Origin of the sequence: Streptomyces flavochromogenes (assembly GCF_000717595.1) — a bacterium.
Lineage (GTDB): Bacteria > Actinomycetota > Actinomycetes > Streptomycetales > Streptomycetaceae > Streptomyces > Streptomyces flavochromogenes.
Genome location: NZ_JNZO01000039.1, coordinates 1 through 57,671 on the forward strand (window position 1 = coordinate 1; position 57,671 = coordinate 57,671).

43 protein-coding genes and 1 riboswitch (1 of these 44 running past the window's edge) are annotated in these 57,671 nt (G+C 71.7%); of the genes, 32 read left to right on the forward strand and 11 right to left on the reverse strand.

Going from position 1 to position 57,671, the window contains the following annotated elements; genetic code table 11:
- The first annotated feature begins 432 nt into the window (after nucleotides 1–432).
- From IF00_RS0135385 to IF00_RS0135400, 4 genes are all read left to right on the forward strand, one after another.
- Nucleotides 433–2,109 carry an IucA/IucC family protein gene (locus IF00_RS0135385; protein ID WP_245234718.1) on the forward strand — a complete coding sequence of 559 codons (1,677 nt, stop codon included), beginning with the start codon at nucleotides 433–435 and terminating at the stop codon, nucleotides 2,107–2,109.
- Nucleotides 2,110–2,164: 55 nt separating this feature from the next.
- Complete coding sequence (locus IF00_RS0135390) at nucleotides 2,165–2,851, forward strand: GNAT family N-acetyltransferase (RefSeq protein WP_037639834.1); 687 nt, start codon at nucleotides 2,165–2,167, stop codon at nucleotides 2,849–2,851.
- A gap of 61 nt (nucleotides 2,852–2,912) precedes the next feature.
- Nucleotides 2,913–4,784, forward strand: a complete 1,872-nt coding sequence (locus IF00_RS0135395) for an IucA/IucC family protein (RefSeq protein WP_030325318.1) — start codon at nucleotides 2,913–2,915, stop codon at nucleotides 4,782–4,784.
- Between the two features lie 50 nt (nucleotides 4,785–4,834).
- Entirely contained in the window at nucleotides 4,835–6,808 is a 1,974-nt protein-coding gene (locus IF00_RS0135400; RefSeq protein WP_030325320.1) for an ATP-dependent DNA helicase, read from the forward strand.
- 106 nt (nucleotides 6,809–6,914) lie between these two features.
- Here the strand turns inward: IF00_RS0135400 and lexA are convergent, their stop codons facing one another.
- A complete protein-coding gene (gene lexA / locus IF00_RS0135405) occupies nucleotides 6,915–7,703 on the reverse strand; it encodes a transcriptional repressor LexA (protein WP_030325322.1) in 789 nt (262 codons plus the stop codon).
- 434 nt (nucleotides 7,704–8,137) lie between these two features.
- Between lexA and nrdR the strand changes: the two genes are divergently transcribed.
- Both nrdR and IF00_RS0135415 read left to right on the forward strand, forming a co-directional pair.
- On the forward strand, nucleotides 8,138–8,647 hold the full coding sequence (gene nrdR, locus IF00_RS0135410; RefSeq protein ID WP_030325324.1) for a transcriptional regulator NrdR: 510 nt from the start codon (nucleotides 8,138–8,140) through the stop codon (nucleotides 8,645–8,647).
- 169 nt (nucleotides 8,648–8,816) lie between these two features.
- Entirely contained in the window at nucleotides 8,817–11,711 is a 2,895-nt protein-coding gene (locus tag IF00_RS0135415; protein ID WP_030325326.1) for a vitamin B12-dependent ribonucleotide reductase, read from the forward strand.
- A gap of 118 nt (nucleotides 11,712–11,829) precedes the next feature.
- On the opposite strand, the gene IF00_RS0135420 is transcribed toward IF00_RS0135415, so the two are convergent.
- The gene (locus tag IF00_RS0135420; RefSeq protein ID WP_030325328.1) at nucleotides 11,830–12,360 is read right to left on the reverse strand and encodes a TerD family protein; all 531 of its coding nucleotides are present in this window, start codon (nucleotides 12,358–12,360) and stop codon (nucleotides 11,830–11,832) included.
- A gap of 112 nt (nucleotides 12,361–12,472) precedes the next feature.
- On the opposite strand from IF00_RS0135420, the gene IF00_RS0135425 reads away from it, so the two are divergent.
- Complete coding sequence (locus IF00_RS0135425; protein WP_030325330.1) at nucleotides 12,473–13,333, forward strand: arylamine N-acetyltransferase family protein; 861 nt, start codon at nucleotides 12,473–12,475, stop codon at nucleotides 13,331–13,333.
- A 42-nt stretch (nucleotides 13,334–13,375) separates the two neighbouring features.
- Nucleotides 13,376–13,981 (forward strand): YdbC family protein, encoded by a 606-nt coding sequence (locus IF00_RS0135430; protein ID WP_030325331.1) that lies wholly within the window; start codon nucleotides 13,376–13,378, stop codon nucleotides 13,979–13,981.
- A gap of 138 nt (nucleotides 13,982–14,119) precedes the next feature.
- Here IF00_RS0135430 and IF00_RS0135435 read toward each other — a convergent pair whose 3' ends face one another.
- The gene (locus tag IF00_RS0135435) at nucleotides 14,120–14,749 is read right to left on the reverse strand and encodes a TetR/AcrR family transcriptional regulator (RefSeq protein ID WP_030325333.1); all 630 of its coding nucleotides are present in this window, start codon (nucleotides 14,747–14,749) and stop codon (nucleotides 14,120–14,122) included.
- 93 nt (nucleotides 14,750–14,842) lie between these two features.
- On the opposite strand from IF00_RS0135435, the gene IF00_RS0135440 reads away from it, so the two are divergent.
- The 3 genes from IF00_RS0135440 to IF00_RS0135450 are packed head-to-tail and all read left to right on the forward strand — an operon-like array spanning nucleotide 14,843 to nucleotide 18,067.
- Nucleotides 14,843–16,453, forward strand: coding sequence for an ABC-F family ATP-binding cassette domain-containing protein (locus IF00_RS0135440; protein WP_245234719.1), 1,611 nt, complete (start codon nucleotides 14,843–14,845; stop codon nucleotides 16,451–16,453).
- A gap of 33 nt (nucleotides 16,454–16,486) precedes the next feature.
- Entirely contained in the window at nucleotides 16,487–17,146 is a 660-nt protein-coding gene (locus tag IF00_RS0135445) for a histidine phosphatase family protein (protein WP_030325338.1), read from the forward strand.
- A 12-nt stretch (nucleotides 17,147–17,158) separates the two neighbouring features.
- Complete coding sequence (locus tag IF00_RS0135450) at nucleotides 17,159–18,067, forward strand: ADP-ribosylglycohydrolase family protein (RefSeq protein WP_030325342.1); 909 nt, start codon at nucleotides 17,159–17,161, stop codon at nucleotides 18,065–18,067.
- Nucleotides 18,068–18,121: 54 nt separating this feature from the next.
- On the opposite strand, the gene IF00_RS0135455 is transcribed toward IF00_RS0135450, so the two are convergent.
- Complete coding sequence (locus IF00_RS0135455) at nucleotides 18,122–19,675, reverse strand: MFS transporter (protein ID WP_030325345.1); 1,554 nt, start codon at nucleotides 19,673–19,675, stop codon at nucleotides 18,122–18,124.
- A 133-nt stretch (nucleotides 19,676–19,808) separates the two neighbouring features.
- Between IF00_RS0135455 and IF00_RS0135460 the strand changes: the two genes are divergently transcribed.
- From IF00_RS0135460 to IF00_RS0135470, 3 genes are all read left to right on the forward strand, one after another.
- A complete protein-coding gene (locus tag IF00_RS0135460) occupies nucleotides 19,809–20,426 on the forward strand; it encodes a TetR/AcrR family transcriptional regulator (protein WP_030325347.1) in 618 nt (205 codons plus the stop codon).
- Between the two features lie 126 nt (nucleotides 20,427–20,552).
- The gene (locus tag IF00_RS0135465; RefSeq protein WP_030325349.1) at nucleotides 20,553–21,263 is read left to right on the forward strand and encodes a ribonuclease HII; all 711 of its coding nucleotides are present in this window, start codon (nucleotides 20,553–20,555) and stop codon (nucleotides 21,261–21,263) included.
- A gap of 117 nt (nucleotides 21,264–21,380) precedes the next feature.
- A complete protein-coding gene (locus IF00_RS0135470; protein ID WP_030325351.1) occupies nucleotides 21,381–22,013 on the forward strand; it encodes a hypothetical protein in 633 nt (210 codons plus the stop codon).
- 58 nt (nucleotides 22,014–22,071) lie between these two features.
- On the opposite strand, the gene IF00_RS0135475 is transcribed toward IF00_RS0135470, so the two are convergent.
- A complete protein-coding gene (locus tag IF00_RS0135475) occupies nucleotides 22,072–22,701 on the reverse strand; it encodes a hypothetical protein (protein ID WP_030325353.1) in 630 nt (209 codons plus the stop codon).
- Nucleotides 22,702–22,929: 228 nt separating this feature from the next.
- Nucleotides 22,930–25,113, reverse strand: a complete 2,184-nt coding sequence (locus tag IF00_RS0135480; RefSeq protein WP_030325355.1) for a RecQ family ATP-dependent DNA helicase — start codon at nucleotides 25,111–25,113, stop codon at nucleotides 22,930–22,932.
- A 141-nt stretch (nucleotides 25,114–25,254) separates the two neighbouring features.
- On the opposite strand from IF00_RS0135480, the gene IF00_RS0135485 reads away from it, so the two are divergent.
- The 7 genes from IF00_RS0135485 to IF00_RS0135515 all read left to right on the forward strand — a co-directional run bounded on the left by IF00_RS0135485 (nucleotide 25,255) and on the right by IF00_RS0135515 (nucleotide 35,750).
- A complete protein-coding gene (locus IF00_RS0135485) occupies nucleotides 25,255–26,673 on the forward strand; it encodes a DUF4192 domain-containing protein (RefSeq protein WP_030325356.1) in 1,419 nt (472 codons plus the stop codon).
- Nucleotides 26,674–26,788: 115 nt separating this feature from the next.
- Complete coding sequence (locus IF00_RS0135490) at nucleotides 26,789–28,885, forward strand: glycogen debranching N-terminal domain-containing protein (protein ID WP_030325358.1); 2,097 nt, start codon at nucleotides 26,789–26,791, stop codon at nucleotides 28,883–28,885.
- Nucleotides 28,886–28,994: 109 nt separating this feature from the next.
- Nucleotides 28,995–29,834, forward strand: a complete 840-nt coding sequence (locus tag IF00_RS0135495) for an NUDIX hydrolase (protein WP_030325360.1) — start codon at nucleotides 28,995–28,997, stop codon at nucleotides 29,832–29,834.
- A gap of 122 nt (nucleotides 29,835–29,956) precedes the next feature.
- Nucleotides 29,957–31,789, forward strand: a complete 1,833-nt coding sequence (locus tag IF00_RS0135500; protein ID WP_030325361.1) for an ABC transporter ATP-binding protein — start codon at nucleotides 29,957–29,959, stop codon at nucleotides 31,787–31,789.
- Between the two features lie 160 nt (nucleotides 31,790–31,949).
- Entirely contained in the window at nucleotides 31,950–32,837 is an 888-nt protein-coding gene (locus IF00_RS0135505) for a FadR/GntR family transcriptional regulator (protein ID WP_078944983.1), read from the forward strand.
- 377 nt (nucleotides 32,838–33,214) lie between these two features.
- A complete protein-coding gene (locus IF00_RS0135510; protein ID WP_030325365.1) occupies nucleotides 33,215–34,762 on the forward strand; it encodes an RNA polymerase sigma factor in 1,548 nt (515 codons plus the stop codon).
- A gap of 169 nt (nucleotides 34,763–34,931) precedes the next feature.
- Nucleotides 34,932–35,750, forward strand: a complete 819-nt coding sequence (locus IF00_RS0135515; RefSeq protein ID WP_030325367.1) for a serine protease — start codon at nucleotides 34,932–34,934, stop codon at nucleotides 35,748–35,750.
- Between the two features lie 114 nt (nucleotides 35,751–35,864).
- On the opposite strand, the gene IF00_RS0135520 is transcribed toward IF00_RS0135515, so the two are convergent.
- Entirely contained in the window at nucleotides 35,865–36,095 is a 231-nt protein-coding gene (locus IF00_RS0135520; protein ID WP_015036683.1) for a DUF7455 domain-containing protein, read from the reverse strand.
- A 432-nt stretch (nucleotides 36,096–36,527) separates the two neighbouring features.
- On the opposite strand from IF00_RS0135520, the gene IF00_RS0135525 reads away from it, so the two are divergent.
- From IF00_RS0135525 to IF00_RS0135545, 5 genes are all read left to right on the forward strand, one after another.
- Complete coding sequence (locus tag IF00_RS0135525) at nucleotides 36,528–38,645, forward strand: DNA gyrase/topoisomerase IV subunit B (protein WP_030325369.1); 2,118 nt, start codon at nucleotides 36,528–36,530, stop codon at nucleotides 38,643–38,645.
- A 97-nt stretch (nucleotides 38,646–38,742) separates the two neighbouring features.
- Nucleotides 38,743–39,957 (forward strand): sensor histidine kinase, encoded by a 1,215-nt coding sequence (locus tag IF00_RS0135530; RefSeq protein ID WP_030325371.1) that lies wholly within the window; start codon nucleotides 38,743–38,745, stop codon nucleotides 39,955–39,957.
- On the forward strand, nucleotides 39,954–40,751 hold the full coding sequence (locus IF00_RS0135535; protein WP_078944984.1) for a response regulator: 798 nt from the start codon (nucleotides 39,954–39,956) through the stop codon (nucleotides 40,749–40,751). The genes IF00_RS0135530 and IF00_RS0135535 overlap by 4 nt, the downstream gene beginning before the upstream one ends.
- A gap of 99 nt (nucleotides 40,752–40,850) precedes the next feature.
- Nucleotides 40,851–41,336 carry a DUF485 domain-containing protein gene (locus tag IF00_RS0135540; protein WP_030325377.1) on the forward strand — a complete coding sequence of 162 codons (486 nt, stop codon included), beginning with the start codon at nucleotides 40,851–40,853 and terminating at the stop codon, nucleotides 41,334–41,336.
- The gene (locus tag IF00_RS0135545) at nucleotides 41,333–42,925 is read left to right on the forward strand and encodes a solute symporter family protein (protein ID WP_030325378.1); all 1,593 of its coding nucleotides are present in this window, start codon (nucleotides 41,333–41,335) and stop codon (nucleotides 42,923–42,925) included. Before IF00_RS0135540 ends, IF00_RS0135545 begins: the two co-directional genes overlap by 4 nt.
- A gap of 63 nt (nucleotides 42,926–42,988) precedes the next feature.
- On the opposite strand, the gene IF00_RS0135550 is transcribed toward IF00_RS0135545, so the two are convergent.
- Both IF00_RS0135550 and IF00_RS0135555 read right to left on the reverse strand, forming a co-directional pair.
- Nucleotides 42,989–43,678 (reverse strand): response regulator, encoded by a 690-nt coding sequence (locus IF00_RS0135550; protein ID WP_030325381.1) that lies wholly within the window; start codon nucleotides 43,676–43,678, stop codon nucleotides 42,989–42,991.
- Nucleotides 43,675–45,390: a sensor histidine kinase gene (locus IF00_RS0135555; RefSeq protein ID WP_051820779.1), complete on the reverse strand. Its 1,716-nt coding sequence runs from the start codon at nucleotides 45,388–45,390 to the stop codon at nucleotides 43,675–43,677. Before IF00_RS0135555 ends, IF00_RS0135550 begins: the two co-directional genes overlap by 4 nt.
- A gap of 121 nt (nucleotides 45,391–45,511) precedes the next feature.
- Between IF00_RS0135555 and IF00_RS0135560 the strand changes: the two genes are divergently transcribed.
- Complete coding sequence (locus tag IF00_RS0135560; protein WP_030325385.1) at nucleotides 45,512–46,585, forward strand: CobW family GTP-binding protein; 1,074 nt, start codon at nucleotides 45,512–45,514, stop codon at nucleotides 46,583–46,585.
- Nucleotides 46,586–46,603: 18 nt separating this feature from the next.
- Here IF00_RS0135560 and IF00_RS0135565 read toward each other — a convergent pair whose 3' ends face one another.
- Nucleotides 46,604–49,063, reverse strand: a complete 2,460-nt coding sequence (locus tag IF00_RS0135565; RefSeq protein ID WP_030325387.1) for a DNA gyrase/topoisomerase IV subunit A — start codon at nucleotides 49,061–49,063, stop codon at nucleotides 46,604–46,606.
- 181 nt (nucleotides 49,064–49,244) lie between these two features.
- Between IF00_RS0135565 and IF00_RS0135570 the strand changes: the two genes are divergently transcribed.
- From IF00_RS0135570 to IF00_RS0135585, 4 genes are all read left to right on the forward strand, one after another.
- Nucleotides 49,245–50,603 carry a M16 family metallopeptidase gene (locus IF00_RS0135570; RefSeq protein WP_030325389.1) on the forward strand — a complete coding sequence of 453 codons (1,359 nt, stop codon included), beginning with the start codon at nucleotides 49,245–49,247 and terminating at the stop codon, nucleotides 50,601–50,603.
- Nucleotides 50,604–50,629: 26 nt separating this feature from the next.
- Complete coding sequence (locus IF00_RS0135575) at nucleotides 50,630–51,997, forward strand: M16 family metallopeptidase (protein ID WP_030325391.1); 1,368 nt, start codon at nucleotides 50,630–50,632, stop codon at nucleotides 51,995–51,997.
- 200 nt (nucleotides 51,998–52,197) lie between these two features.
- A riboswitch (cyclic di-AMP (ydaO/yuaA leader) is annotated at nucleotides 52,198–52,363 on the forward strand.
- Between the two features lie 12 nt (nucleotides 52,364–52,375).
- The gene (locus IF00_RS0135580; protein ID WP_030325393.1) at nucleotides 52,376–53,146 is read left to right on the forward strand and encodes a M23 family metallopeptidase; all 771 of its coding nucleotides are present in this window, start codon (nucleotides 52,376–52,378) and stop codon (nucleotides 53,144–53,146) included.
- A gap of 211 nt (nucleotides 53,147–53,357) precedes the next feature.
- Complete coding sequence (locus IF00_RS0135585) at nucleotides 53,358–54,041, forward strand: GntR family transcriptional regulator (RefSeq protein WP_030325395.1); 684 nt, start codon at nucleotides 53,358–53,360, stop codon at nucleotides 54,039–54,041.
- Between the two features lie 144 nt (nucleotides 54,042–54,185).
- Here the strand turns inward: IF00_RS0135585 and IF00_RS0135590 are convergent, their stop codons facing one another.
- The gene (locus IF00_RS0135590) at nucleotides 54,186–54,467 is read right to left on the reverse strand and encodes an HPr family phosphocarrier protein (RefSeq protein WP_015036698.1); all 282 of its coding nucleotides are present in this window, start codon (nucleotides 54,465–54,467) and stop codon (nucleotides 54,186–54,188) included.
- A gap of 242 nt (nucleotides 54,468–54,709) precedes the next feature.
- Here IF00_RS0135590 and IF00_RS0135595 point away from each other — a divergent pair, with 242 nt between their 5' ends.
- On the forward strand, nucleotides 54,710–57,671 hold the 5' portion of the coding sequence (locus IF00_RS0135595; RefSeq protein WP_030325398.1) for a bifunctional acetate--CoA ligase family protein/GNAT family N-acetyltransferase. It continues 77 nt past the right edge of the window; the window shows 2,962 of its 3,039 coding nt (coding positions 1–2,962); it begins with the start codon at nucleotides 54,710–54,712; its stop codon lies beyond the right edge, outside the window.

The window sequence follows — 57,671 nt, forward strand, 5'->3', positions numbered from 1 at the left end:
CGACCCACGACCGCACCGCACGGCCGCGGGCACCGACCCGCTGAGCGCCCCCGACCCGCTGAGCGCCCCCGACCCGCACCGCCCGGCCAACGCCACCGAACCCCTCGCCACCGCCGAACCCGGCACAGCCCTCGGCAGCGGGGACCTCCGCACCTCGAACCTCGGCAGCGGGGACCTCCGCACCTCGGACCTCGCCGCCACGGCCCTCGGTGCCACGGAGCCCGATGGCGTGGAGCGCGGCCCCGTCGCTTCCCGCCCCGCCGACGCCACGGTCCCGCGCCAGCACATCGGCCCGTACGACCCACGACCGCACCGCACGGCCGCGGGCACCGACCCGCTGAGCGCCCCCGACCCGCTGAGCGCCCCCGACCCGCACCGCCCGGCCAACGCCACCGACCCCTGGACGACCCGGATCCGCAGCGCGCCGCCGACGTGGCCGCCGTCGAGAACCTGCTCCGCTGCTGGGTCCGCGAGAAGAACCTGCCGACCCCCGGCTCCACCACCCTGCGCATCCCCCTCGACGCCAGCGGCACCGCCCTGCTCGTCCCGGTCCGCTACTGGTCGCCCACCGGCTGGCACCGTTTCGGCGCCCCCGCCCTCGAAGGCCTCCCCGCCACGGCCCCCACCGTCGACGCCGTGACCGTGGCCGCCCTGCTCAGCCGGGAGACCGGCCGCCCCGAGGGCACCGAACTCGTCGGCAGGGTCGCCGACTCGGCCCGTCGCACCGCCGAATTCCTCACCGAGCGCCGCCGCTCGCCTCAACCGCACCCGGACGCCGACCTCTTCCTCGCCGCCGAACAGTCCCTGCTGCTCGGCCACCCCCTCCACCCCACGCCCAAGAGCCGCGAAGGCCTCTCCGACGCAGAGGCCCGGCTCTACTCACCCGAACTGCACGGCTCCTTCCCCCTCCACTGGCTCGCCGTCGACGCCTCCCTCCTGGCCTCCGACTCCGGCTGGACCGAACAGGGCCGTCCCGTCAGCGCCGAGCAACTCGCCGTCGCCCTCGCCGAAGGGATCGCGCTCCCCACCGGAACCGCGCCCCTGCCCGTACACCCCTGGCAGGCCCGAGAGCTGCTGCACCGCCCCGACATCCGCGCACTCATCGACGCCGGCCTTCTCCACGACCTCGGTCTCCACGGCAGCCCGTGGCATCCCACCTCCTCCGTTCGCACCGTGCACCGCCCCGGCGCGCGGGCCATGCTCAAGCTCTCCCTCGGCCTGCGCATCACCAACTCGCGCCGCGAGAACCTCCGTAAGGAACTCCACCGCGGCGTCGAGGTCCACCGGCTGCTCCGAACCGGACTCGTCGACGAATGGCAGGCCGCCCACCCCGGCTTCGACATCGTCCGCGACCCCGCGTGGCTCGCCGTCGACACCCCGGACGGCGCCCCCGTCCCAGGCCTCGACCTGATGATTCGCCACAACCCCTTCGGGCCCGGCGACGACGCCGTCTGCATCGCCTCCCTCACCGCCCCCCGGCCCTGGCCGGGGACCAGCGCCATGCGCTCCCGCCTCGCCGACGTGATCGGCCGCCTCGCCCTCCGCACCGGCCGTCCCACCACGGCCGTCGCCGCCGAGTGGTTCCTCCGCTATCTCGACCAGGTCGTCCGCCCCGTCCTCTGGCTCGACGGACACGCCGGCATCGCCCTGGAGGCCCACCAGCAGAACACCCTGGTGCTCCTCGACCCCGACGGCTGGCCCGTCGGCGGGCGCTACCGGGACAACCAGGGCTACTACTTCCGCGAGTCCCACCGGAGTGAGCTGGAGAGCCGCCTCCCCGGCATCGGCGCCGCGAGCGACACCTTCGTCTCCGACCAGGTCACCGACGAGCGTTTCGCCTACTACCTCGGCATCAACAACGTCCTGGGCCTGATCGGTGCCTTCGGCGCCCAGCACCTCGCCGACGAGCGCGTCCTGCTCGCGGCCTTCCGCAGCTTCCTCACCTCTGCCACCAGCCTCGGCTCACCCCTGCCGCACCGCCTCCTGGAAGCCGCGACCCTCCGCAGCAAGGCCAACCTCCTCACCCGCCTCCACGGCATGGACGAACTCGTCGGACCCGTCGACACCCAGTCCGTCTACGTCACCGTCACCAACCCCCTCCGCGCCTGAACACGCCTTCGGAGAAACCACACACCGACCGCACCGCCGAGAGGAGAGCGACACCGTGTCACCCATCCGCCCACCGGCCGACCCGCCCGGTGACGACACCCTCGACCTGAGGCTCGACGAACTCGTCACCCTCCTCGAAGGCGGCCACGTCGACGCCGAACTCCTCGACGGCGACCTGCTGGACTCCGTCGCCACCTGGAACGCCGCCCACACGTCCGCCGGGATCTTCCAGCTCGTCCCCGTGCGGCTCGAACGAGACCTGCGGCTCATCGCCCGATGGATGAACGACCCCGCCGTCGCCGCCTTCTGGGAACTGGCCGGACCCGAGACCGTGACCGCCGAGCACATCCGGACCCAAGTCGAGGGCGACGGCCGCAGCGTCCCCTGCCTCGGGGTGCTCGACGCCACGCCCATGAGCTACTTCGAGATCTACCGCGCCGACCTCGACCCGCTCGCCCGCCACTACCCGGCGCGCCCCCACGACACCGGTATCCATCTGCTGATCGGAGGCGTCACCGACCGCGGCCGCGGCGTGGGCAGCACACTGCTGCGTGCCGTCGCCGATCTCGTCCTCGACCACCGTCCCCGCTGTACCCGCGTCGTCGCCGAACCCGACATCCGTAACACCCCCTCCGTCTCGGCCTTCCTCAGCGGCGGCTTCCGCTATGCGGCGGAAGTCGACCTCCCTGACAAGCGAGCGGCGCTCATGATGCGTGACCGCGCCCTTCGTCACGTTCTGTGAGCAACCCTCTGTCTTCTATACACCGCTCGATCCACAGCGGTTCCCACTCCGAGGAGTCCTCGTGTCGACGTCCCCTGCACCCCACGACTCCGCACAGCCCACCCGGTCCGCCACGGCTCCCACCGGTTCCTCCAGGCCCGAACCGGCGCCGGAGTCCGCACTCCCAGCGTCCCCTGAGCTGCTCGCGCCCCCCGAGCTGAACGCCGCCGCCTGGACGAGGGCCTCCTCCCGGCTCCTCGCCAAGGCCCTCGCCGAGTTCGCCTACGAGGAGATCGTCGAACCCGCACCGGTGGCGGACGAACCGGACCTCCACGCCCTGCGGCTCGACGACGGCACGACCCTCACCTTCCGTGCCCGCCGAGGCGCCTACGGCAGCTGGTACATCGCCGCCGACTCGATCACCCACGAGGGCCGGCCCATGACCGACGCCCTCGACTTCCTGGTCCGCGCCCGCCGCCTCCTCCAGCTCGACGGCGCCACCCTCGGCCACCTCATCCGCGAGCTCTCCGCCACCCTCGCCGCCGACGCCCGCCTCGACCAGACCGCCCTCTCCGCCGCCCGGCTCGCCGACCTCTCCTACGCCGACCTCGAAGGGCACCAGACCGGCCACCCCTGGCTCGTCCTCAACAAGGGCCGCATCGGTTTCTCCGCCACCGACGCCGCCCGGTGGGCACCCGAGGCCCGCCGCCCCACCCGGCTGCCGTGGATCGCGGTCAGCAACCGCATCGCCGCCTACCGGGGCGTGTCCGGGCTCGGCACCCCCGACCGTCTCTACGCCCAGGAGCTCGACCCCGAGGTCCACGACGCGTTCCGCGCCGCACTGACCGCCCGCGGCCACGAACCCGACGGCTATCTCCTGCTGCCCGTCCACCCCTGGCAGTGGGACGAGGTCCTGCTTCCGCTCTACGCCCCGGCCATCGCCGCGGGGACCGTCGTCCCGCTCTCCGCGGACGGGGACCTCCGGCTGCCGCAGCAGTCGGTCCGCACCTTCCTCAACACCAGCCGCCCCGACCGGCACACCGTCAAACTCCCGCTGTCCGTGCTCAACACCCTTGTCTGGCGCGGCCTGCCCACCGAACGCACCCTCGCCGCCCCGGCCGTCACCGCCTGGGTCCACGGCCTCCGCGATGCCGACCCCTTCCTGCGGGACGAGTGCGGGGTGATCCTCCTCGGCGAGGTGGCCTCCGTCACCGTCGAGCACCCCCTGTACGACGGGTTGCCCGAAGTCCCGTACCAGTACAAGGAACTCCTCGGCGCGATCTGGCGCGAACCGCTGCGGCTGCCCCCGGGCGAGAGGGCCCGCACCCTCGCCTCCCTGCTCCACACGGACCCCGACGGGCGGGCCTTCGTCGCCGAACTCGTCGAGCGCTCCGGACTCGCTCCGGCCGTCTGGCTCCAGCGCCTCTTCGCCGCGCTGCTGCCCCCGCTGCTGCACTTCCTCTACCGCTACGGCACGGTCTTCTCCCCGCACGGTGAGAACGCCATCGTCGTCTACGACGGAGAGGACGTGCCCGTACGCCTGGCGATCAAGGACTTCGTCGACGACGTGAACATCAGCGCCCGGTCGCTTCCCGAGCACGACACCCTGCCGGACGATGTGCGCGCCGTCCTCCTGACCGAGGAACCCGATTTCCTCGTCCAGTTCATCCATTCGGGGCTCTTCGTCGGTGTCTTCCGCTACCTGGCACCGCTCTGCGAGAACCAACTCGGCGTGCCGGAGGAGGACTTCTGGTCCCTCGTCCGTGCCGAGATCCTGCGTCACCAGGCGCGATTCCCCGAGCTGAAGGAACGGTTCGAGCTCTTCGACCTTCTCACCCCCCGGATCGAGCGGCTCTGCCTCAACCGCAACCGTCTGCACCTGGACGGCTACCGGGACCGCCCCGAGCGACCCCACGCGGCCGTCCACGGGACCGTGCCCAACCCGCTCGCGTGACGCGCGCGCGTGCCGTGGCTGTCAGTGGCGCCCCGTAGGGTGGAAGGGCTATGACGAAGCCATCCCTCCCCGACCTCCTTCACGCCGCCGTCACCGCCGTCGGCGGCACGGAGCGGCCCGGCCAGGTCACCATGGCCGAGGCCGTGGCCGAGGCCATCGACGACAACTCCCACCTCCTGGTCCAGGCCGGCACCGGCACGGGCAAGTCGCTCGGCTACCTGGTGCCGGCGCTGGCCCAGGGCGAGCGGGTGGTGGTGGCCACGGCCACCCTGGCGCTCCAGCGCCAGCTCGTCGAGCGTGACCTCCCGCGCACGGTCGACGCGCTGCATCCGCAGCTGCGCCGCCGCCCCCAGTTCGCCATGCTCAAGGGCCGGTCGAACTACCTCTGTCTGCACCGGCTCCACGAAGGGGTCCCGCAGGACGAGGAGGACGGCCTCTTCGACCCCTTCGAGGCGGCCGCGCCCACCAGCAAGCTGGGCCAGGACCTGATGCGGCTCCGGGACTGGTCGGACGAGACGGAGACCGGCGACCGGGACGATCTGACGCCCGGTGTCTCCGACAAGGCCTGGGCCCAGGTCTCGGTCTCCTCCCGGGAGTGCCTCGGCGCGAGCAAGTGCGCGTACGGGCCGGAGTGCTTCGCCGAGTCGGCCCGCGAGCGGGCCAAGCTCGCCGATGTCGTCGTCACCAACCACGCCCTCCTCGCGATCGACGCCATCGAGGGTGCCCCGGTGCTCCCGCAGCACGAGGTGCTGATCGTCGACGAGGCCCACGAGCTGGTCTCCCGGGTCACCGGGGTCGCCACCGGCGAGCTCACTCCCGGACAGGTCAACCGCGCCGTGCGCCGGTCCTCGAAGCTGGTCGACGAGAAGGTCGCGGACCAGCTGCAGACCGCCGCCGAGGGCTTCGAGCGGGTCATGGAGCTGGCTCTTCCGGGGCGCCTGGAGGAGATCCCCGAGGACCTCGCGTACGCCCTGATGGCCCTGCGTGACGCCGCCCGCGCGGTGATCACGGCCCTGGGTTCGACCCGGGACCGGTCGGTGCAGGACGAGGACGCGGTGCGCAAGCAGGCCATGGCCTCGGTGGAGACCGTCCACGGTGTGGCGGAGCGGATCACGCACGGTTCGGAGTACGACGTCGTCTGGTACGAGCGTCACGACCGTTTCGGCGCGTCGGTGCGGGTCGCGCCGCTCTCCGTCTCGGGCCTGCTGCGCGAGAAGCTGTTCACGGAGCGGTCCGTGGTCCTGGCCTCGGCGACGCTCAAGCTGGGCGGCGACTTCAACGGCGTCGGTGCCTCGCTGGGGCTCGCTCCGGAGGGCACCACGGGTGACGACCTGCCCGTCTGGAAGGGGATCGACGTCGGCTCCCCGTTCGACTATCCCAAGCAGGGCATTCTCTACGTCGCCAAGCATCTCTCCCGCCCCGCGCGTGACGGGGACCGGGGCGACATGCTCGACGAGCTGACCGAGCTGATGCAGGCGGCCGGCGGGCGGACCCTCGGCCTGTTCTCCTCGATGCGCGCGGCGCAGCAGGCGGCGGAGGAGCTGCGGGTCCGGGTCCCGGAGCTGCCGATCCTGCTCCAGGGCGAGGACACGCTGGGCGAACTGATCAAGAACTTCGCGGCCGACCCGAAGACCTGTCTCTTCGGCACGCTGTCGCTCTGGCAGGGCGTGGACGTCCCGGGGACCAGCTGCCAGCTGGTCGTCATGGACAAGATCCCGTTCCCGCGCCCGGACGACCCGCTGATGAGCGCCCGGCAGAAGGCCGTCGAGGAGGCCGGGGGCAATGGCTTCATGGCGGTCGCGGCGACCCATGCGGCCCTGCTCATGGCGCAGGGCGCCGGCCGGCTCGTGCGGGCCACGGGCGATCGGGGTGTCGTGGCGGTTCTCGACCCCCGGCTGGCGACGGCCCGGTACGGCAGCTATCTGAAGGCCTCGCTGCCCGACTTCTGGTACACGACCGACCGCAACCAGGTACGGAAGTCGCTGGCGGCCATCGACGCCGCGTCGAAGGCGGCGGAGGCCTGAGGTTCCACCCTGCCGGGCCCCGGCTCACCGGGGCTCGGCAGGACACGGCAGGGCCCCGGGACCGGCGCAGTGGGTCCCGGGGCCCGGTCAGAGCCGGCGAGGTGAGTCAGACCCGCCGCAGCACCGCCACGACCTTTCCGAGGATGGTCGCCTCGTCGCCGGGGATCGGCTGGTACGCCGCGTTGTGCGGGAGCAGCCAGACGTGGCCGTCCTCGCGCTTGAAGCGCTTGACCGTGGCCTCGCCGTCCAGCATGGCCGCGACGATGTCGCCGTTCTCCGCGACGGGCTGGCGGCGGACGGTGACCCAGTCGCCGTCACAGATGGCGGCCTCGATCATCGAGTCGCCGACGACCTTGAGGACGAACAGCTCGCCGTCACCGACAAGCTGCCGGGGGAGAGGGAAGACGTCCTCGACGGACTCCTCGGCGAGGATCGGGCCACCGGCCGCGATCCGGCCGACCAGGGGCACGTACGAAGCGGCGGGCTTGCCCGTGGTGTCCGTCGGCTGGGTGCTCGGCTGGTCCGAGCCGCGCACCTCGTACGCCCGGGGGCGGTGCGGGTCCCGGCGGAGGAAGCCCTTGCGCTCCAGCGCCATGAGCTGGTGCGCCACCGAGGACGTGCTGGACAGGCCGACGGCCTGCCCGATCTCGCGCATCGACGGCGGGTAGCCGCGCCGCTGGACCGAGTCGCGGATGACTTCGATGACCCTGCGCTGCCGGTCGGTGAGACCGGAGCTGTCGGCTCGGATGCCTGGAGGTCGCCCGGGGAGGGCGCGGGCGGGTCGCCCGGGGTCCTCACCGTTCATGCTTGTGTCGTTCATGGCGTGTACCGGCTCGAGTCGGCCCTGGGAGCGGTCCTGGGCGGTGATGGTGGCACTGTCTGCGGTGGTGGTCACGTCGTCGGCCCCTCTCGAATGGTCTCCCTGGCTGGCACAACGGTAGTGGCTTTCGAAAGGTTGCGCCAAACACACGTTCGAGTGAAAATTCGCAGATTGCCTTACGCGTGTACGCATGCGGGTGTATGAGCACTCTTGCGCCGCCGTCCCCATGCGGTCGTCACGGTAGCCTTCGCCGCTGGGTCGCGCGCGGTGCACCCTCCCAGTGTCGCACCCGGAGGGGCTGAATCGCGGGAGCGGACGCGTCGCGACACGCGGAACGCCCGGAATCGCCCCCAACCCAAGATCTAGTGGTTGGATGGCACCGGCCACCCAGGGGTAGTGGTCCCCGGTCTGCCGGGGGTGCCCACATCGCCTATGCTGGTGGTCGCTTCGCAGGGCCTTGACGGTCGGGCGAGGTTCACCAGTCGTGCCGTGAGGGAGGGTCGGAACCAATGCACTGCCCCTTCTGCAGGCACCCCGACAGCCGTGTCGTCGACAGTCGCACCACCGACGACGGGACGTCGATCCGGCGTCGTCGCCAGTGCCCCGACTGCTCCCGTCGTTTCACGACGGTGGAGACGTGCTCGCTCATGGTGGTGAAGCGGTCCGGTGTCACCGAGCCCTTCAGTCGTACCAAGGTCATCTCCGGCGTACGCAAGGCGTGCCAGGGGCGACCGGTCACCGAGGACGCCCTCGCCAAGCTCGGCCAGCGAGTCGAGGAGGCGGTGCGCGCCACCGGCAGCGCCGAGCTGACCACCCACGACGTGGGTCTGGCCATCCTCGGCCCGTTGCAGGAGCTCGACCTCGTCGCGTACCTGCGCTTCGCGTCCGTGTACAAGGCTTTCGACAGCCTCGAAGACTTCGAGGCCGCCATCGCGGAACTCCGCGTGCGGCCTCCCGCCGAGAACCGCGGGACCGGTGCGACCCCTGAGGTCCCCGTTCCCGCCACCGCCGCCGACTGACCGGCGGTCCGGGCCCCGCGCCCGGCGACCGGCCGCCGGGCGGCCTGGCAGACGTGCCCCGAGCGACCCCCGTGGCGCTCGTGGCAGCAGTACAGAACGACGTACAGAAGACGGTGCCCTGGGACTTTCTGGGCGCCAAAGTGTGTTTTGCCCGTATATGGGAGGCGGCATGACAGAGACGGCGAGCGGTCCGGCACGTGGTTCTCGTTCCAAGGGAGCGAAGGCCACGAGCAAGGGCCTGCGTATCGAGCGCATCCACACCACCCCCGGCGTGCATCCGTACGACGAGGTGGCGTGGGAGCGCCGTGACGTCGTCATGACCAACTGGCGCGACGGCTCGATCAACTTCGAGCAGCGTGGCGTCGAGTTCCCCGACTTCTGGTCGGTGAACGCGGTCAACATCGTCACCAGCAAGTACTTCCGCGGGGCCGTCGGCACCCCGCAGCGCGAGACCGGTCTCAAGCAGCTCATCGACCGGATCGTGAAGACGTACACGAAGGCCGGCGAGGAGTACGGCTACTTCGCCTCGCCCGCCGACGCCGAGATCTTCGAGCACGAGCTGGCCTACGCCCTCCTGCACCAGATCTTCAGCTTCAACTCGCCGGTCTGGTTCAACGTCGGCACGCCCCAGCCCCAGCAGGTCTCCGCCTGCTTCATCCTTGCCGTCGACGACTCCATGGAGTCCATCCTCGACTGGTACAAGGAAGAGGGCATGATCTTCAAGGGCGGCTCCGGCGCCGGCCTGAACCTCTCCCGCATCCGCTCCTCCAAGGAGCTGCTCTCCTCCGGCGGCAACGCCTCCGGCCCGGTCTCGTTCATGCGCGGCGCCGACGCGTCCGCCGGAACGATCAAGTCGGGCGGCGCGACCCGCCGCGCGGCCAAGATGGTCATCCTCGACGTCGACCACCCTGACATCGAGGACTTCATCGAGACCAAGGTCAAGGAGGAGGAGAAGATCCGCGCCCTCCGTGACGCGGGCTTCGACATGGACCTGGGCGGCGACGACATCACGTCCGTCCAGTACCAGAACGCCAACAACTCCGTCCGCGTGAACGACACGTTCATGAAGGCCGTCGAGTCCGGGGGCAAGTTCGGTCTCACCTCCCGCATGACCGGCGAGGTCATCGAGGAGGTCGACGCCAAGTCGCTCTTCCGCAAGATGGCCGAGGCCGCGTGGGCCTGTGCCGACCCGGGCATCCAGTACGACGACACGATCAACCACTGGCACACCTGCCCCGAGTCCGGCCGTATCAACGGCTCGAACCCGTGCAGCGAGTACATGCACCTGGACAACACGTCCTGCAACCTCGCCTCGCTGAACCTGATGAAGTTCCTCAAGGACGACGGCAAGGGCAACCAGTCCTTCGAGGTCGAGCGCTTCGCCAAGGTCGTCGAGCTCGTCATCACCGCGATGGACATCTCCATCTGCTTCGCCGACTTCCCCACCGAGAAGATCGGCGAGAACACCCGCGCCTACCGCCAGCTCGGCATCGGCTACGCCAACCTCGGTGCCCTGCTGATGGCGACCGGCCACGCGTACGACTCCGACGGCGGCCGCGCCCTCGCCGGTGCCATCACCTCCCTGATGACCGGCACCTCGTACAAGCGCTCCGCCGAGCTCGCCGCGGTCGTCGGCGCGTACGACGGCTACGCCCGCAACGCCGAGCCGCACCAGCGCGTCATGCAGCAGCACGCCGACGAGAACACCAAGGCCGTCCGCATGGACGACCTGGACTCGCCGATCTGGGCCGCCGCCACGGAGGCCTGGCAGGACGTGATCCGCCTCGGCGCCAAGAACGGCTTCCGCAACGCCCAGGCCTCGGTCATCGCCCCGACCGGCACCATCGGTCTCGCGATGTCCTGCGACACCACCGGCCTCGAGCCCGACCTCGCCCTGGTCAAGTTCAAGAAGCTCGTCGGCGGCGGCTCGATGCAGATCGTCAACGGCACCGTCCCGCAGGCCCTGCGCCGCCTGGGCTACCAGGAGGAGCAGATCGAGGCGATCGTCGCCCACATCGCCGAGAACGGCAACGTGATCGACGCCCCCGGCCTGAAGACCGAGCACTACGAGGTCTTCGACTGCGCCATGGGCGAGCGCTCCATCTCCGCGATGGGCCACGTCCGCATGATGGCCGCCATCCAGCCGTGGATCTCGGGCGCCCTCTCCAAGACCGTGAACCTGCCGGAGACGGCCACGGTCGAGGACGTCGAAGAGGTCTACTTCGAGGCCTGGAAGATGGGCGTCAAGGCGCTCGCGATCTACCGCGACAACTGCAAGGTCGGCCAGCCCCTCTCCGCCAAGAAGAAGGAGGAGGAGAAGGTCGAGGTCACCGCGAAGACCGAGGCGACGATCCGCGAGGCCGTCGAGAAGGTCGTCGAGTACCGTCCGGTCCGCAAGCGTCTGCCCAAGGGCCGCCCGGGGATCACCACCTCCTTCACCGTCGGTGGCGCCGAGGGTTACATGACCGCCAACTCCTACCCGGACGACGGTCTCGGCGAGGTCTTCCTCAAGATGTCCAAGCAGGGTTCGACGCTCGCCGGCATGATGGACGCCTTCTCCATCGCCGTCTCCGTCGGTCTGCAGTACGGTGTCCCGCTCGAGACGTACGTCTCGAAGTTCACCAACATGCGCTTCGAGCCGGCCGGTATGACGGACGACCCGGACGTGCGGATGGCGCAGTCGATCGTCGACTACATCTTCCGCCGCCTGGCGCTGGACTTCCTGCCCTTCGAGACCCGCTCCGCGCTCGGCATCCACTCGGCCGAGGAGCGTCAGCGCCACCTGGACACCGGCTCGTACGAGCAGTCCGACGAGGACGAGGTCGACGTCGAGGGGCTGGCCCAGTCCGCGCCCCGCGCCCAGGAGCTGAAGGCCGTCGCGGCCCCGGCCCCGAAGATCGAGGTCCCGGCCCCGAAGCAGGCGCACACCTCGGCGGAGCTCGTCGAGATGCAGCTCGGCATCAGCGCCGACGCCCCGCTCTGCTTCTCCTGCGGGACGAAGATGCAGCGCGCCGGCTCCTGCTACATCTGCGAGGGCTGCGGCTCGACCAGCGGCTGCAGCTGACAACGAGTAGGTGCTTCATGAAGGGGACCGGCCTTGCGCCGGTCCCCTTTGCCGTGGCCAGGGCTCGTGCCGCGTCCGGGCGCGTGCGCTGCCGTGTCCGGGCGCGTGCGTCAGGGCTTCAGGCCCGTATGGAACCCAGCACGGTGCCGAACACCTGGGGGTCGGCGTCGAAGCCGTGGCTGATCGGGCGGTACGTCCACCCGTCGGCGCCGTCCCGCGTGAACTCCACGACCGTCGCCGCGAGGGCGTCCGGCACGTCGGCGAAGTCGTGGACCAGCAGGTCCGTGTAGCCCTCGCGGACCCGTACGCCCGTGTTCGCCACGTCGCCGAAGGACCGCCGCCCTCCGCCCTGCTGTATGGCGACGCCCACCACCACGCGCGCGTAGCGCGGTGCCAGGCGGTCGAGCTCCAGAGTCATGGCCTCGTCGTAGCCGAATCCCTGGCCCGTGCGGCTGTCCCGGTGCAGCGTGATCGTGCCGTCGGGGGACCGACTGCCGAAGTGCACCAGCTGAACCGGGGCCCCATGGGGATCGTCCGCGTCGAAGACACCTGCGACGATGTCCAGGTCGTGGGCCGGCGCGCCGATCGGGGCAGGGTCCCACCTGAGCGTGACCTCGACCCGGCCCACCCCCTTGTTGAGTCCGCTCATGGTGCTTCCCCTCTCCGCGTACGCCCCCGCGCACGCCTCGCGTCGAACCGTCCATCCGCTCAAAAGCCCTTGGTCGCGGGCCGATTGCTCATGGTGTCATGGGGCTACGACAGTGGACCCGGGGGTTGAGGGGGAGAACGGTTTGTGGAGTGGTGAGGAGCTGGATCTCGATGCATATCTGGCTCGAATCGGATACGAGGTCGAACGGGATGGAGAACTCGCCCCTGATCTCAGGACATTGACGGCCCTTCATCGGGCGCACGTTCGCGCGGTGCCCTTCGAGAACCTCGACGTCGCCCTCGGGCGGCCTGTTCCGCTGGATCTCAAGAGCCTTCAGGCCAAGCTCGTCGAGCGACGCCGTGGAGGCTACTGCTACGAGCAGAACTCCCTGTTCGCCGCGGTGCTCGAACGGATCGGCTTCACGGTGACCGCGCGCGGGGCCCGAAACCGTTCGCGAGGCGCGGCGTTGCCGCCCGTCACGCACGCGCTTCTCGTCGTCACGATCGAGGGTGAACAGTGGCTCGCCGACGTGGGGTTCGGCTGGCAGGGACCACTGGAGCCGGTGCCCCTGCGTGACGGGGTGCGCGTCGAGCAGAGCGGCTGGACGTTCGGGATGGTCGTGGAGGACGAGGGCATCCGTGTGCTGCGGTCCCTGCGCCCGCAGGGGTGGACCGATCTGTACGCCTTCTCCCCGCAGACCCTGTACCCGGGTGACTTCACCGTCATGAACCACTACAGCTCCAGCCATCCGCAGTCGCGCTTCCTCGGCCAGGTCGTGGCCCAGTGGCCGGGTGCGGACGAGCGCAGGGCGCTGGTGCGCGACACGCTGACGACAGTACGGACGGACGGTGTCGTCGAGGAACGTGTCGTACCCGTGGACGAGTTGATCGCGACGCTGGAGAGCCGGTTCGGGATCGAACTGGACGACGAGGAGCGCACGGGACTCGAGCGCATGCACCCGGCGGGACACTGACGGGGTCTGCCGGGGCGGTCTCCGGGCCCGTACGATGGCGCGGTGCTGGTCAAGTGGATTCGCTGCACCGTGATGGACCGTCGAGGGTTCGAGCGGGGACAGCGGAAATGGGCGGGGCTGCTCGGTGAGCCGGGATTCCGGGGGCAGGGCGGCGGGTGGAGCCGGGCTCGGCCGGATGTCGCCCATGTCTTCGGGTTCTGGGAGAGCCGCGCCTTCTACGACTCGTTCATGGCGCGTTCGCATGATCGACTGGCGGCCGCGCAGGTGGGCACGTACAAAGACATCCAGGTCAAGCTGTTCGACCACCGCTTCGATGTGAAGACCGGGTTCGAGCCGAAGTTCTCCGACGCCGATGTGGCGAGGGTGGCGCACTGTCGTGTCCACGAGGACCGTGCCGAGCACTTCGCGCTGATGCAGGAGAAGGTGTGGAACCCGGCGATGGCCGGGTCCCCCGGCATGCTGAGGGGCCTGTTCGGCGAGGCGCCCGGCAGCGAGTTCCTGGTGCTGTCGATGTGGCAGTCCGCCGCGGAGCACGGGAAGTACCGGGTGGAGCGCATCGAGCGGCTCGGGCTCCGGGCCAGGACCGCGGCCGATGTGGCGGCGCTGGCCGGGGACGTGGTGCAGCTCGAGTCGGCCTGGACGGTCTGAGCGGATTCGGGCGGGCCGCTCGGCGTGTGGACCCGGGGCGGCCGATCGATCTGAGCGGACCCGGGCCGGCCGATCGGCCCGAGTGGCTTCGGCCGCCCGCAGGGCCTGAGAGGCCCGGCGCGTCGAGGCCGAGGAGGGCTACGCCGGGACGTACGCGCCCGCTTCGACCCCCGCCAGAACGGCGCGTGCCGCCTGGTCCGCGAGCGCGCCGTCGATCGGTTCGCGGGTGATGAAGAGCCGCAGGAACAGGGGTGCGGAGACTCCCTGGACGACCGCGTTCGCGTCGGTGCCCCACGGTGCCTCGCCGCGGGCGACGGCCCGGGTGACGACGACCTCGCAGCGCCGGAAGCGCTCGGTGTAGAAGGCGTGCAGGGCCTCCGCTGCCCGCGGGGACTGGAACGCCGCGCCGATGAACGCGGTGGGGGCTGCGCCTGCGGCCGGATCGCCGAAGGCGCCGACGACCTCGTGCGCGAGTGCGCGCAGATCTCCGGAGAGGCTCCCGGTGTCCGGTGGCGTCCAGGCGTCCTCGCTCGCCAGGTCGAGCGCGTCGGCGAGGAGGCCTTCGACGCTGCCCCAGCGGCGGTAGAGCGTCGTCTTGTGGACGCCCGAGTGCTCCGCGACGTATTCCACGGTCAGGGCCGGGTACCCGTGCTCGGACAGACCGGTCAGGACGGCGTCGCGGACGGCAGCCCGGGTGCGGGCGGTGCGGCCGCCGGGGCGCGTGTTGCCGGGCGCCGGGGTCGGGCGCTCCTCGATCGAGTCATTCAACTGCTACTCCCGTTGCATTAGTGGGTCGAGTCTGCCACACTCGGCTTAATGCAATTGAAGTTGTGTTTGGCCGATATGCTCCTGGAGGCGCCCTTGCCCACTCAGATCTCGCTGCACGACGTCGTCGTATCCCGTGGTGAACGACTGCTCCTCGACCAGGTCTCGCTCTCCGTGCGCCCCGGGGAGCGGATCGGGATCGTGGGGGAGAACGGCGCGGGGAAGTCGACTCTGCTGCGTCTCCTCGCCGGGGTGGAGCAGCCCGACGAGGGCAGTGTCGTCACCGTCGCCGACGGTGGTCTGCGGATGCTCGCCCAGACACCCGACCTGCCTCCCGGCGCCACCGTCGGCGACGCGATCGACGCCGCGCTCGCCGAGCTCCGCGCCATGGAACGGCGGCTGCGCGCACTCGAAGCCGGGCTCGACACGGCGGACGGGGCGGAGCTCGACGCGTACGGCGAACTCCTCACCGCCTACGAACTGCGGGGCGGATACGAGGCGGACGCCCGGGTCGACAAGGCTCTTCACGGACTGGGGCTCGCGGGCACCGGTCGTGAGCGGATACTCGGCAGCCTCTCCGGCGGCGAGCTGGCCCGGCTCGGCATCGCCTGCGCGGTCGCGGCCGGCCCCGAGGTGCTCCTGCTCGACGAACCCACCAACCACCTCGACGCGCAGGCGCTGGACTGGCTGGAGGGCGCCCTCCGCGCGCACCGCGGGACCGTCGTGGCCGTCTCCCACGACCGGACCTTCCTGGAGCGCGTCGCCACCACGATCGTCGAGGTGGACGCCGACCGTCGGGCGCTCGTGCGGTACGGCGACGGATACGCCGGCTACCGCGCGGCACGAGCGGCCGCTCGGCGGCGCTGGGAGGAGGCCTACGAGGAGTGGTGCGAGGAGACGGCCCGGCTGGAGGTGTACGCCGCGACCACGGCGCACGGAGTCGCACCCGGAAGGGAGATGAAGGACAACAACAAAATGGCCTTCGACCGGGCGGCGGGCCGCGTCCAGGCCTCTGTCTCGGGGCGCGTCCGCAATGCCCGGGAGCGACTGAGACGACTCCGCGACGAGCCCGTGCCTCCGCCGCCTCCGCCCCTCTCCTTCTCCGCCCGCCCCCTGGCGGGCGGAGCCGAGGGAGAGCTCGTCACTCTGACCGGGGTGCGGGTCGCGGACCGTCTCTCCGTGGACACGCTCACCGTGCGGGCGGGGGAGCGGCTGCTCGTCCACGGCGGCAACGGCGCGGGGAAGTCCACCTTGCTGAGGGTCATGGCAGGGACGGTCGGCCCCGACGCCGGGGACGTCCGGCGCGCCGGACGGGTCGGGTACCTGGCCCAGGACGTCACCGTCCGGCGGCCGGAGGAGCGACTGCTGGCCTGTTTCGGCCGCGGGCTCGCCCTCGCCGACGACGAGCGGGCCGAACTGCTCCTGTCGTACGGACTGTTCCGCCCGGCCGACCTGAGCGTGCCGGTAGGCGGCCTCTCCGCGGGGCAGCTCCGTCGGCTGGCGCTCGCGCGGCTGCTGGCCCGGCCCGCCGACCTCCTCCTGCTCGACGAGCCCGGCAACCACCTGGCCCCGGGGCTCGTGGAGGAGCTGGAAGCCGCGCTGGAGCAGTGGACCGGAGCCCTAGTGGTGGTCTCGCACGACCGTGCGCTGCGCCGTCGCTTCACCGGGCACATACGCCGGATGGACTCCGGACGCCTCCTCGGCTGAGCCCGCCCAGGACCGGCGATCTAGGGTCGAGGTATGGCACGACCGCGGCGCATCGTTCTCGTACGGCACGGAGAGTCCGAGGGCAATGTCGATGACACGGTGTACGAACGGGAGCCCGACCACGCCCTGCGGCTCACGGAGACCGGGTGGCGACAGGCGGAGGAGACGGGGGAGCGGCTGCGGGAACTCTTCGGCGACGAGGCGGTGAGCGTCTACGTCTCGCCGTACCGACGCACCCACGAGACCCTTCGCGCCTTCCGGCTGCCTCCGGAGCAGGTCAGGGTGCGGGAGGAGCCCCGGCTGCGGGAGCAGGACTGGGGCAACTGGCAGGAGCGGGAGGACGTACGACTGCAGAAGGCCTACCGAGACGCGTACGGGCACTTCTTCTACCGCTTCGCCCAGGGCGAGTCGGGGGCCGACGTGTACGACAGGGTCGGAGCGTTCCTGGAGAGCCTCTACCGCAGCTTCGAGGCACCCGACCATCCGGACAACGTCCTGATCGTCACCCACGGGCTGACCATGCGGCTGTTCTGCATGCGCTGGTTCCACTGGACGGTCGCGGACTTCGAATCGCTGTCGAACCCCGGCAACGCCGAGACCCGCATGCTCCTGCTCCACGCGGACGGGCGATACCGACTGGACAGGCCGTTCGAACGCTGGCGTACTCCGGAACCGTACGGCCCTACCGGATAGAGTGGCGGACCGATGACCGCTGACTCCTCATTCGACCGGCGCTTCGACCGCGCCCTGGCCAGCCTGCGCGGGCTGTCCGTGGGAGACGCCCTGGGCTCCCAGTTCTTCGTACCCGCCAACTATCCCCTGCTGAAGCGGCGCGAGCTGCCCGACGGCCCCTGGCAGTGGACCGACGACACCGAGATGGCCTGCTCCGTCCTGGCCGTCCTCGCCCGCCACGAACGGATCGACCAGGACTCCCTGGCCATGTCCTTCGCTCGGCACCACGACTTCGACCGGGGCTACGGCCCCGCGGTCAACCGCATGCTCCGGCTCATCCGGGAGGGGGGCGACTGGCGGGAACTGGCCGCCGCGCTCTTCCAGGGGCAGGGCTCCTGGGGCAACGGCGCCGCGATGCGGATCGCACCGCTCGGAGCCTGGTACGCGGACGACCCGGAGCAGGCGACGCACCAGGCCGAGATCTCCGCCTACACGACCCACCAGCACCGTGAGGCCGTGGTGGGTGCCATGGCGGTGGCCGCCGCGGCCGCCCTGGTCGCCGACCCTGCCGGGCCGCCCACTCCGGAGGCACTGCTCGACGGAGTCGTCGCCCTGGTGCCACGCAGTGCGGTCGGGGCGGGACTGCGCCGCGCGCGCGACATGCTCGACTACGGCGACGCGGGCACGGTCGCCGCGGTCCTCGGCAGCGGCCGGCGGACGAGCGCACACGACACGGTTCCGTTCGCGCTCTGGTCGGCGGCCCGCGGCCTCGGGGACTTCGAGCGGGTGTTCTGGACGACTGCCCAGGTCGGTGGCGATGTCGACACGACCTGTGCCATCGCCGGAGGCGTGGTGGCCGCGGCGGCGACCGGTGCGCCGCCGGCTGACTGGCTGCGGCAGACCGAGGACCTCCCGGAGTGGGTTCCGGTCGAGACGGCCTGAAACGGCACGATGGCCCCTGAACCCGGAAGGGATTCAGGGGCCATCGGCGCGTTCTCAGGCCACCGGCCCCGCGGCCTCCGCCCGGCCGCTGAGCGCTTCCAGGTCGCTCTTGCGGACCCGGATCACCAGGACGGCCGTCACCAGCGCGATCAGCACCATCGCGACGGCGGCCGTGAAGGCCGAGGAGATACCCGAGGTCAGCACCTCGTGGCCCCATGGTGGGGGCAGCTCCTGCGTCTTCATCGCCGCGGCCTGCTGCTCGGGCGTCGAGTTCGCGAGGAATCCGGGCAGCTGCTTCTCGCCCTCCTCGCGGCTCGCCGTGCCGAAGATCGTGACCAGGATGGAAAGGCCCAGCGAACCGCCGACCTGCTGCGTGGCGTTGAGCAGGCCCGACGCGGCTCCCGCCTCGTGCTGAGCCACTCCGGAGACGGCCGTGAGCGTGAGCGTCACGAAGTTGAGGCCCATGCCGAAGCCGAAGAGGATCATCGGTCCGAGCACACCGCTCACGTAGCTGCTGTCCGAGCTGATGAACGTCAGCCAGAACAGACCCGTGCCGGTGATCGCCGCACCGCTCACCATGAACGGCTTGGGGCCGAGCACCGGCAGCAGCCGCTGGGCGAGCCCCGCGCCGGCGCCGATCGCGAAGGTCACGGGAAGGAAGGCGAGGCCGGACTGGATCGGGGTGTAGCCCAGGACGTTCTGGACCCAGAGCACGATGAAGAAGAACATGCCGAACATGGCGGCCGCCAGGCTGAGCATGATGACGTAGGTGCCCGAGCGGTTGCGGTCCGCGAACATCCGGAGCGGGGTGATCGGTTCCTTCGCGCGGGACTCCACGACCGCGAAGGCGACGAGCAGGATGACGGCGGAGACGAAGGAACCGATGGTCAGCGCGTCCTTCCAGCCCTTCTCGGACGCGCGGATGAATCCGTAGACCAGCGCCGCCATACCGAGTGTCGAGGTCGCGGCCCCGGCGATGTCGAACCGGCCGGGGTGACGCTCGGACTCCGCGATGTAGCGCGGGGTCAGGAAGGCGATCAGCAGACCGATCGGGACGTTCACGAAGAGGACCCAGCGCCAGTCCAGCCATTCCGTGAGGACGCCGCCGGCGAGCAGACCGATCGCGCCGCCACCGGCGGAGACGGCGGCGAACACGCCGAACGCCCGGTTGCGCTCCGGCCCTTCGGGGAACGTCGTGGTGATCAGCGCGAGCGAGGTGGGCGAGGCGATGGCGCCGCCGACGCCCTGCAGGGCCCGCGCGGCGAGGAGGTGCCAGGGCTCCTGGGCGAAGCCGCCGAGCAGTGAGGCGAAGGTGAAGAGCAGGATGCCTGCCATGAACACCCGGCGGCGGCCCAGGATGTCCCCGGCCCGCCCGCCGAGGAGCAGCAGACCGCCGAAGGTGAGCGTGTAGGCGCTGAGCACCCACGACAGGTCGGTGGTCGAGAAGGAGAGCGCGTCCTGGATGTGCGGCAGGGCGATGTTCACGATGGTGGCGTCGAGGACGACCATCAGCTGGCAGGCGGCGATGACCGTCAAGGCGATACCCGGCCGTCCTCCGGCGCGGGCTGGTCCGTCCTTGGTCTGTGTGTCGACCGGAGAAGTTGTCACTATGGATCCCCCACGGAAGAATTAGTGAACGCACCCGTTCACTGTTCATCACGGTAGTGAGTCCCCCTCAGTGAACGCAACCGTTCACTGGGCACTGCCGACGACGTGACACTGCCTCAACGGAGAGATCCTGATGGTTACTTCGCGCTCCACGGCCGCCGCCCGGCCGGCAGGGGTGGCACTGCGACGCCGTGGCCCCGTACTCGAACGGGCCATCCTGGAGGCCACGCTCGAGCAGCTGGGCAGCGTCGGATGGAACGGTCTGACGATGGAAGGTGTCGCAGTCGGCGCGCAGACGGGTAAAGCCGCGGTGTACCGGCGATGGCCCTCGAAGGAAGACCTCGTCGCCGACGCGCTCCAGGCCGGACTTCCGGCCCTCGACGAGGCCCCGGATCTGGGAAGTGTGCGCGAGGAGCTGTACGAGCTGTGCCGTCGCGTCCGGGACGTCATGTACTCCAAGCCCGGGTTCGCCCTGCGTGCCGTCCTTCACGAATGCGATGCCGACGCCGCCGAGCGGTTCCACGGCCTGATCGTCACCGGGGTGGTCGAGCCCTCGGCCCGGCTCTTCCGGGATGTGCTGCGCCGTGGAATCGCAAGGGGTGAGGTGCGCGCGGACGCGAACAACGACCTGGTAGTCGACGTCGTACCCGCGATGATGATGTATCGCTCGAAAGTGTGCGCGAGCGAATGGCCGGACCGTGAGATCGCCGATCTGATCGACCGGATCATGGTGCCGCTGCTGCGTGCCTGAGCGGGCCGGGCGGCCTCCGAGGGGTGATGCGCACCGGCCCGGGGGTGCACTGCGACGGCCCCTCGGGCGCCCGGCGGGAATCCGGGTATCGCACCCGGCACCTACCGGCGTAACCTGTCAGGCGCCATGCCGTACGAACCACCCACCCACACCGTCGAGCGATCGCTCCGAGCCACCACCGGCGCCAAGATCGTTGCCGGAGTCGACGAGGTCGGACGCGGGGCGTGGGCCGGCCCCGTCACCGTGTGCGCCGCCGTCACCGGACTGCGCCGGGCGCCCGAAGGGCTCACCGACTCCAAACTGCTCACCCCCAAGCGCCGTACCGCGCTCGCCGCGGAACTGGAGCACTGGGTCACGGCGTACGCCCTGGGCGACGCCTCTCCGCAGGAGATAGACGAGCTCGGCATGACCGCCGCGCTGCGACTCGCGGCCGTCCGGGCCCTGGAAGGCCTCCCCGTGCGGCCCGACGCGGTGATCCTCGACGGCAAGCACGACTACCTCGGCAGCCCCTGGCAGGTCCGTACGGTGATCAAGGGCGACCAGTCCTGCATCGCCGTGGCCGCCGCCTCCGTGATCGCCAAGGTCCGGCGGGATGCCGCCATGGCGGAGCTGGGCGTCGACGGCGAGGACTATGGGGCGTACGCCTTCGCTGCCAACGCGGGCTACCCTTCGCCGGTCCACAAAGCGGCGCTCGAAGAGCTGGGGCCCACCCCGCACCACCGTCTCTCCTGGTCGTACCTGGACGCGATGCCCAGGTGGTGCCACCTCAAAAAGGTCCGCCTCTCCGCCGAGGCGGTCGCGCTGGAAAGCGGGGGCCAACTCGGCTTCGACTTCTGAACTTCCGGTCGCGGGATCCCGGCCCTGTCCAAGGAGCGGGTCTTCCGCGCGACCGGGGTGCACATGTGTGCCCACCCGCCGGTGCCTCGCGCAGCGGCGTTTGATAGACATCCACTCATGCCTCTCATCCCCGAGGAGCCTCAGATTCACGAGAGCGCCCAGGGTCCCCGCGCCACCGCGGCCGCCGGCCGCCCCGCGTCGACCCCCCGTCCCGTACCCGGCCCGCGTACCGCGGCCTCACCGCGCCCCGGACGCCCCGTTCCCGGGCCTGCCAGGCCCGCGGCGCCGCGCCCGCACCCCGGTCCCGCGCCGTCTTCGGCGAACACCCCGGAGAATCGTTCCGAGCAGCGATCCGCGCCGCAGCTCCAGCTGATCCCGGCCTCCGTCGACGGCGCGCTCGACGCCGCCGAAGAGGCCCTGGACCTGCTCCTGGAGAGCGGACGGGCGCCGGGCGAGGTCCTGGTGCTCACCACCGGCGACCCGCACCCGTGGGCCACGCACGAGCTGTCCTTCGGCGAGCCCGCCTACTGGGCCCAGCAGGACACCGGTGACGACGTGTTCTTCGCGCACGCCGCCGCCGTGGAGCGGGCGACCGCCCGCCCCGTGGTGATCGTCGCCGTCAACGGCGGAGACGACGAGACGGCCGCCAAGGCCCTGCCGTCGGCCATGGCCCGCGCCGGAGCCCTGCTCGTCGTCTGCGGTGACCCGCAGCGCGTCACGGCGCTCCTCGGAACGGGCGCCGGAGTCTGACGAACGCCCCTCCGCCGGACCGCACCGGGTCCGGCGGGGGCCGACGTCGTCCGCGCGATCAGCGCGCGGCGGCCCGACGCAGGGGCTCGGTCGCGCCGCTCGCGGTTCGCGGCGTCAGTCGGCCGAGCTCGGCCGGACCCTCGCCGAGCGGCAGGGGAAGCGAATCGGAACTCGGACGACGGCCACCGCGGCCTTCACCGAGCACCTGCCAACCGGCTCGGGTCAGCGAGATGTACGCGCCGCAGCGGAGACCGTGCAGGGTGCAGGCGTCGCGGAGCCCCCACATCCAGGCTCCGTCCTCCTCGGTCCAGCGCTCGTCGCCCTCACGGCAGTACATCAGCACCGCGGTCCGTACGGGTGTGCGCCTGCGGAGGTCGTGCGGAATGACCCGCCGCAGATGGGCGAGCAGTGCGTTGCGGAACTCCCAGCCGTCCGCCGGCGTGGGACGGCGGACGAACGAGGCGCTGGCGGCGATCCGTTCCTCGTGGTCCAGGATCGCGAGGACCGCCATCGAGGGCGTGGGCGTGTGGCGTGAGTGCAGTCCGCCGACGATCTCGCGCGGATTGCTCAACAGGGGGATCCCCGCCGCGGCCCACTCGGCCGGTTCGAGTATCCGAGCGAGGCGGTTGGCGGACTCGGACGACGATCTGAGCGAGGCGGCTGTGGGCGGAGCGAATCCGAGGGTCACGGTCCTCCCTTCGGATACGCGCCCGCAAGGCGGGCAAGGTCGGGTGAGGGCGCACCACAGCACAGCCCGTCCGGACCGCTGGCGGGGCGTGCGAGGCGGTTTCCCAATTCTTGCGGGCCCGTGGGCGAGCGGCAACGAGCAATTGAGGCCGCTGACGGGATTGCGGCGGTATGCCTTTCATATCCCTGCCCAGTTGCCCATTGTTCACTCCCCGTTCCCCCTCCCGTTTCACCCCTGGACGGCAAGTACCAGCGGATACACCCCTTCCGCTCCGGCCCGTCGCAGCAGCCGCGCCGCCACCGCCAAGGTCCAACCGCTGTCGGACAGATCGTCGACGAGCAGTACCGGCCCGCCCGCCGCGGCCAGCCGCTCGCCCAGTTCGGCGGAGACCGTCAGGGTTCGCTGCAGCCCCACCACCCGCTGGGCGCTGTTGGTCCGGGACAGTCGGACATCCTCCGCCTCGGGCACGTACTCCACCGCACCGAGCAGGGGCATTCTGCCGATCTCGGCGATCCGCTGTCCGAGTGAACCCACCAGTCGAGGCCTCCGATGGGAGGCGACCGTGACCACCCCTGCCGGCCGGGCAGGTGCGTCCGGCGCTCCGGAGGCCCAACCGCCGGGCCCCTTCGCCCAGTCGGCGAGCACGTGCACCACCGCCTGCACGACATCGTCCGGAACCGGACCATCGGCGGCGGTGTCGGCCAGCAGAGGACGCAGCCGGTTGCCCCAGCCGATGTCCGAGAGCCGTCCCAGAGCGCGCCCGCCGAAAGCCTGCTCGCCGGCCGGGATACGACCCTTCAGATCGACCCCGACCGCTGCGAGTCCGGTCGGCCACATCTTCCGCGGCTCGACCTCCACACCCGGCCGGCCCAGCTCGCCCTTCGCCGCGTCCAGTGCCGCGTCGGAGACCTTCGGATCGAAGCGACTCCCCGCGCAGTTGTCGCAGCGACCGCACGGCGCGGCCTCCTCGTCGTCCAACTGACGGCGCAGGAACTCCATCCGGCACCCCGACGACGCCGCGTAGTCGCGCATCGCCTGCTGCTCGGCCTCCCGCTGCCGCGCCACCCAGGCGTACCGCTCGGTGTCGTACACCCAGGGGCGGCCGGTACTTTCCCAGCCGCCCTTCACCCGTCGCACCGCGCCGTCCACGTCGAGGACCTTGAGCATCGTCTCCAGACGGGTCCTGCGCAGCTCCACCAGAGGCTCCAGTGCGGGCAGGGACAAGGGCCTGCCCGCCTGTGCGAGCACGTCGATCGTGCGACGCACCTGCTCCTCCGGCGGGAAGGCGACCGAGGCGAAGTAGCGCCAGATCGCCTCGTCCTCCTGCCCCGGCAGCAGCAGCACCTCGGCATGCTCCACACCTCGCCCGGCACGGCCGACCTGCTGGTAGTACGCGATCGGGGAGGACGGCGACCCGAGGTGCACCACGAACCCCAGGTCGGGCTTGTCGAAGCCCATGCCGAGGGCAGAGGTCGCCACGAGGGCCTTGACCCGGTTGGCCTGGAGATCGTCCTCCGCCTGCTGACGGTCGGCGTTCTCCGTACGGCCCGTGTACGAGGAGACCGTGTGACCGCACTGGCGCAGATAGGCCGTGACCTCGTCCGCCGCGGCGACCGTCAGCGTGTAGATGATGCCGGAACCGGGCAGCTCGCCGATGTGGTCGGCCAGCCAGGCCAGCCGGTGGGCCGCGTCCGGCAGCCGGACCACGCCAAGGCTAAGGCTCTCCCGGTCCAGCGCGCCGCGCAGAACCAGGGCGTCCGTGCCGGCGCCCGTACCGAGCTGCTCGGCCACGTCCGCCGTCACCCGGGCGTTCGCCGTGGCCGTGGTGGCGAGCACCGGAACCCCGGACGGCAGGTCCGCCAGCATCGTGCGCAGCCGGCGGTAGTCGGGCCGGAAGTCGTGCCCCCAGTCCGAGATGCAGTGCGCCTCGTCGACCACGAGCAGCCCGGTGGCGGCAGCGAGCCGGGGCAGCACCTGGTCACGAAAATCCGGATTGTTGAGCCGCTCGGGGCTCACCAGGAGTACATCCACGTCGCCGGCGGCCACCTCCTCCTGGACGGTGTCCCACTCCTCCGTGTTCGACGAGTTGATCGTGCGGGCGCGGATGCCTGCCCGAGCGGCCGCCTGCACCTGGTTGCGCATCAGTGCGAGCAGCGGGGAGACGATCACGGTCGGGCCGCTGCCGCGCCCACGCAGCAGCGAGGTCGCCACGAAGTACACGGCCGACTTGCCCCAGCCCGTCCGCTGCACCACCAGGGCCCGGCGCCGGTCCGCGACCAGGGCCTCGATGGCCCGCCACTGGTCCTCGCGCAGTCTCGCCGTCCCGGTCGGGTCCGAGACGAGACGGGCGAGCACGGCATCGGCGGCGGTCCGGAGCGCGGCGCGGTCTTCCAGGGGGTCTGCGTGGGTCATGACTCCATGCAACCCGATCCCTCGGACATCGCGCGAATGAGCGCCGAACCTGTGGACAACTCGACAGGCCGACGGAAGCCCCGTTCCGGGAGTTATCCACAGGGGTTTCGGAATTCGGGAGATCACGAGACCGTCCTGACCATGAACGCGAATCACCACGAATCCAGTGACCTCACCCGTACCCGGATCACCCTGCGCGGCCCGGCGGAACTGGCCGACGCCCTGCCGTTCGTGCTGGGCTTCCACCCCACCGACTCCGTCGTCCTGGTCGCCCTCCACGGCGAGCACGGCCGCTTCGGAGGTCGCGTCAGGCTGGGCATTCCCAGCTCGCCCAGCGAATGGGCGTCCACTGCCGATCACCTGGCCGAATGCCTCGTGGAGGGAAGCAGCAGGAGCGGCACCCGACCCGACGGCATCGTCGTCTTCCTCTGCCAGGACCCCGCAGCGGGCGAGACGGGCCGCAGGGTCATGGAACGACTGCGCCCGTTCGCGCAGCGGCTGCGCACGGCGTGCGGCGCTCTCGACATCCCCGTCTACGAGGCACTCTGCATCTCCGACGGTCTCTTCTTCTCCTACTGCTGCCCCGACGCCCGCTGTTGCCCGCCCGACGGCACCCCGCTCGCCCTCAGCGGTACGTCGGTGATGGCGGCGACCGCGGCGTACGCCGGAGTCCAGGTGCGGGGGTCCCTGCGGGACATGGAGAGGCGGTTCCAGCCCGCCGGCGGCCCCCGGGAGGAAGAACAGCGCGCGGCACTCGACGCGAGCGCCGCCGAGATCGTCCCCCGTATCCTCGAGGACGCCGAGGGCAAGGGGCGGGATGAGGTGCGCGAGACGACTCTGCGCCTGGCACGGCAGGTCCTCCGCCGCTTCGTCAATCCGCCGGGGGAGGCCGGGCCGACCGGCCGGACCGCCGGCTCGACCGCCCCGAGGACCGTGCGGGCGGGCATCGCAGGCACCGCCGAGAGCGACGCGGCCGACGACGCGCTGGTCGAGACCGGCGAAGCGGCCGCGCTGATCCTCGGTCTCCAGGACCGGGCGACCCGGGACCGCGCCGCCGAATGGATGGAGGGCTGGGAGGGCGCTGCCGCCCTGCGCCTCTGGCGCGTGCTTGCCCGGCGCTGCGTCGCCCCCTACCAGGAGCACGCCGCCGCACCGCTCACCCTCGCGGGCTGGACCGCCTGGTCCGCCGGCGACGAGCCGACCGCCCGGGTCGCCCTCGGGCTCGCACTCGACATCGACCCCGAGTACGTGTTCGCCCGGCTGCTGCACCAGGCGTGCAACGAGGGGCTCGACCCCGAGTCTCTCCGCTCCTGTCTGCGGGCCGAGCGGGACAGCCGGATCGCCTCGGACGAGACCGCCTCGGGCACATCACTGCAGGTCCGGACACGCGTCGCCCACCCGCGGAGCAGTCGGCAGACCCTGAGGAAGCCCGGTCGCCAGACCCGTGGGGCGGAGCGTCGTTCCGCGGCGGGCGTCCGGCCCGCTGGGCCCGCCGCGGGCAAGCCGGGGAGCGGAAGTCCGAGGCGCGGCGGCCGGCGCGACACCAGGAGCGGACGATGACGACCGTGACCCGGCCGCCCGTCGGCGCGTTCAGCTCTCTGGCGGAGCCGTCCGAACGGTCCCGCCGACACCTCGCCGGCCGCCCGGTCCGCACAGAGAGCACCCCGTACCCGCCATGGCCCTCAGCCCCGTCCCGGCCCCCGGCCGCCCCACCGGCCCTCCGATCGGCCACGCGCCGGGACGCCCTGCCGGGCGCCAACCCGGGGCCGCTGCCGGTATCGGCGCCGCGCCACCGCGCGCGGCGCGGCCCGCAGAGCTCCCCTCGGTGCACAACGCGCTTCTCTGCGTGGCCCTGCCCGCTCTCGCCGTCTGCGCCGAGCACGGCCAGCTCACCGGCGAGGGACCCGAGGGCGTGTACACGGCGGGGCGACGGCTCCTCTCCCGCTGCGTCCTGCGCGTGGCGGGGCGTGAGCCGGTCGCCCTCCAGGGCCGAATGGCGGCCGCGGACCGGGCGGTGTTCCTCGGAGCCGTCCGCGTCCCCGGGGACATGGGCCCCGATCCCGGGCTCGCCGTCGAACGCACACGGAGCGCCGACGGCACCGAACGGATCACCCTCCGCAGCGCCGTCGCCCGCCCCCTCCGGCTCCCCCTGGAAATCGCTCTGGGGTCGGATCTCGCGGACCTGGGCGCGGTGGCGTCCGGCCGGCCCGGACCCGAGCTCACTGCGAGCGTCCACGGCACCGGCCTGCGCTGGACCGGCGGCGGCGGGCGATCCGTCACCGTCACGGCGGATCCGCCGCCCATGGACGCCCTGGCGGCGGCGGGCGTCCTCCGCTGGGAGGCAGAGCTGGCGCCCGGGGGCACGTTCACGGTCCGGTTGCGGGTACACGACGGCTCGCCCGGGCGGCCCACCGGCGCTCCGGGCGGTGCGGGGCGGCCCGGAGGCCACGTCCTCGCCGAAGCCCTCGCCGAGGGCGACGACACCCGTCCCGGGGAGCTTCTGCGCGCCTCCGTCGAGGACCTGCGGGCCCTGCTCCAGCGCGACCCGGCGCACCCGGCGGACGTCCACCTCGCCGCAGGCGTCCCCTGGCGCTGCGGACCCGTCACCGCCGAGGCCCTCTGGGCGGCACGGATGGCCCTGCCCCTCGGCACCCGGCTCGCCGTCACCACCCTGCGCGCCCTCGGGCGCACCCAACTCTCCGGCGGCGGAGCCGAGTCCGGCCGCATCCTGGGACCTCTCAGGGACGCCGGCCCGCACCTGCCGCCCCGCTGCACCGGCATCGAGGCCACCCTCGCCTGTCCGGTCGTGCTCGCCGAGGCCCGCCGCTGGGGACTGCCGGCGGCGGACCTCGAAGAGCTGCTGCCCGTGGCGGAGCGCTGCCTCGACTGGCTGCGCCGGACGGCCGGCGCGAGCGGGCTGGTGCCGGACCCGGGGCCCGCCGGGCCCTGGCGCGCCGAGACACAGGCACACGCGCATCGCGCGGCGCTGCTCGGCGCGGACCTGCTCGACGCCTGCGGCAGGCCCGGGGGAGACGCACTGCGCGATGCGGCAGAGACCCTGCGCGAGCGCTTCCGGAGGGAGTTCTGGCTCGACGACCGGGCCGGCGGCCGGCCTGCCGTCGCCCGTGGACCGGACGGGCGGACCTGGTCCCAGCTCGGTGGCTGGGCCGCGCACCTGCTCGACACCGGGCTGCTGGGCGGCGGCCGACTCGCCCACGGGCTGCTGGACAGGACGGAGACCGAACAGGTGGCGAGACTGCTCGGGACCCCTGCCCTGGACTCCGGCTGGGGGCTGCGCAGTCTGGGCGCCAAGGAGCCGGGACACAACCCCTTCGGCCACCGTGCGGGTGCGGTGCGGGTGCACGAGACGGCGGTCGCCGTGGCAGGACTCGCCGCCCTCGGCCACGAGAAGGAGGCCGCCTCACTGCTCCGCGGGCTGCTCGACGCGGCGGAGGCCTTCACGTACCGGCTGCCCGAGATGTACGCGGGGGAGCAGCGCACGGCGGGCGGGCGACCGGTGCCGCACCCCGCCGCGTGCCGGCCGGCGGCGGTCGCGGCAGCCGGAGCCGTCCACGCGCTGCTCGCCCTCGCCGGAATCCGGCCGGACGCGCCGGGCCGGTCCGTGACGACGCATCCCCTGAGGTCGGCGCCGCTCGGAGCGATCCGGTTCTCGGGGCTCGTGGTCGCGGGTGAGCCGTTCGCCGTGCGGGTCGGCAGGCTCGGTCTCGGTATGGTCGAGGAGGCCGCAGAGGGCCTTCAACTGGGGGTGTGACGGGATGCCGGGCACAGACACGACGGAAGCCTCGCGGCCAGGCGTGGAAGTCAGCGTGGATGCCCCCGAGGGGCGTGCTTATCGTCAGGAAGACGACTATGATCGCGGCATGCCTCCCTACGACCCGTCGGCCTTTCCGCCCTTCGCCGTGACCGTCGATCTGGTCGTGCTCACCGTGCGCCGCCATGCGCTCTGCACCCTGGTCGTGCGACGGGGAGAGGCGCCGTACCAGGGGCGTTGGGCGCTGCCCGGCGGCTTCGTGCGTGAGGACGAGGACCTCAGTGGTGCCGCCGCGCGCGAGTTGGTCGAGGAGACGGGCCTCTGCGCCCACGACCCGGCCGCCCCGCCGCCCGTGCCGAGCAACGGCGCACACCTGGAGCAGCTGGCGACCTACGGGGCGCCCGACCGTGACCCCCGCATGCGGGTGGTCAGCGTCGCGCACCTGGCGCTCGCCCCGGACCTTCCCGCGCCGCGGGCCGGGGGCGACGCGAACAGCGCCCGGTGGGCACCCGTCGAGGAGCTGCTCGGAGAAGACGTGCTCGCCGGGACCGCGGAGGCCATCGGAGTGGCCCATGGCGCCGGCGCTGCCGGGGACTCCGGTGACATGGCGGGTGGCGAGAAGCAAGGCGGCCCGGTGGCGCTCGCCTTCGACCATGCCCGCATCCTCGCCGACGGGGTGGAGCGGGCCCGCTCCAAGATCGAGTACTCCTCCCTGGCCACGGCCTTCTGCCCGCCGGAGTTCACGGTCGGAGAGCTGCGGCGCGTCTACGAGGCCGTCTGGGGTGTGGCCCTGGATCCGCGCAACTTCCATCGGAAGGTGACCGGCACGCCCGGCTTCCTCGTGCCGGCCGGTGGCACCACGACTCGTCAGGGCGGACGCCCGGCCCAGCTCTTCAGGGCAGGTGGGGCCACTCTCCTCAACCCGCCGATGTTGCGCCCCGAGGTCTGACAGACCGGTGTTTCCGGCGCTCCTGGGCGCCAACCCTACGCCGAAAGTCCGAAATGTAGCGTTATCTTGCTGCGGTAGCGCCGCCCTGCCGCGGAGCGGTGTCATCTACCGCGAGAGAAGCGATGCTCCAGGCAATCGGACTGACCAGCACCCCCCGCCGCGATCGCCCACCCGCCGTGGACGATCTGACGTTCGAGGCCCGGCCGGGTACCGTGACGGCTCTCCTCGGTACCGCGGGCTCCGGCAAGACCACCGCGCTCCGGCTCATGCTCGAACTCGAGCCGGGCCGCGGGATCACCTACTTCCGGGGTCGGCCGCTGCACCGCATCGCCCACCCCCCGCGCGAGGTCGGCGTTCTCCTCGGCGACATCCCCGGGCACCCCTCCCGCACACTCCGGGGCCAGCTGCGGATGCTCTGCGCCGCCACGGGGGTTCCCGCCTCTCGGGCCGGGGAACTGTCCCGGGTCGTCGGTCTCGACGGCCTGGAGCGCCGGCGGATCGGCACCCTGCCGATCGGGGCCGATCGCCGACTCGGCCTCGCCTCCGCCCTGTTGGGTGACCCGCACACCCTGCTGCTCGACGAGCCGGGCGCCGGCCTCTCCGTATCCGAGAGCGCCTGGCTGTACGAGCTGCTGCGGGCGCACGCGGACGACGGGGGAACCGTGCTGTACACCACGGCGGATCCCAAGGACGCGGTGCGCAACGCCGACCGGGTCGTGACGCTCGACGGTGGGCGACTCGTCGCCGACCAGGACGTCACCGAGTTCGCCCGTACCCGGCTGCGCCCCCGCGTCGCCGTCCGCACCCCGCAGGCCGCACGGCTCGCCGCGGTCGTGACCCAGGAGGCCAGGGCCGCACGTCGGCCGGTCGAGGTCGTCGCCGAGGACGGCAACCGGCTGTCCGTCTACGGGAGCGACTGCGCGGCCGTCGGCGACACGGCGTTCCGCCATGGCGTACCGATCCACCTGCTCGCCGCCGAGACCGGCGACATCGACGGCATGGCCGGCAGTTTGCCCGTTCGGCGTACCCCGACGGGAGAGGCCGGCCCGGTATCCGGCTCCGGGCGTGCGGTCGAAGTCGGCGGCTCCGTGACCGGTGACCCCGTACCCACGGACTCCGTACCCCCTGCTGCCGTGACCGGTGACCCCGCTGCCGGGGAGCGGGGTGGGGCCCGGAGGCCCGCCCGCTCGCCCCTGCGGCCGTTGCGGTACGAGATCCATCGCCTCCTGGGCGTGCCGTCCACGCCGCTCGTCGCGGCGGCCGTCCTGCTCGGCTCCGTGACCATCGCCCTCCTCCTCGGACGGGGCGGGAGCGCCGCCGTGCCCGCGGTCGTGGCCGGCTGGCCCGCGCTCTTCCCGCTGCCGCCCGCGGCGCTCGGGGCCGGACTGCTCGGCGCCTTCTCCTTCGGTGAGGAGTACCGCTATCCCGCGCTCACCACGGGCCGGGGAGCGGTTCCGCGCAGACCCGGCCTGCTGCTGGCGAAACTGACCGTGGCGGCGGCCGTCGCCCTGGTGCTCGGGGCGGCCGTCGCTGTGGTGGATCTTGAGGCTCTGAGGTTCGTCTACGGCGGAGAGTTGATCGCCGTACCGAAGAACTGGCCGACTCTCTGCGCGAGTTGGCTGGGGCTGATGGTCGGCTGCGCCTGGGCCGGAGTCCTCGGCGCCGGGGTGTTCCGGGCGGCCGCGGCCGGTGTGGCGGCGGTCCTCGCGGTTCCGGTCGCCTTCGTCCCGCTGCTCCAGAAGGTGCTGACCGGACCTTCGGTGCGGTCGGCCGCCGGACTTCCGGCGCGGCTCCGGGAGTTCGCCGGTCCGCAGTGGTCCCCGGCGGTGGATCGCTGGCTGGCGGGCGCGCTGCGGGTGCTCGGGCAGCCCGCGGGAGTGGCTCTCTCTCTGACGTTGACCGGATTGCTCTGCGCCTATGTGTTCACCGGCCTTCGTCGTAAGGCGCGTTGGTGATCACTTGCGGACCTAAAGGTTCCGGTTCGCGGTCAACTCTCTTGAAATGTGCCCGTTATGTCCGATAAATCGTCAATTGTGTAGGGGGTGCCGATCACCCTTTCGTGTGCTTTTCACCAAAGACCTCAAGGGTCACGGAGGCAGCGCCGACAAAGGATGCGTGAGTACCCTTGCGCACACCATGATGACCGCCGCCCGCTCCGTCGACTCCGGCCTCGGCGCCCCGGGCGATCTCGACCGCTACCCCTACGCGGAGGCGCCCGCCGCCGGCCGCGTGGGCCCGCCCTCCTGGGAGGGGGTGGACACCGACCTGGGCCGCGTCGGCCGCCGCAGCGCCGGCAACCGCGGGCGCGGGCTCCACGGCCAGCTCGTCCAGCAGCTCGGCCAGATGATCGTCTCCGGCGATCTCGGCGCCGACCGCCCGCTCGTCCCCGAGGAGATCGGTCAGCGGTTCGAGGTCTCGCGCACCGTCGTCCGGGAGTCGCTGCGCGTGCTCGAGGCCAAGGGGCTCGTCAGCGCCCGCCCGAACGTCGGCACCCGCGTCAGGCCCGTCAGCGACTGGAACCTGCTCGACCCCGACATCATCGAGTGGCGCGCCTTCGGCCCGCAGCGCGACGACCAGCGCCGTGAGCTGAACGAGCTGCGCTGGACGATCGAGCCCCTGGCCGCCCGCCTCGCCGCCGGGCACGGTCGCGAGGACGTGCAGCAGCGTCTCGCCGACATGGTCGAGATCATGGGCCACGCGTTCGCCCAGGGGGACGGCATCACGTTCTCCCGCGCCGACACCGAGTTCCACTCGCTCCTCATCCAGCTCGCCGGGAACCGGATGCTGGAGCACCTCTCCGGCATCGTCGGCGCGGCGCTCCAGGTGTCCGGCGGCCCCGTCACGGGCTGTGACCGCCCGAGCGAGGCCTGTCTCGGGCACCACGCGCGGATCGTGGACGCGCTCGCCGCGGGCGACGCCCTCGGAGCCGAGACGGCGATGCGAGCCCTGCTCACGGTCCACCCCGAGGTGGAGCGCGTCGTCCCCGCCCCTCGCGAACACTGACCCGCGGGCCGTGGCCGGGAGCGCGGAGGCGTGGACATCGCGCGCCGCCGGGTCCGAGCGCCGCCCGGGGAGCCCGGAAGGGTTTCCCCGGCCGGTGCCAGGATTCGGGCGGAGTGAATGTACGCTGATATATCCCTCTGCGTTGATTTGTCGCACATGAGGTGTGACTCGGGCCACGAAGATTGGGCGTAACACTCCTCCGAGCCGTGCGATGACCTAAGAGGTGACAGCCGAGGAAGGAATACAGCAGCCGATGGAGGCGCTGTGCAGTTCCCCGGTCCAGCCCGCGCCGTCGGCACATTCCCCGTCGACGGTCGTCGGCTCCAGCCCTCCAGGGCGGGGCCGGAAGCCGTTTCCATCGTTCCGAGAGGTTGTTCGTGTCGGCCAGCACATCCCGTACGCTCCCGCCGGAGATCGCCGAGTCCGAGTCTGTGATGGCGCTCATCGAGCGGGGAAAGGCTGATGGGCAGATCGCCGGCGATGACGTGCGTCGGGCCTTCGAGGCTGACCAGATTCCGCCAACCCAGTGGAAGAATGTTCTGCGCAGCCTCAATCAGATCCTCGAGGAAGAGGGTGTGACGCTGATGGTCAGTGCAGCGGAGTCGCCGAAGCGCGCCCGCAAGAGCGTCGCCGCGAAGAGCCCGGCCAAGCGCACCGCCACCAAGACCGTCACCGCCAGGACGACCGTGACGAAGACGACCGTCACGGCCGCCACGGCCTCCGCGGCAGAGGGCGACGACCCGGCCGACGAGGCCGGATCCGCCGCCAAGAAGGCGGCTGCGAAGAAGACCGTCGCCAAGAAGACGGTGGCCAAGAAGACCGTCGCCAAGAAGACGGCGGCCAAGAAGACCGCGTCCAAGAAGGACGCCGACGAAGCCGTCGAGGGCGAAGAGCTGCTCGAGGACGTCGCGCCCGGCAAGGGCGAGGAAGAAGAGACCGAGGGCGAGAGCAAGGGCTTCGTCCTGTCCGACGAGGACGAGGACGACGCTCCGGCGCAGCAGGTCGCCGTCGCCGGTGCCACCGCCGACCCGGTCAAGGACTACCTCAAGCAGATCGGCAAGGTCCCGCTCCTCAATGCCGAGCAGGAGGTCGAGCTCGCCAAGCGCATCGAGGCCGGCCTGTTCGCCGAGGACAAGCTCGCGAACTCGGACAAGCTCGCGCCGAAGCTCAAGCGCGAGCTGGAGATCATCGCCGAGGACGGCCGCCGGGCCAAGAACCACCTCCTGGAGGCCAACCTCCGTCTGGTGGTCTCGCTGGCCAAGCGCTACACCGGCCGCGGCATGCTCTTCCTGGACCTGATCCAGGAGGGCAACCTGGGTCTGATCCGCGCGGTCGAGAAGTTCGACTACACCAAGGGCTACAAGTTCTCCACGTACGCCACCTGGTGGATCCGTCAGGCGATCACCCGCGCCATGGCCGACCAGGCCCGCACCATCCGTATCCCGGTGCACATGGTCGAGGTCATCAACAAGCTCGCGCGTGTGCAGCGTCAGATGCTCCAGGACCTGGGCCGTGAGCCCACCCCGGAGGAGCTGGCCAAGGAGCTCGACATGACCCCTGAGAAGGTCATCGAGGTCCAGAAGTACGGTCGTGAGCCGATCTCCCTCCACACCCCGCTGGGTGAGGACGGCGACAGCGAGTTCGGCGACCTGATCGAGGACTCCGAGGCGGTCGTTCCGGCCGACGCGGTGAGCTTCACGCTTCTCCAGGAGCAGCTGCACTCCGTGCTCGACACGCTCTCCGAGCGTGAGGCCGGCGTCGTCTCGATGCGCTTCGGCCTCACCGACGGTCAGCCGAAGACGCTGGACGAGATCGGCAAGGTCTACGGCGTGACCCGCGAGCGGATCCGCCAGATCGAGTCGAAGACCATGTCGAAGCTGCGCCACCCGTCGCGCTCGCAGGTGCTGCGCGACTACCTCGACTGATCCGTGCCTCGGACGTCCGTGAGAGTGACGGACACGAGGCAGGAGCGGTATGCGGAAGGGCCCGGTTCCCCGAGGGGGAGCCGGGCCCTCCGGCTGTGTGCGGGGTGCACCGCGGGGCCGTGTGCTGGACTCTGGGTGAAGCGACATCACCGGAGAGTCAGGAGGCTCCATGCGTGGTTCCCTCACCCGAGCATTGACGGGTGCTCTGGGCCTGATCGCGGCGGCGGCGGGACAGCTGGCCACGGCCGCACCCGTGGCCGCCGACAGCGTCGTGGTGGGCGGCCGGCAGGCCCAGATCACGGACGCGCCCTGGGTCGTGGCGCTGTCCAGCCGTGACCGGTTCGGAGGTACGCGCGCGGGGCAGTTCTGCGGCGGCGTGCTCGTGGCGCCGACCAAGGTGCTCACGGCGGCCCACTGCCTGGGGCGTGAGGTCCTCGGCGGCGAACCGTGGGAGGTGCGCGATTTCGTCGTCATCGCGGGCCGCGCCGCGCTGCGCGGGCAGGGCGGGCAGGAGGTGCGGATCTCGGACACCTGGGTCAATCCCGACTACGACCCGACGACGAACTCGGGTGACCTCGCGGTACTGACGCTGGTGAGCGCGCTGCCGCAGTCGTACGTGATCGGCGTCGCCCGCACGGGAGACGCGGCGTACACGCCCGGCACGGAGGCGGACGTCTACGGCTGGGGCGACACCACCGGCAGCGGGACCTATGCCTCCGCGCTGCGGACGGCGCGGGTCCAGGTGCTGCCGGACGGCGCGTGCGAGCGAGCGTACCCGGGAGGGTTCGGCGTCCCCTACCGGGGCGACACCATGCTGTGCGCGGGCGACCCGCGCGGCGGCAAGGACGCGTGCCAGGGCGACAGCGGAGGCCCGCTCGTGGCGAAGGGGCTCCTCGTCGGCCTGGTGTCCTGGGGCAGCGGCTGTGGGCAGGCGGAGAACCCGGGGGTCTACACCCGCGTCTCCGCGGTCCTGCCGGAGAGCTTCTGATCCACAGCGGACAGTGGCGGTACGAGAACGGGCGGCCACCCCCCTGCGAGTGCGGGGGTGGCCGCCCGTTGTCCGGTCATTGGCCGGATCTGGGCTCGTCGTGGAGGCGAGACGTCAGTGGTCGTCGCCCTGCGTGCGGGCCGGCACGTCCGTCAGGCGGTCCGTCTCATCCTGTATCTCAACGGCGATCTTCTTGAGTTCCGGCTCGAACTTACGTCCGTGGTGGGCGCAGAAGAGCAAGTCACCTCCGCTGGTCAGGACGACACGCAGGTAAGCCTGGGCGCCGCAGCGGTCGCAACGGTCAGCGGCCGTCAGGGGGCTCGCGGGGGTCAGAACAGTAGTCACGTCGCCTCTTCTCTAGCTCGACGAGCTGTCGTACCAGGGTCAACATCCAACCAGGCCGAAAACGTTCCCGCTCGCGGCTTTTCCTTCAAACTTCTTCGCAGGTGGCTGTCTGCTGCCGGTTGGCGGCGAATGAGCCGTATTGCGTCGCTCTACGGATTTCGCGTTGCTTGTGTCGGTCGATCCTCCCGGCGTGGTTGCCGGTTGTTCATGAGGACGTGCCCGGAGCCTAAATGGTTCATGCGCGGAAGGGAACGTGATGTTCGCGTCACCCCATCGAGGGATCGAACATCCATGCGACTCTGGACTAGCATGAGGAATAGGGGAGGGTGGCGTAACAACGGCTCTACCAGGCATCGGTACCCTCTGACGGGTGACCGACGCCGGGCCTTACCCCACTGGGCCAGATTTCAAATTCAGCGAGGAGCGAACCGCGTGACCGCCGAAACGTCCGTGCCGTCCAGTGCGCTGCTGACCGCAGACCGTGACGCTTCCAACTACACCGCGCGGCACCTGCTCGTACTCGAAGGGCTCGAAGCGGTCCGCAAGCGCCCCGGTATGTACATCGGGTCCACCGACAGCCGCGGCCTGATGCACTGCATCTGGGAGATCATCGACAACTCCGTCGACGAGGCCCTCGGGGGCTACTGCGACCACATCGAGGTCATCCTCCACGACGACGGCTCCGTCGAGGTCCAGGACAACGGCCGGGGCATCCCGGTCGACGTGGAGCCGAAGACCGGACTCTCCGGAGTCGAGGTCGTCATGACCAAGCTGCACGCCGGCGGAAAGTTCGGCGGCGGATCGTACGCCGCGTCCGGCGGTCTGCACGGCGTCGGCGCCTCCGTGGTCAACGCGCTGTCGGCTCGCCTCGACGTCGAGGTCGACCGGAACAGCGCCACGCACACGATCAGCTTCCGCCGGGGTGTGCCGGGCATCTTCACGGAGCAGGGCCCCGACAGCCCCTTCGATCCGGGCAACGGTCTGCGCAAGGGCAAGCGCGTCCCCAAGACCCGCACCGGCACGCGCGTGCGCTACTGGGCGGACCGGCAGATCTTCCTCAAGGACGCCAAGCTCTCCCTGGAGACGCTGCACCAGCGCGCCCGGCAGACCGCCTTCCTCGTGCCCGGCCTCACCATCGTCGTCCGCGACGAGCGGGATCTGGCGGGGGTCGGCAAGAGCGAGGAGACCTTCCGCTTCGACGGCGGCATCAGCGAGTTCTGCGAGTACCTCGCGCAGGACAAGGCCGTCTGCGACATCCAGCGCCTCACCGGCCAGGGCACCTTCAAGGAGACCGTCCCGGTCCTCGACGAGCGTGGCCACATGACCCCGACCGAGGTCACGCGTGAGCTCGCCGTCGACGTGGCGCTGCGCTGGGGCACCGGCTACGACAGCACGGTCAAGTCCTTCGTCAACATCATCGCCACGCCCAAGGGCGGCACCCACGTCTCGGGCTTCGAGCAGGCCGTCACCAAGACGGTGAACGAAGTGCTGCGCTCCTCGAAGATGCTGCGCGTCGCCGAGGACGACATCGTCAAGGACGACGCCCTCGAGGGCCTCACCGCCGTCGTGACGGTGCGCCTCGCCGAGCCGCAGTTCGAGGGGCAGACCAAGGAGGTCCTCGGCACGTCCGCGGCCCGCCGGATCGTGGCGAACGTGGTCGCGAAGGAGCTCAAGGCCTTCCTCACCTCGACCAAGCGGGACGCCAAGGCGCAGGCCCGTGCCGTCCTGGACAAGGCCGTCGCCGCCGCCCGCACGCGCATCGCCGCCCGCCAGCACAAGGAGGCGCAGCGCAGGAAGACCGCTCTGGAGTCCTCCTCGCTGCCGGCGAAGCTGGCCGACTGCCGCAGCGACGACGTGGAGCGCAGCGAGCTCTTCATCGTCGAGGGGGACTCGGCCCTCGGTACGGCCAAGCTCGCTCGCAACAGCGAGTTCCAGGCCCTGCTGCCGATCCGCGGCAAGATTCTCAACGTTCAGAAGTCGTCCGTCTCGGACATGCTGAAGAACGCCGAGTGCGGGGCGATCATCCAGGTCATAGGAGCGGGGTCGGGCCGCACCTTCGACATCGACGCGGCCCGCTACGGGAAGATCGTCCTCCTGGTCGACGCCGACGTCGACGGCGCCCACATCCGCTGTCTGCTGCTGACGCTCTTCCAGCGCTACATGCGGCCGATGGTCGAGGCCGGGCGGGTCTTCGCCGCCGTGCCCCCGCTGCACCGGATCGAGCTCGTCCAGCCCAAGAAGGGCCAGGACAAGTACGTCTACACGTACTCGGACAACGAGCTGCGCCAGACCCTGCTGGAGTACCAGCGCAAGGGAGTCCGCTACAAGGACTCCATCCAGCGCTACAAGGGTCTGGGCGAGATGGACGCCGACCAGCTCGCGGAGACCACGATGGACCCGCGCCACCGCACCCTGCGCCGGATCAACATCGGCGACCTGGACGCGGCGGAGCAGGTCTTCGACCTCCTCATGGGCAACGACGTGGCGCCCCGCAAGGAGTTCATCACCGGCTCCGCGGCGACCCTCGACCGTTCGCGCATCGACGCCTGAGGCGCTCCACCCGTGGGTGGAGCCACACGCTCCACCCACGGGCCGATCACACGCCCTTCGACTCTCCGTAGCATGGATGTGACGGAGGGGGACAGGCATGAACGAGAAGCGCGAGCGGGCGGACGGGAGGACCGGCACGGCCCAGGAAAGCTCCTGGAGCTCCTGGCCCTCGCGGGAGGCGCTCACCCGGCTGGGAGTGCCCCGGGGCCGGATCGTCCTGGACTACAGCATGATCACGGCCCTGAGTGTCTGGGTGCTCGCCGGCTGCTACACCTCGGGCGGGTTCGACGGCTGGTACACGCCGCTGCCTCCCCTCGGCTTCGGGCTCTGTGTGGCGGCGGCGCTCGGCTACCACCACACGACCCTCGACCACCGGCTCGCGGCCTCGCTGGGGCTGCTCGGGGTGATAGCCCTGTGCGGCCTCGGGGCCTACGCGGCCGGGGCGCCCACACCCGCGACCGTCATGTGGATAGTCGTCTCGATCATGGCGATGGAACGGCTGCCGCTGCCCTTCGCCCTGGCCACCGTGGTCGTGCTCGTCCCCGGCTTCGTGGAGGCGGACGAGACCGGGATCCTGGGAGCCGGCCTCACGACCGGGGCCGTGCTGCTCGCGGGTTACTCGCTCCGGCTGGACGCCCACGCCCGCGGGGCGGGGTTCCAGCTGCTCGCTCAGGAGCGGCTCGCCCGGGAGGCCGAGGCCGCGTCGGCCGCGCTGGCCGAGAGAGCCAGGATCGCCCGCGAGATACACGACGTGCTCGCCCACAGCCTCTCCGCCCAGATGGTGCACCTGGAGGTCGCACGGCTCCAGATCGAGGCGGGTGCGGACCGGAGTGAGATCCTCAAGCTCGTCACCTCGGCCCGCTCCATGGCCAGAGAGGGGCTCGCGGAGACCCGGCACGCGCTGTCGGCACTGCGCGGTGACATGGTGCCCGTCGAGGAGTACCTGCGGGAGCTGGCGCGGCAGGACCGTGCCGAGGTCGATGTCAGCGGAGAACGTCGGAACCTGCCGGCAGAGGCCTCTCAGGCGGTGCGACGGGTCGCGCAGGAGGCGCTGACGAACGTGCGCAAGCACGCCCCCGGCGCCCGGACCCGGATCCGGTTCGCGTACGAGGCCGATGAGATCGCCCTGGAGATATGTGACTCCGGGCCACCTGTCACGGCCGAGGGTGGGGGAGAGGGGTACGGGCTCGGCTCGTCCGGCTCCGGGTACGGACTCGTCGGGATGAGGGAGCGGGCGGAACTGCTCGGCGGCAGTCTGGACGCGGGGCCGGACGGGCCGGGATTCGCCGTGCGGCTGCGGGTGCCGGCATGAGGGCCGAGGAGAGGGCCGGGGGTCTGTCGCGGCCGGAGGAGATCGATTTCCGGGAGGGGGCTCGGGCGGTGCGGGTGGTGGTCGCCGACGATCAGGCCGTGGTGCGTGAGGGGATCGTGATGCTGCTCGGGCTCCTTGCCGGGGTCGAGGTCGTCGGGTCCGCACGGGACGGGGAGGAGGCGGTCGCGCTGACCGCAGAACTCGCGCCCGACGTGGTCCTGATGGATCTGCGCATGCCGCGTTGCGACGGTGTCGAGGCCACCCGACGGATCCGTGAGGGGCACCCCGGGACGGAGATCGTGGTGCTCACCACCTACGCCGACGACGACTCGCTGTTCCCGGCGCTGCGGGCCGGGGCGCGCGGGTACCTGACCAAGGACGCGGACGGGGACGAGATCGTACGGGCCCTGCGGGACGTGACCGACGGGCGGGCGGGGCTTTCCCCCACGGTGCAGCGGCGGTTGCTGGAGCAGCTGTTGGAACGGAGGGAGGGGCCCGAGCGGGCGGGCCCGTCGGGTGGGGCCGGCCCCGGGTCGGCGGATCCGGACGCGCCCGCCGCGCCCGTGGCCCCGGAGGCCGACGGGCTCACCGAGCGGGAGACGGAGGTGCTCGTGCTCGTCGCCGACGGGCTCTCCAACCAGGAGATCGCCGGGCGGCTGCGGATCTCCACGGCCACCGTGAAGACCCATATCAACAACCTCTTCGCCAAGACGGGGGTGCGCGACCGGGCGCAGGCCGTGCGGTACGCATATCAGCACGGTCTGGTCAGGGCACCTGGGCGGAGAGTCACCTGATGGGGTGAACAGCGGGAGGAGAAGAGTCCGGGATCTTCCCGCTCTGTCCATCCTTGGGCACGCGGCCGAAACGGTTCGCTTGACAAGGAGAGTTGGCCGGTGGAGCAGGTGGACAGGCAGGAGGGGCTCGACGCTTCGGCGGTGCCCTTCGACGACCCCTGGTACGACGCGACGGCCTCCGGCCGGGACGAGCGCGTCGGGGCCGGGGCTCCCGGTGACGGCCGCCCCGACGCGGTGCCGCGACAGCGGGTCCACAGCGCGGCGGAGATCTATCTGGAAGTGCAGCGGAGTCCTGCCTTCCAGGAGGTGCGCAGCCGCTACCGCCGGTTCGTCTTCCCGGCCGCCCTGGCGTTCCTCCTCTGGTACCTCGCCTACGTTGTGGCGGCGACCGCCGCTCCCGGGCTCATGGCGCGGCCGGTCGCCGGGGTGGTCAACGTGGCGATGGTCGCGGGGCTCGGGCAGTTCCTCACCACCTTCCTGCTGACCTGGGCGTACGCGCGCCACGCGCGGCTGCGACGGGACCGGGCCGCGCTCGACCTGCGCTGGGACACCCAGGAGATGACCCGAGGGGTGACGCAGCCGTGACCGCGAACCACCAGACACTGGCGCTCGTGCTGTTCAGCGTCTTCATCGCCGTCACCCTGGGGATCACCACCTGGGTGAGCCGCAACCGGCGCGGTTCGGCAGAGGAGTTCTACGCCGGGGGCCGGCTCTTCTCGCCCCTGGAGAACGGCTTCGCCATCGCCGGCGACTACATGTCCGCGGCGTCGTTCCTCGGTATCTCCGGGCTGATCGCCCTCTACGGCTACGACGGCATGCTGTACTCCGTCGGGTTCCTGGTCGCCTGGCTGGTCGTGCTGCTGCTCGTGGCCGAACTGGTCCGCAACTGCGGGCGGTTCACCCTCGCCGACGTCGTCGCCGCGCGGATGGCCGAGCGCCCGGTGCGGATCGCCGCGGGCACGTCCTCGGTGGCCGTCTCCGTGCTGTACCTGGTGGCCCAGATGGTGGGAGCCGGAAGCCTGGTCGCGCTGCTGCTCGGCGGCACCAGTGAGGCGGCCCGCTCCTGGACCGTGATCGGTGTCGGCGCGCTGATGGTGATCTACGTGTCGCTCGGCGGCATGCGGGCCACCACCTGGATCCAGATCGTCAAGGCGGTCCTGCTCATGGCGGGCACGATCGCGCTCACCGTGCTGGTCCTGCTGCGGTTCCACGGAGATGTGAACAGCCTGCTCTCCACGGCGGCCGAACGCAGTGGTCACGGCCTGGACTTCCTCGCTCCCGGGCTCCGTTATGGCGGCGACTGGACGTCCCGCCTCGACTTCATGAGCCTCGGCCTCGCCCTGGTCCTCGGCACGGCGGGTCTGCCCCACATCCTGTCGCGCTTCTACACCGTGCCGACCGCCCGCGCCGCCAGACGTTCGGTCGTCTGGTCCATCGGGCTCATCGGCAGCTTCTACCTGATGACCATCGTGCTGGGCTTCGGCGCGGCCGCCCTGATCGGCCCCGACGAGGTCCGCGCGTCCAACGCGTCGGGGAACACCGCCGTACCGCTGCTCGCCCTCGACCTCGGCGGCGGCGCGGGCTCCACCGGCGGCACCGTGCTCTTCGCGATCGTCGCGGCCGTCGCCTTCGCGACCATCCTCGCCGTCGTCGCGGGGATCACCCTCGCCTCCTCGGCCTCTGTCGCCCATGACCTGTACGCCTCGCTGCGCCGCCGGCACGCGAAGCAGTACAGCGAGGTGGCCGTGGCCCGGGTCGCCGCCGCGGGGATCGGCGCGGCCGCGATCGGCCTGGGGCTGCTCGCCCGCGACCTCAACGTGGCCTTCCTCGTCGGACTGGCCTTCGCGGTCGCGGCCTCCGCCAATCTGCCGGTGCTGCTCTACTCGCTGTTCTGGCGGAGGTTCACCACTCGGGGTGCGGTCTGGTCGGTGTACGGCGGTCTGATCCCGGCCGTGCTGCTCGTCCTGGTCTCGCCGGTGGTCTCCGGCAGTCCCGAATCACTGTTCCCCGGTGTCGACTTCCACCTCTTCCCGCTGCAGAACCCGGGAGCGGTCTCCATTCCGCTGGGCTTCCTCGCCGGGTGGATCGGGACCGTGACGTCGACCGAGCCGTCCGACGAGGCGCGGCACGCCGAGACCGAGGTCCGGTCGCTGACCGGCGCCGGTGCCGCCTGACGAACCTCGGGAACCAGACCTCCACCGGCGGACGGCATCAGCCGGCGGCAGGCGAGGTGGGCCTCAGCCGTGGGGCGGCGAGGTCGCCCAGGCGTAGCGGTGTTCCGGGCGGCCCGTCTCGCCGTACCGGAGCGAGAGGCGGACCCTGCCGGTGCGTTCGAGGAGTTTGAGGTAGCGCTGGGCGGTCTGGCGGCTGACGCCGGCCCGCTCGGCGATCTCCTGGGCGGACAGCGCCCCACCGGCGGCGAGCAGCACCTGGCGGACCAGCTCGGCCGTCGTGGGGGAGTGCCCCTTCGGCAGGTCGGGGGCCACGGAGCCCGCCGAGAGGACTCCGAAGATCCTGTCCACCTCGGCCTGCTCCGCCTCGCCCCCGCACTCCAGGGTGCGGCGCAGCGTCGCGTACGCCTCCAGCTTGGCGCGCAGCCCGGCGAAGTTGAACGGCTTGACCAGGTACTGGAGGGCGCCGTGCCGCATCGCCGCCTGCACGGTGGCCACGTCCCGCGCAGCCGTCACCATGATCACGTCGCACTGGTGACCACGCGCGCGGAGCTCCCGTACGGCGGCCAGCCCGTTCTCGTCGGGCAGGTAGTGGTCCAGGAGGATCAGGTCCACCGGCTGCTGGTCCAGGGCGGCGAGCGCCTCGGCGGTCGAGTGGGCGGTGGCGGCGACGCGGAAGCCGGGCACCTTGGCGACGTAGGCGGCGTTGATCCGGGCGACCAGCACATCGTCGTCGACGACCAGGACGTCGATCATCGGGCCTCCTCGACGGACCCCGCAGCCGGCCCCCGTACAGCCGCGTCCGGTTCGGGCTCCGGTCCCCGGACAGCCAGGTCCGGCTCCGGCTCGGTCAGGGCGTCCGGGAGGACGACCGTGAACTCCGCGCCTCCGTCGAGCCCGTCGGTCACCCGCGCGGAGCCGCCACGCCGCTCGGCGAGCCGGCGTACCAGCGCGAGACCGAGGCCGCGCTTTCCGTGCGACGGAAGAGCCTTCGTCGACCAGCCCTCGGTGAAGATCAGCTCTCGGCGCTCCTCGGGAACCCCCGGACCGCTGTCCGCGACCCGCAGCACGACCGTACGCCCCTCGGTGCGGAACGAGACGTCGATGCGGGCGCCCGGGGTGCCGGCGACGGCGTCCAGGGCGTTGTCGACCAGGTTGCCGACGACGGTGACCAGCTCGCGCGGGTCGACGAGCCGGTCCGGCAGCAGCGAGTCGGGGGTGAGCCGCAGCGAGGCGCCCCGCTCGGCGGCGACGGTCGCCTTGCCGACCAGGAGCGCCGCGAGGAGCGGGTCGTGGACCTTCTCCGTGACCTGCTCGGCGGTGGCCCGGTGCACGCCGACCACCTCGGTGACGAACTCGACCGCCTCCTCGTGCATCTCCAGCTCCAGGAGCCCCAGGAGGGTGTGCATCCGGTTGGCGTGCTCGTGGTCCTGGGCACGGAGCGCGTCGATCAGGCCCCGGGTGGAGTCCAGCTCGCGCCCGAGCCGCTCCAGCTCCGTGCGGTCGCGGAGGGTCGCCACGGCGCCGCCGTCGTCCGTCGGCATCCGGTTGGCGATGAGCACCCGGTGTCCGCGGACGGTGAGCAGGTCCTCGCCCGTCACCCGGCCCGCCAGGACGTCGGCCGTACGGCCCCGGCCGAGGACCTCGTCGAGCGGTCGGCCCGCCGCCTCGGGGCCGAGGCCCAGGAGCCGCTGAGCCTCGTCGTTCATCAGCCGGACGGAGCCGTTGCGGTCCAGGGCCACGACCCCCTCGCGGATGCCGTGCAGCATGGCCTCGCGTTCGGCGAGCAGCGCCGAGATGTCGGAGAACGCCAGGTCGTGGGTCTGCCGCTGAAGGCGCCGGGAGATCAGGTACGCGGCCAGGGCGCCGGCCGCGAGCGCCCCGCCCGCGTAGGCGAGGAGGCCCGGGATCGCGGCGAGGAGCCGGTCACGGACGCTGTCGTACTCGATGCCGACCGAGACCGCGCCGACGATCCGCCCGTCCGCGTCCCGCAGCGGCATCTTGCCGCGCGCCGAGCGGCCCAGGGTGCCGCTGTCGATCTCCATGACCTCGTGCCCGGCGAGGACGTCGGACGGATCGGTGGACACGCGCCTGCCGATCGCGGCGGGATCGGTGTGCGACCAGCGCACCCCGCGCGTGTCCATGACGACGACGTACTCGGCTCCCGTGGAGGTCCGGATCCGCTCGGCCTCCGTCTGCACCGGCCCCCGCGCCGACGGCCGTGTGCCGGTGAGGTCCGCGGCCAGCCGGGGTGACGCCGTGGTCCCCGCGATGGCCAGGGCGCGCCGCATCGCCTGGTCGTCCAGCTGGGCGCTGAGCGGGGCAAGGAAGAGCCCGGTGGCGAGGACGGTGACACCGGTCGCGATGGCCAGCTGCATCAGCAGGACCTGCGAGAACACCCGCTGCGGCCAGCCGAACCGCCGACGGCGCGCACGCGGGCGCGGGGGGCTGGTCTGTGCGGGGCTCATGCCGGAAACGGTAAGCGGCCACGCCCCGGGACCGGAAACGGCGTCGGCGCGGGTGTCCGTGCGGAAACCTATTCTGGGGATCCCACAGCCGTGGGACCCGAAGGAACCGGAGGCACGTCCCTTGACCACGCAGCAGATCCCCGTCGTCGTCCTGGCCGGGTTTCTCGGCGCAGGGAAGACCACGCTCCTCAACCATCTGCTGCGCAGTTCCCGGGGGACCCGTATCGGCGTGATGGTCAACGACTTCGGCGACATCGGCATCGACGCGATGAGAATCGCCGGGCAGGTCGGCTCCACCGTCTCCCTCGGCAACGGCTGTCTGTGCTGCGCCGTCGACGTGAGCGAGCTCGACGAGTACCTGGAGGTCCTCACCCGCCCCGAGTCGCGGCTCGACGTGATCGTGATCGAGGCGAGCGGGCTCGCCGAGCCGCAGGAACTGGTCCGGATGGTCCTCGCCAGCGAGAACGACCGGATCGTGTACGGCGGGCTCGTCCAGGTCGTCGACGCGGCCGAGTTCTCCGCGACCCGGGAGCGCCACCCCGAGACCGACCGGCACCTGCCGATCGCCGACCTCGTGGTCGTGAACAAGACCGACCGGGTTTCCGGGGCCGAGCTGCTCGCCGTCCACGAGACGGTGGCGGGACTCGCCGGGAAGGCCGTGGTCGTCGACGCCACGCACGGGCGGATCGACCCGGAGCTGCTCTTCGACCGTGTGGTCCCCGAGGGCGAGATCGAGGGCCAGATGTCGATCGAGGACATCCTGTACGGGGACGGGGACGGGGACGGGGACGGGGACGGGGACCCGCGGGCCCACACCCACACGTCGTACGAGACCGTCTCCCTGACCGCGGCCACCCCGCTCCACCCGCGCCGGCTGATGGCCTTCCTCGACGCGCGGCCGGAGGGTCTCTACCGGATCAAGGGCTTCGTCGACTTCGGCGCCGCCGACCCGGACAACCGCTATGCCGTGCACGCGGTCGGCCGTTTCCTGCGCTTCTACCCCGAGCGATGGCCCGGGGGCGAGGAGCGGCTCACCCAGCTCGTCCTCATCGGCTCCGGCGTCGACGCGGCCGGCCTGCGCAAGGAGCTCGCGGAGTGCGAGCAGAACGGACCGCAGGACGCCCCCGACGAACACAGCATGTGGGGCGTCCTGCGGTACGTACAGCAGACGGAGGAGGAGCCGGAGGCGCCGTAGGACGCCTCCGGGCCCCGGCTAGACCGCCGGGCTCGCCACCACGTCCACCGGGTGGGCGAGCGGGGTGCCCGAGCCGTCGCGGCGGGGGTCGACGTCCGGGAGTTCGACCGGGGTGCCGGTCTTCCGGGCGGCACGGGCCGGGGTGGTGCCCGCCCAGGCCAGGATCAGGACGTCCTCGCCCTTCAGGAAGCGCTGGCAGCGGACGCCACCGGTCGCGCGGCCCTTGCGGGGGTACTGGTCGAAGGGCGTCAGCTTCGCCGACGTGCCCGCCGAGGAGTCGAGCGTGCCCGTGGAGCCCGCGACGGTGAAGACGACGGCGTCCGCCGCCGGGTCGACCGCCGTGAACGAGATCACGTCGGCGCCGTCCGCCAGCTTGACGCCCGCCATACCGCCGGCCGGCCGGCCCTGGGGCCGCACCTGCGCGGCCGGGTAGCGCAGGAGCTGGGCGTCCGAGGTGATGAAGACCAGGTCCTCCTCGCCCGTCCGCAGCTCGGTGGCGCCGACGATCCGGTCGCCGTCCTTGAGGGTGATGACCTCCAGCTCGTCCTTGTTCGCCGGGTAGTCAGGGACCACCCGCTTCACCACGCCCTGGAGCGTGCCCAGGGCGAGCCCCGGCGAGGCCTCGTCGAGCGTGGTCAGGCAGACCACGGTCTCGTCCGCCTCCAGGGACAGGAACTCGGACAGCGGCGCTCCGCCCGCCAGGTTCGGTGCGGACGCGGTGTCCGGGAGCTGCGGCAGGTCGATCACCGCGATCCGGAGCAGCCGGCCGGCCGAGGTCACCGCGCCGATGTCACCGCGCTGGGTGGCGGCCACCGACGACAGGATCACGTCGTGCTTGACGCGGGCGGCATCCGGGTCGACCGGGGGCAGCTCCGCCGTCGCCGTACGGGCGAGCAGTCCGGTCGAGGAGAGCAGCACGCGGCACGGGTCGTCCGCGACCTCCAGGGAGACGGCCGCGACGGGCGCGCCCGCCGACTCGAGCAGCACCGTACGCCGGTCGGTGGCGAACTTCTTCGCGACCGCGGCCAGTTCCGCCGAGACCAGCTTGCGCAGCTCCGCGTCCGAGTCGAGGATCCCGGTCAGCTCGTCGATCTCGCCGTTGAGCCGGTCCTGCTCGGTCTCCAGCTCGATCCGGTCGAACTTGGTGAGGCGGCGCAGCGGCGTGTCCAGGATGTACTGCGTCTGGATCTCGCTGAGCGAGAAGCGCTCGATCAGGCGCTCCTTGGCCTGCGCCGAGTTCTCGCTCTCCCGGATCAGCCGGATGACCTCGTCGATGTCGAGCAGGGCGACGAGGAGGCCCTCCACCAGGTGGAGCCGGTCGCGCTTCTTGGTGCGGCGGAACTCGGAGCGGCGCCGGACGACCTCGAAGCGGTGGTCGAGGTAGACCTCCAGGAGCTCCTTGAGGCCGAGCGTCAGCGGCTGGCCGTCCACCAGCGCCACGTTGTTGATGCCGAAGGACTCCTCCATCGGCGTCAGCTTGTAGAGCTGCTCCAGGACGGCCTCGGGCACGAAGCCGTTCTTGATCTCGATGACCAGGCGCAGTCCGTGGTTGCGGTCGGTCAGGTCCTTGACGTCCGCGATGCCCTGGAGCTTCTTGGAACCGACCAGGTCCTTGATCTTGGAGATGACCTTCTCGGGGCCGACCGTGAACGGCAGCTCGGTCACGACGATGCCCTTGCGGCGCGCCGTCACCGTCTCCACGCTCGTCGTGGCACGGATCTTGAACGAGCCGCGCCCCGACTCGTAGGCGTCCTTGATGCCGGAGAGGCCGACGATACGGCCGCCCGTCGGCAGGTCGGGGCCGGGCACGAAACGCATCAGCGTCTCGAGGTCGGCGCCCGGGTGGCGGATCAGGTGGCGGGCGGCCGCGACGACCTCGCCGAGGTTGTGCGGGGGCATGTTGGTCGCCATGCCGACCGCGATGCCCGAGGCGCCGTTGACCAGCAGGTTCGGGTAGGCGGCGGGCAGCGCCACCGGCTCCTGCTCCTGGCCGTCGTAGTTCGGCGAGAAGTCGACCGTGTCCTCGTCGATGGACTCGGTCATGAGCAGGGCGGCCGGGGCCATCCGGGACTCGGTGTACCGCATGGCGGCCGGCGGGTCGTCGTTGCCCAGGGAACCGAAGTTGCCGTGGCCGTCGACCAGCGGGAGACGCATGGAGAAGGGCTGCGCCATGCGGACCATGGCGTCGTAGATCGAGGCGTCGCCGTGCGGGTGGAGCTTGCCCATCACCTCGCCGACGACGCGGGCGCACTTCACGAAGCCCCGGTCGGGCCGGAGCCCCATCTCGTTCATCTGGAAGACGATGCGTCGCTGGACGGGCTTCATGCCGTCACGGGCGTCCGGGAGGGCACGCGAATAGATCACCGAGTACGCGTACTCGAGGAAGGAGCCCTGCATCTCGTCGACAACGTCGATGTCGAGGATTCGCTCCTCGAACGCGTCGTCCGGCGGCGGTGTCTTCGTGCTGCGGCGGGCCATCGCGGCTGCGGCTCCTTCACCAACAAGGTTGATCTGACGCGGACCATTGTGGACCGTGCCACCGACAACGCCGACCGCGACCCGGAAGAGGGACATCTCCCGGGGGCGGGAACTTCGCCAGGTGTCGGCGCGCTTGCATACAGTGGCAGGACTTTTTCACATCGCGATCGAAGGGACGTACATGCCCATGGGTCACACGGCCACGGCCGAGGCCGGCTCCGGCGGCCTGACAGCGACCGAGCACCGGTTGGCGAACGGCCTGCGGGTGGTGCTCTCGGAGGACCACCTGACCCCGGTCGCCGCGGTCTGCCTCTGGTACGACGTCGGCTCGCGGCACGAGGTCCCGGGCCGCACGGGCCTCGCCCACCTCTTCGAGCACCTGATGTTCCAGGGTTCGAAGCAGGTCCACGGGAACGGGCACTTCGAGCTCGTGCAGGGCGCCGGCGGCTCGCTCAACGGCACGACGAGCTTCGAGCGCACCAACTACTTCGAGACCATGCCCACGCACCAGCTGGAGCTCGCGCTCTGGCTGGAGGCCGACCGCATGGGCTCGCTGCTCGCCGCCCTGGACGACGAGTCCATGGAGAACCAGCGGGACGTCGTCAAGAACGAGCGCCGCCAGCGCTACGACAACGTGCCGTACGGCACGGCCTTCGAGAAGCTGACCGCCCTGGCCTACCCGGACGGGCACCCGTACCACCACACGCCGATCGGCTCGATGGCCGACCTGGACGCGGCCACCCTGGAGGACGCGCGGAACTTCTTCCGCACGTACTACGCCCCGAACAACGCCGTGCTGTCGGTCGTCGGCGACATCGACCCGGAGCAGACCCTCGCCTGGGTCGAGAAGTACTTCGGCTCCATCCCCGGCCACGACGGCAAGCCGGCACCGCGCTCCGGCGACCTGCCCGAGGTCATCGGCGAGCAGCTGCGCGAGGTCGTCGAGGAGGAGGTCCCGGCCCGTGCGCTGATGGCCGCCTACCGGCTGCCGCACGACGGCACGCGCGCGTGCGACGCCGCCGACCTGGCCCTGACGGTCCTCGGCGGCGGCGAGTCCTCCCGGCTGCACAACCGCCTGGTACGCCGCGACCGTACGGCCGTGGCCGCCGGCTTCGGCATGCTGCGGCTCGCCGGCGCGCCCTCGCTCGGCTGGCTGGACGTGAAGACCTCCGGCGGGGTCGAGGTCCCGCAGATCGAGGCGGCCGTCGACGAGGAGCTCGCCCGGTTCGCCGCCGAGGGCCCCACGCCCGAGGAGATGGAGCGCGCGCAGGCCCAGTTGGAGCGCGAGTGGCTCGACCGGCTCGGCACCGTCGCGGGCCGCGCCGACGAACTGTGCCGGTACGCCGTGCTGTTCGGCGACCCGCAGCTCGCGCTGACCGCCGTCGACCGGGTCCTGGCGATCACCGCCGACGAGGTGCAGGCGGTGGCCGCCGCCACGCTGCGCCCCGACAACCGCGCGGTGCTGGTCTACGAGCCCCTGGCGACCGAACAGAGCGACAACGCCGACGGCGACGACGAGGAAGAGGGAGCGGACCAGTGACCGACGCCGCCGCGTCTTTGACGAGCATGGACTTCCACCCGCAGCCGACGCCCGGCACCGCCCGGCCCTGGGCCTTCCCGGCCCCGGACCGCGGCGCCCTGGACAACGGCCTGACGGTGCTCACCAGCCACCGCCCCGGCCAGCAGGTGGTGGCCGTGGAGATCTTCCTGCCGGCCCCGCTGGACGCCGAGCCCGCGGGTCTCGACGGTGTAGCCACCATCATGGCCCGCGCGCTCTTCGAGGGCACGGACCAGCAGAGCGCCGAGGAGTTCGCGGCCGAGCTGGAGCGCTGCGGCGCCACGCTCGACGCGCACGCCGACCACCCGGGCGTACGGGTCTCCCTCGAGGTTCCCGTCTCCCGGCTGCCCAAGGCGCTCGGTCTGGTCTCCGAGGCCCTGATCGCGCCGGCCTTCCTCGAGACCGAGGTCGAGCGCCTGGTGCGCAACCGCCTCGACGAGATCCCGCACGAGACGGCCAACCCGTCCCGCCGCGCCGCCAAGCAGCTCTCCAAGGAGCTCTTCCCGGCCGAGGCCCGGATGTCCCGGCCGCGCCAGGGCACCGAGGAGACCGTCGAGGCGATCGACGCCGCCGCTGTCCGCGCCTTCTACGAGGCGCACGTCCGGCCCGCCACGGCCACCGCCGTGGTCGTCGGCGACCTCACCGGTGTCGACCTGGACAAGGTCCTCGCCGAGACCCTGGGCGCCTGGACCGGCGAGCCGGCCGAGCCGCTCCCGATGCCGCCGATCACCGCCGACGACACCGGACGGGTCGTGATCGTGGACCGTCCCGGCGCCGTCCAGACCCAGTTGCTGATCGGCCGGGTCGGACCCGACCGCCACGACAGCGTCTGGCCGGCCCAGGTCCTGGGCACGTACTGCCTCGGTGGCACCCTCACCTCGCGGCTCGACCGGGTCCTGCGCGAGGAGAAGGGCTACACGTACGGCGTGCGCGCCTTCGGGCAGGTGCTCCGCTCGGACGGCCGGGGGAACGGCGCGTCGATGCTCGCCATCAGCGGCTCCATCGACACGCCCAACACCGGCCCGGCTCTTGACGACCTGTGGAAGGTGCTGCGGACGCTGGCCGCGGAGGGTCTCACCGACGCCGAGCGGGAGACGGCCGTGCAGAACCTGGTGGGCGTCGCGCCGCTCAAGTACGAGACCGCCGCATCCGTCGCCGGGACGCTCTCCGACCAGGTCGAGCAGCACCTCCCGGACGACTACCAGGCCCAGTTGTACGCGCGGCTGGCCGAGACCGGCACGGTCGAGGCGACCGCGGCCGTGGTCAGTGCCTTCCCCGTGGACCGGCTCGTCACGGTGCTCGTCGGTGACGCGGCGCAGATCGCGGAGCCGGTGCGCGCGCTCGGGATCGGTGAAGTGACCGTCGTGACCGGCTGATTCACGCCGCCGACACGGCAAGCGAGGGCCCCGACGGCATAGTTCGTCGGGGTCCTCCCCTTTGTCCGTATTGGGATCAAGGGTGGTCGTATGCCCTGTGGCATGTCTTACAAAATGCGTGTCCGGTTGGTGATTGAAAGACGATCCGCATAGCGTCGGTGCGTCTGTTCGTCAGTTGCACGTGCCGCACCCGCGGCATCGGACAGACATCGCCGAGTCCCCGTCAGGCGCGAGCCTGGGGAGCCGGGGACCCACACGTAGTCCCTGGGGTGAATCGGGTGCCTTCGTCTCGTACGGAGGGGCCCGTAGGAGACCTTCCTGCTCCGAACCCGTCAGCTAACCCGGTAGGCGAGAGGGAAGGAAAGGATCAGCCCCTACATGGCGTTCACCCGTGCCACCGGGAAGCATCGTGCTCCGAGCCGGATGGCGCGCCGCGGCGTGGGCATCGCCGGCGCGGCGACGCTCGCCACCACCGGCGTCATCGGAACCCTGGCTTCCCCGGCGCTCGCCGCCGACACGGACAACCGCTCGCTCGAGGACACCGGTCTCACCAAGGTGATCACCGAGGACTCCCTCGCCGAGCGCATCGACGCCCAGGCCGCCGCCCAGGAGCAGGAGGCCTTCGAGGTCGCCGCCAAGGCGAAGGCCAAGGCCGAGGCGAAGCGCAAGGCCGAGGCCCGTGCCAAGGAGATCCGCGAGGCCGAGCAGCGTGCGGCCCGTGAGGCCGAGCGTCGCCGCCTGGCCTCCTTCCAGCTGCCCGTCGAGGGCTCGTACGTGTCCACCGGCTACCAGACCGGCGGCTCGCTCTGGTCCTCCGGCAGCCACTCCGGCATCGACTTCCACGCCGCATACGGCAGCAGCGTCGTCTCCGTCGGCTCGGGCACCGTCGTCGAGGCCGGCTGGGGCGGCGCGTACGGCAACAACATCGTCATCCGGATGAACGACGGCACGTACACCCAGTACGGTCACCTCTCCTCCATCGGGGTCTACGTCGGTCAGAGCGTCGAGCCGGGAGAGCGGATAGGCATCTCGGGCTCGACCGGGAACTCGACCGGCCCCCACCTCCACTTCGAGGCGCGGACGACGTCGGAGTACGGCTCCGACATCAACCCGATCTCGTACCTGCGTGCCCGCGGCGTCAACGTCTGATCCAGGACGTCCCTCGCACAGGCCGGCGGCTCCGCCGCCCCCGCATCGCAAAAGCCCCGGCTCGGACAGAGCCGGGGCTTTTCGTCGGTCGTGGGACCTCGATATTCCACCGGGGCATCGGAAATTCCGGCGCGCTGCAATAGAGTCGCAGATCGGGCGCAGAACAGGCGCCGTCGGAATTGACTCGCGCAGACCAAGGCGGAGGTCGGACATGCGCATTCCCGCGCACTCGGTATGCACGGCGATCCGGGACGACATCGTCTCCGGCGTCTTCGAGCGGGGCAGCCGGCTGACCGAGGATCAGCTGGCCCGCCGGTACGGGGTCTCCCGCGTCCCGGTCCGCGAGGCCCTGCGCACCCTGGAGTCCGAGGGTTTCGTCGTCTCCCGCCGCCACGCCGGGGCGCATGTCGCCGAGCCCACCGAGCAGGAGGCGGCCGATCTGCTGGACATGCGGGCGCTGCTCGAACCGCTGGGGGCGGCCCGCGCCGCCCAGCGGCGCACGGAGGCTCATCTCAAGGTGCTGCGCGGCCTGGTCAGGCTGGGGCAGGAGCGGGCCAGGCGCGGGCAGGGCGAGGATCTGCGCTCCCTCGGAGGCTGGTTCCACGAGACGCTCGCGCAGGCCTCCGGCAGCCCGGCCCTGACGGCGCTGCTGACCCAGCTGAGGCACAAGATCGCCTGGATGTACGCGGTCGAGGAGCCCGAGCGGCCGGTGGACGCCTGGGCCGAGCACGGCGCGATCGTGGACGCCGTGGCGCGCGGGGACGCCGAGCGGGCGCGGACGCTGACCGCGCTGCACGCGGAGCGCTCGCAGTCGCTGCACCGCCTCAAGCGGCAGGACCGCGGTCGTGTGAGGGTTTCGCAACATGCAGTCAACACGGCGGGTTCCCGGAATTAACGCGCGCATCGTATACATGGAATAGGAATTCGGCGCCGTTGCTTCGTGCTGCCCGAAAGAGGGGCAGTGGAAAAGCGAAAGGCCGTGACCACCGGAATTCCGGCGGTCACGGCCTTTTCGTCGTACAGAGGGGGACGACCCGGATCAGACGGTCTCGGGAAGCTCGTCCAGACCCTCGGCGACCAGCTTCGCCAGACGGTCCAGCGCGGCCTCGGCGCCGTCGGCCTCCGAGGCGAGGACGATCTCCTCGCCGCCCTGCGCGCCCAGGCCGAGCACCGCGAGCATGGAGGCGGCGTTCACCGGGGTGCCGTCGGACTTGGCGATCGTCACCGGAACGCCGGAAGCCGTGGCGGCACGGACGAAGATGGACGCGGGGCGGGCGTGCAGGCCCTCGGCCCAGCCGACGTTGACGCGGCGCTCAGCCATGGTGTTGCCCTTCAAGTCTCAAGCGGGTTGTCTAGACCAGTCTCTCACGGGATGCTGCGTGCTCGCGCCGACCTTCGGCCCGGATCGGACCGCCGTTCGGCCCTCCCCGCCGTGCGCGGCGTGCTCCCTACCTTGCACGGCCGACCTCCGCCGCGCGAGCGGTGCCGCCGCCGTGTCGCGGCCGGTGTCATCGCCGTGCCGCGACCCGTGCCACCGCCGTGCAGCGGCCGTAGGCTGACCCCATGCAGAGCGCGTCGGACCAGCTGCCGGAGCACGACTACCCCGACCACTGGGAAGCGGACGTGGTGCTCCGCGACGGCGGCACCGCACGCATCCGGCCCATCACGGCCGACGACGCCGACCGCCTCGTCAGCTTCTACGAGCAGGTCTCGGACGAGTCGAAGTACTACCGCTTCTTCGCCCCCTACCCGCGGCTGTCCGCCAAGGACGTGCACCGATTCACGCACCACGACTTCGTGGACCGGGTCGGCCTCGCGGCGACCGTGGGCGGCGAGTTCATCGCCACCGTGCGCTACGACCGCATCGACGACCGGGGCATGCCCGCCTCCGCACCGGCCGACGAGGCCGAGGTCGCCTTCCTCGTCCAGGACGCCCACCAGGGACGCGGCGTCGCCTCCGCCCTGCTCGAACACATCGCGGCCGTCGCGCGCGAGCGGGACATCCGGCGCTTCGCCGCCGAGGTGCTCCCCGCCAACACCAAGATGATCAAGGTGTTCACCGACGCGGGCTACACCCAGAAGCGCAGTTTCGAGGACGGGTCCGTACGGCTCCACCTCGACCTCGAACCCACCGACCGCTCCCTCGCCGTCCAGCGCGCACGGGAGCAGCGTGCCGAGGCCCGCTCCGTGCAGCGCCTCCTCACGCCCCGGTCCGTCGCCGTCGTCGGCGCCGGACGCACACCCGGCGGCGTCGGCCGGACCGTCCTGCGCAACCTCCTCGGGGCCGGGTTCGCCGGACGCGTGTACGCGGTCAACGCCGCGCTCGCCGGGAACGACGGGCCCGTCGAGTTCGACGGCGTCCCCGCCCACCCCTCCGTCGCGGCCATCGGCGAGCCCGTCGACCTCGCGATCGTCGCCGTCCCCGCCGAACGGGTGCCGGAAGTCGTCGCCGACTGCGGCGAGCACGGCGTCCAGGGCCTGGTCGTCCTCTCCGCCGGATACGCCGAGAGCGGGGCGGACGGGCGCGAGCGGCAGCGTCAGCTGGTCCGGCAGGCACGCTCGTACGGCATGCGGATCATCGGGCCGAACGCCTTCGGGATCATCAACACCACCGCCGACGTCCGGCTCAACGCCTCCCTCGCCCCGCAGATGCCGGCCGCCGGTCGGATCGGGCTCTTCACCCAGTCCGGCGCGATCGGCATCGCCCTCCTCGCAGGACTGCACCGGCGGGGCGCCGGGCTCTCCTCCTTCATCTCGGCCGGCAACCGCGCCGACGTCTCCGGCAACGACTTCCTCCAGCACTGGTACGACGATCCCGGCACCGACGTCGTCCTGCTCTACCTGGAGTCGATCGGCAACCCCCGGAAGTTCACCCGGCTCGCGCGCCGCACCGCCGCCGTCAAGCCGGTCGTCGTCGTCAAGGGGGCCCGGCACAGCGGCAGCGCGCCGCCCGGACACCGGGTGCCCGTCACCCGCATCCCGCACGCCACGGTCTCCGCGCTGCTCCGCCAGGCCGGCGTCATCCGCGTCGACACCGTCACCGAGCTGGTGGACGCCGGACTGCTGCTCGCCGCCCAGCCGCTGCCCGCCGGGCCCCGGGTCGCGATCCTCGGCAACTCCGAGTCCCTCGGCCTTCTCACGTACGACGCCTGCCTGACGGAGGGGCTGCGCCCGCTGCGACCGCTCGACCTCACCACGGCGGCGGAGCCGGCGGACTTCCGGGACGCCCTCGTGGCGGCGCTCGCGGACGAGACGTCCGACGCGGTCGTCGTGAACGCGATCCCCTGGGTCGGCGAGAACGGCGCCACCGAGTTCGGCGACGGAGAGGTCCTCGCGGCCTCCCTCCGCGAGGCCGTCGCCTCCGCCCCGGCCCCCACGAAGCCGGTCGTCGTCGTCCATGTCGAGATGGGCGGCCTCGCGGAGGCCCTCGCGGTCGCCACGAGCACGCGCCCGACGGCACCGGGACGCGCTGCGGCCACCGCCTCGGGACCCCGGCCGACCGGACTCCCGACCGCCCCGGGGTCCGAGCCCGGGGCAGGGCCCGGCGGCCTCCGGCCCGCCACCCGGACGGCCGGCCCCGGACCGTCCGGCCAGGGAACGGGCGCCGCCGTGTCCGCCCCCGGCGTCCCGGGAGCGACCCCGCCCGCAGCGGCACCGGCCCCCGCGTCCGGCACCGCTGCCGTCGGCGCCGAGGGCGACCCGGCCCCCGCGTCCGTCCCCGCCCCGCCCGCCACCATCCCCTCCTACCCCGCCGCCGAGCGGGCCGTGCGGGCGCTGGCCGAGGCCGTCCGGTACGGGCAGTGGCGGCGTCAGGCCGCCGATCCCGGGCGGGTGCCCGAGTACGACGACATCGACGAGGCGGCGGCCGCCGCGCTCATCGAGCGGGTGCTCGGCGGCGACGACGCCGACCCGCGCGGTGTGACCCTCGACACCGCGCAGGCGGGGGAGCTGCTCGCCCGGTACGGCATCACCGTCCTGCCCACGCTGCCCGCCCCCGCCCCCGACGCCGCCGTCGCGGCCGCCGGCCGGCTCGGTTACCCGGTGGCCCTCAAGACGACCGCGCCCCACCTCCGCCACCGCCCCGACCTCGGGGGCGTACGGCTCGATCTGGCGTCCGAGGAACAGCTCCGGACGGCCTACGCCGAGCTGACCGAGGTTCTCGGCAAGCCCGAGGAGCTCCAGCCGGTCGTCCAGGCGATGGTGCCCCGTGGGGTCGACACCGTCGTCCGCTCCGCCATCGACCCGGCCGTCGGCGCCGTCCTCTCCTTCGGCCTCGCGGGAGCGGCGTCCGAGCTGCTCGGCGACACGGCCCACCGGCTGGTGCCGGCCACCGACCGGGACGTCGCCGAACTGGTCCGGTCCCTCCGCACGGCCCCGCTGCTGTTCGGCTGGCGCGGCTCCGCCCCCGTCGACACCCCGGCCCTCGAAGAGGTCCTGCTCCGGGTGTCCCGCCTGGTCGACGACCACCCCGAGGTGGTCGCCGTCTCCCTGGAGCCGGTGGTCGTGGCGCCGCGCGGGCTGTCCG

What these genes read in the sequence shown, in the direction of transcription:
- IF00_RS0135415 (WP_030325326.1), top strand. Translation starts at nt 8,817, where the DNA reads ATGACAGAGACGGCGAGCGGTCCGGCACGTGGTTCTCGTTCCAAGGGA.
- IF00_RS0135465 (WP_030325349.1), top strand. Translation starts at nt 20,553, where the DNA reads ATGCCGTACGAACCACCCACCCACACCGTCGAGCGATCGCTCCGAGCC.
- IF00_RS0135400 (WP_030325320.1), top strand. Translation starts at nt 4,835, where the DNA reads ATGACGAAGCCATCCCTCCCCGACCTCCTTCACGCCGCCGTCACCGCC.
- nrdR (WP_030325324.1), top strand. Translation starts at nt 8,138, where the DNA reads ATGCACTGCCCCTTCTGCAGGCACCCCGACAGCCGTGTCGTCGACAGT.
- IF00_RS0135500 (WP_030325361.1), top strand. Translation starts at nt 29,957, where the DNA reads ATGCTCCAGGCAATCGGACTGACCAGCACCCCCCGCCGCGATCGCCCA.
- IF00_RS0135450 (WP_030325342.1), top strand. Translation starts at nt 17,159, where the DNA reads ATGACCGCTGACTCCTCATTCGACCGGCGCTTCGACCGCGCCCTGGCC.
- IF00_RS0135515 (WP_030325367.1), top strand. Translation starts at nt 34,932, where the DNA reads ATGCGTGGTTCCCTCACCCGAGCATTGACGGGTGCTCTGGGCCTGATC.
- IF00_RS0135530 (WP_030325371.1), top strand. Translation starts at nt 38,743, where the DNA reads ATGAACGAGAAGCGCGAGCGGGCGGACGGGAGGACCGGCACGGCCCAG.
- IF00_RS0135460 (WP_030325347.1), top strand. Translation starts at nt 19,809, where the DNA reads ATGGTTACTTCGCGCTCCACGGCCGCCGCCCGGCCGGCAGGGGTGGCA.
- IF00_RS0135565 (WP_030325387.1), bottom strand. Translation starts at nt 49,063, where the DNA reads ATGGCCCGCCGCAGCACGAAGACACCGCCGCCGGACGACGCGTTCGAG.
- IF00_RS0135590 (WP_015036698.1), bottom strand. Translation starts at nt 54,467, where the DNA reads ATGGCTGAGCGCCGCGTCAACGTCGGCTGGGCCGAGGGCCTGCACGCC.
- IF00_RS0135485 (WP_030325356.1), top strand. Translation starts at nt 25,255, where the DNA reads ATGAACGCGAATCACCACGAATCCAGTGACCTCACCCGTACCCGGATC.
- IF00_RS0135585 (WP_030325395.1), top strand. Translation starts at nt 53,358, where the DNA reads ATGCGCATTCCCGCGCACTCGGTATGCACGGCGATCCGGGACGACATC.
- IF00_RS0135495 (WP_030325360.1), top strand. Translation starts at nt 28,995, where the DNA reads ATGCCTCCCTACGACCCGTCGGCCTTTCCGCCCTTCGCCGTGACCGTC.
- IF00_RS0135570 (WP_030325389.1), top strand. Translation starts at nt 49,245, where the DNA reads ATGCCCATGGGTCACACGGCCACGGCCGAGGCCGGCTCCGGCGGCCTG.
- IF00_RS0135445 (WP_030325338.1), top strand. Translation starts at nt 16,487, where the DNA reads ATGGCACGACCGCGGCGCATCGTTCTCGTACGGCACGGAGAGTCCGAG.
- IF00_RS0135480 (WP_030325355.1), bottom strand. Translation starts at nt 25,113, where the DNA reads ATGACCCACGCAGACCCCCTGGAAGACCGCGCCGCGCTCCGGACCGCC.
- IF00_RS0135550 (WP_030325381.1), bottom strand. Translation starts at nt 43,678, where the DNA reads ATGATCGACGTCCTGGTCGTCGACGACGATGTGCTGGTCGCCCGGATC.
- IF00_RS0135580 (WP_030325393.1), top strand. Translation starts at nt 52,376, where the DNA reads ATGGCGTTCACCCGTGCCACCGGGAAGCATCGTGCTCCGAGCCGGATG.
- IF00_RS0135575 (WP_030325391.1), top strand. Translation starts at nt 50,630, where the DNA reads ATGGACTTCCACCCGCAGCCGACGCCCGGCACCGCCCGGCCCTGGGCC.
- IF00_RS0135470 (WP_030325351.1), top strand. Translation starts at nt 21,381, where the DNA reads ATGCCTCTCATCCCCGAGGAGCCTCAGATTCACGAGAGCGCCCAGGGT.
- IF00_RS0135555 (WP_051820779.1), bottom strand. Translation starts at nt 45,390, where the DNA reads ATGAGCCCCGCACAGACCAGCCCCCCGCGCCCGCGTGCGCGCCGTCGG.
- IF00_RS0135535 (WP_078944984.1), top strand. Translation starts at nt 39,954, where the DNA reads ATGAGGGCCGAGGAGAGGGCCGGGGGTCTGTCGCGGCCGGAGGAGATC.
- IF00_RS0135490 (WP_030325358.1), top strand. Translation starts at nt 26,789, where the DNA reads ATGGCCCTCAGCCCCGTCCCGGCCCCCGGCCGCCCCACCGGCCCTCCG.
- IF00_RS0135420 (WP_030325328.1), bottom strand. Translation starts at nt 12,360, where the DNA reads ATGAGCGGACTCAACAAGGGGGTGGGCCGGGTCGAGGTCACGCTCAGG.